Here is a 57,671-nt window from a genome sequence, read left to right on the forward strand (position 1 = left end):
GTGTAGAGGTCGAGTGCCATGCCGTCCCATTGGCTGCCTTGGCCGGGGAAGACGAACACGATCTTGCCGGGGTCGCCGGTGGCGGTGCCCCGGATGAGGTCCGGGGTTTCCTGCTGCCGGGCGAGGGCGCTCAACGAGGTGGTGTGGTTGCCGATGATCACCGCGCGGTGCTCGAACAGCGTGCGCCCGGCCAGTACGCGGGCGACAGCCGCCGGGTCCGACTCCGGTCGAGCCTCCAGGTGTTCACTCAACCGCCGCGCCTGATCATGCAAGGCCTGCGGGGTACGCGCCGACAAGACCCAAGGCAGCGGCAATGGGTCGGCGGTGACCGGGGCTTCCGGCTCCCGATCGACCGGCGCAGCCACCGATACCGGCGCCTGCTCGATGATCACGTGCGCGTTGGTGCCGCTGATCCCGAAGGAGGACACGCCTGCTCGTCGGGGGTGGTCGGTGTCGGGCCAGGGTGTGGGTTCGGTGAGCAGGGTGACGGCGCCGGTGGTCCAGTCGATGTGGGGTGATGGTGCGTCGACGTGGAGGGTTTTGGGGAGTAGGCCGTGTTGCATGGCGAGGACCATTTTGATGACGCCGCCGACGCCTGCGGCGGCTTGGGTGTGGCCGATGTTGGATTTCAACGAGCCGAGGTGGAGGGGGCGTTCGGTGGGGCGGTTGTGTCCGTAGGTGGCGAGGAGGGCTTGGGCCTCGATGGGGTCGCCCAGTACGGTTCCGGTGCCGTGTGCCTCGACGGCGTCGATCTGGTCGGGGGTGAGGTTGCCCGCGGCGAGTGCCTGGCGGATCACGCGTTCCTGGGAGGGGCCGTTGGGTGCGGTGAGTCCGTTGCTGGCGCCGTCCTGGTTGATGGCGGAGCCGCGGAGTACGGCGACGACGGGGTGGCCGTTGCGTTGGGCGTCGGAGAGGCGTTCGAGCAGGAGCAGGCCGACGCCCTCGCCCCAGCCGGTGCCGTCCGCCGTCGACGAGAACGCCTTGCAGCGGCCGTCCGGCGACAACCCGCGCTGGCGGCTGAACTCCACGAACATGCCCGGCGTCGCCATCACGGCCGCGCCGCCGGCGAGCGCCAGGGAGCACTCCCCGTGTCGAAGTGCCTGTGCGGCCAGGTGGATCGCGACGAGCGAGGACGAGCACGCGGTGTCCACGGTCACCGCCGGCCCCTCGAACCCGAACGTGTAGGCCACCCGACCCGACGCGACACTCGCCGTATTGCCGGTGAGCAGGTAGCCCTCGAAGCCGTCGGCGGGCTCGTGCAGGCGCGGGCCGTAGTCCTGACTCATCGCGCCCACGAAGACTCCGGCGTCGCTGCCGCGAATCGTGGACGCGTCGATGCCGGCCTGCTCGAACGCCTCCCACGCGGTCTCCAGCAACAGGCGTTGTTGCGGATCCATCGCGGCGGCCTCGCGCGGACTGATGCCGAAGAACTCCGCGTCGAAACCGTCGGCGTCGTGCAGGAATCCGCCCGCTCGCGCGTACGTCTTGCCCGGTACACCCGGCTCCGGCGCGTACAGCTCGTCGACATCCCAACCCCGGTTCGTCGGCAACGGGGTGATGGCGTCGATGCCCTGGCTGACCAACTGCCAGAGCTGATCGGGAGATTGCACGCCACCGGGATAGCGGCAACTCATCGACACGATCGCGATCGGATCGTCGTCGCGCGGCGCGGTCACGCGGGCCCGCGAGTTGTTCGTGGCGCCGACTCCGGAGAACCGGGCCCACAGGTGGTCGGTCAGGGCCCGGGGCGTCGGATGGTCGAAGGTGAGCGTCGCGGACAGGTCCAGCCCGGTCGAGGTCGCGAGCCGGTCGCGGAACTCCACCGCCGTCAGCGAGTCGAATCCCGACTCCTTGAAGCTCTGCCCGGGGTCGACGGCATCGGGGGTCACGTGACCCAGCGCGATTGCGGCCTGCGTGCGGACCAACTCCAGTAGTACGCGCCTCTGTTCGGCTTCGGACCGACCGCCGAGGCGGTGCGCGAGCGGGTTGGCCGGCTCCGCGGTCTCCGCCGTCTCCGCGTCCTCGGTGTTCTGCGCGTCCTCCGTGTGTTCCGCGTTGGACGCGGGATCCGGGCCCGTCTGCGCGGCGGCTTCGATGCTCGGTCCGGAATCGGCGCCCGGCGCCGGGTCTGCGAGCCAGTAGCGGCGACGTTGGAACGCGTAGGTGGGCAGGTCGTCGACGACCCGGTCGGTGGTGAGCTGGGTGCTCCAGTCGGGGGCCGCGTCCAGGAGACGGGCGTGCGTGACGGCGGTGGCGACCGTGTTGGCCTCGGGATGCTTGCGGCGCAGGGTCGGGATGAAGACGGGCGCCGCGTCTCGGGCGGAGGCGGACGCGTCCCGGGCGGAGGCGCCCGATCGCAGGCTCTCGACGGTGCCCCGGGCCAGGGTGGTGAGGGTGCTGTCGGGGCCGAGTTCGATGTAGGTGGCGACGTCCTGCCGGTGGAGCGTGGTGACGCCGTCGTGGAAGTGCACGGCGCGGCGGATGTGCTCGGTCCAGTAGGCGGGGTCCGTGAGTTGCCCGGTGGTGGCGATCGTGCCGCTGATGTTGGACACGAGCGGGGTATGCGGTGCGTGATACGTCAGCGATGCCGCGATGCCTTGGAACTCCGCCAGTACGGGGTCCATGTGCGGTGAGTGGAACGCGTGGCTGACGGTGAGTTCCTTGGTCTTGTGACCCGCGCCGCGCGCCTGTTCCGCGATTCGGCGGCACCGGTCCCGGTCGCCGGAGATCACCGTGGCCCGAGGCCCGTTGTGCGCGGCGATCGAAACGAAGTCGTGGTGATCGACGAGGAGTTCCGCGAGCTGTTCCGGCGTGGCGTCGATCGCGATCATCGCGCCGCCGGTGGGTGCGGTCTGCATGAGTCGCCCGCGCGCGGTGACGAGGGTGGCGGCGTCGGGGAGGGTGAGGACTCCGGCGAGGTGTGCGGCGGTGAGTTCGCCGATGGAGTGGCCGATGAGGTAGTCGGGTGTGATGCCGTGGTGGGCGAGCAGGTGGTGGAGCGCGGTCTGGAGGGCGAAGAGTGCGGGTTGGGTGTAGCGGGTCTGGTTGAGGAGTTCGGGGTGGTGGTCGATCACCTCGCGCAGTGGCTTGTCCAGGTGCGGGTCGAGGTGGGCGACGGCTTCGTCGAAGGCGTCTGCGAACACGGGGTGGGCGGCGCGTAGTTCGGTGCCCATGCCGGGGCGTTGGCTGCCCTGACCGGTGTACATGAACGCCGTCCCGCCGGCGGATCCCGAGTACGTGGCGCCCACGACCGAGGCGCCGCCCTGGTCCTCCGCGAGCCCGGCGAGCCCGGCGAGGAAGCCGGCCCGCCGGTCCGCGACGACCGCCGCACGATGGGCGAACAACGTCCGCCGGGTCGCCAGCGTCCGGGCGATCGCGGCCTGGTCCGCCTCCGGGCGCGCGGTGACGTACGCGTGCAGGCGGGCCGCCTGGTCCCGCAGCGCCTGCGGGGTACGGGCGGACAGCAGCCACGGCGTCGGTGTCGACGGCCGCTCCGAGTCCGAGCCGGAGCCGGAGCCCGACTCCGGGCCCAAGTCCGCTCCGGCTCCCGCGCCCGCAGCCGTCGAGGCGTCGTTCCGAGGTCGCGCGGTCGGTGATTCCGCCAGCACCACATGGCAGTTCGTGCCGCCCATGCCGAACGAGCTGACCCCCGCGATCAGCGGTCGATCGGGCTGCGGCCAGGTACCCGATTCGGTCTGTACGCGCAGGTTGAGTTCGGCCAGCGGTATGTCGGGGTGCGCCGTCTCGTGGTTGAGGGTGGCCGGGAGCACCCGGTGATGGATGCTCAGCGCCGTCTTGAGCAGTCCGACGATGCCCGCCGCGCCCTCCAGGTGCCCGACGTTGGTCTTGGCCGACCCGACCGCGAGCGGCTTCCCGGACGCGGTGCGAGCGGTCCCGAGCGCCGCGCCGAGCGCCGCGGCCTCGATCGGGTCGCCCACCTTGGTGCCGGTGCCGTGCAGCTCCACGTACTGGACGTCGTCCGGACCGACGCCGGCGGCCCGGTGCGCGAGGCGGACGACGGCTTCCTGGGCGCGTGCGTCGGGGACGGTCAGGCCCGGTGTGGCGCCGTCGCTGTTGATCGCGCCGCCTCGGATGACGCAGTACACCCGGTCGCCGTCGGCCAGTGCGCGGGCGAGCGGCTTGAGGACGATCGCGCCGCCGCCCTCGCCGCGCACGTAGCCGTTGGCCCGGGCGTCGAAGGTGAAGCAGCGTCCGTCGGGCGAGAGCCCGCCGAACTTGCTCGCGCCGACGGTGCTTTCCGGCACGAGATTGAGGTTGACGCCACCGGCGATGGCCAGTTCGCACTCGCCGCGGCGGACACTCTCGCAGGCCGTGTGCACCGCGACCAGCGCGGAGGACTGGGCGGCGTCGAGGGTGAGGCTGGGCCCGTGCAGATCCAGCGTGTACGAGACGCGGTTGGCGATGATGGCGCGGTTGACGCCGGTGAGGCTGTGCCGGGTGATCGCCGCGGCGCCGGCGCGGTGCAGCAGCGCGGCGTAGTCGTCCATGGTGGCGCCGACGAAGACTCCGGTTCGGCTGCCGGCGAGGGTGGCGGGGACGATGCCGGCGTCCTCCAGGGCCTCCCAGCCCAGTTCCAGGATCAGCCGCTGCTGCGGGTCCATGGCCACCGCCTCGCGCGGGGCGATGCCGAAGAAGGCGGGATCGAAGCCGTCGACACGGTCCAGGAATCCGCCGTGCCGGGTGGCCACCTTGCCCGGGACCGAGGGGTCCGCGTCGTAGTAGGCGTCGATGTCCCAGCGGTCGGCCGGGACTTCGGTGATCGCGTCCACGCCGTCGTGCAGCAGCCGCCAGAAGGCCGCCGGGTGCTCCGCCATGGGCAACCGGCAGGACATGCCGACGATCGCGACGGCGTCGGTGTCGATGCCGGCGGTGTCGACGTCGGTCGCCGGCGTCGCCTCGGCCGGCACGGGCTTTCCTGTCATCGCGTGTCACTGCCCCTCGTCGTGAACAGGTCGCGGCGCCGCACCGTGCGGGGATGCCTGAGGACCGTTCGTGTGCTGCCAGGCTCCAAAGTTGTCGCGGGTACTAACGCCGGCCTTTGAATCGTCTAAAGCGGCCGGCCGCGCGCCGCCGCCGTCGGCGCGGCCGGTCCGGGAGCGGCGCCGACCGGTGCCGGAACGCGACAAGGCCCGGTGGGACGGCGCTTGGGCACCCCACCGGACCTGGTCCGATATCCGATTTTCGACGCTCGCCGCACGGCCTCGGGCGGCGGCCCTCGTCGGCCGGCCCTCGTCGTGCGACGCCCGTCACGCGGCCCCTGGTCGACCGGGCCCGCCGTCGGGCGACGCCGGCCGTCCCACGCTCGTGGTCGTAGGCCCGACGGCCGGCGGTGGTCAACAGGCCCGGGCGACCGCCGGCGCGCGCAGGAGCGGGGCCAGCGCGCGGGCCGCGAAGGCCGCGCCCGGTTCCTGGGCGAAGAAGTGGCCACCCGACTGCACGTGTACGCGGCACCGCGTCGACGTGTAGGTGTGCCAGGCCGCGGCGTGCGGGAGCGGTACGAGCGGATCATCGACGCCCGCGAAGACCTCGATCGGGCAGGGCAGCCGCGCGCCGTACTCCGGGTGCCCCCGATGCGGGTCGGACGCGCACAACCGCAGGTCGTCGCGCAGCAGTGCGATCGCCGCGCTTCGCCAGCGCGGATACCGGAGCAGCGTCGGCGACATGCCGCCGATGTCCAGGAGGAATCGGCCCAGTTCCTCGTCGGTGCGCTCGGCGGCGCCGTCCAGGGGCGTGCGCAGATGCGGTGCCGGGCACGCGCCCACCACGAGCCGTTCGGGCAGCGTGCGGTCGTGTTCGAAGCGTCGTCGGGTCAACGCGTGGGCCACCAGCGCGCCCATGCTGTGTCCGTAGAAGACGTACGGCCGGTCGCTCAGCCACGGATCCAGGTCGGCGTCGAGCTCGGCCACCAGCTCGGTCAGCTCCCGCGCACGCGATTCCCGGGCCCGTCCCTCGCGGCCGGGGAGTTGGATGGGCAGGACGTCGACGCCCGGTCCGAGCGCGTGCCGCCAGTCGCCGAACGACGAGGCCGCGCCGCCCGCGTGGTGGAAGCAGAACAGTCGCAGCGGCGCGCCGCTCTCGTCGGGTTCGCGCGGCAGGAAGCGGGACGAGGTGCCCGCCCGCGCGCTCATCCGACGCGTCCGGTGAGCCGACGGCGCAATCGGAGCACGGCCAACAGGCCTTCCAGGATCGCGCGTTGCGGGGACCGTGCGCCCATCATGCGCAACACCGAGACGATGATCCACAACCGGGTCTCGGTGACGTGCCCGGGCGAACCGTGCACGTCGTCATAGGTGTTCAGGCTCAGCTCGCGCACGTGCGCGCGCAGCAGCTCCGGGTCGGCCGGCGGGATGATCTCGTCCCGCAGACTCACCGTGCAGGCCACCGGGATGTCCAGGGCCGCCAGTTGATCCGGCGTCAGCGCCCAGTCGGCCATCCGGGTGTACAGGTTCTCGGGCTTGGCGCCGGTCAGCCGGGCCAGGGTGTCCACGGTCACCCGCGGCAGCCGGCTGTGCCAGTCGGCGTCGGTGAAGAACGCGCCGACCGGGACCCCGGCGGTGGCGATGCCCCGGATGCGCTGGTCGGACACCGCGCAGCGCAGCGCGAGGTGGCCGCTGAAGCTGAGCGCGACCGCGTACGTGCGCGAGACGTCGGCGCGATCGGCCACCGCGTCCAGCACGTCGGACAGGATCCGCCAACTGTCCCGGTCGTAGGCCAGCGTGTTCTCGCCCACGCCGGGCATCTCGGTGACCACCCCGGCCAGGCCGAGTTTGCGGGCCATCAGCAGTACCGGGGCCCACTGTTCCTTGATGCTCACGATGCCGCCGGTGACCAGCAGCAGCGGCTTGCGTACGCCGTCGGGCCCGTCGGTCAACCCGGTGGCCCAGCAGCCCACCCGACCGCCTGGCAGGTCCAGGTCGATCCGCTCCAGATCGGGCTGCTCGGCGGCCCACCGGCCGAACGTGGACACGCAGCCGTCCAGGGCCTGCTGCCGGGCCGGCCCGTCGACATAGGGAAAACGCGCCATGTTGTAGTCCCGGCACGCCTCCAGCAGCTTTCCGTCGCCTGCCAGCCGGGCCGCGCCCCGCGACCACTCGCGCGCCCAGGAGCCCGGCGCGCCGTCGTCGTCGTTGTCGATCCGGGCGAGCAACTCGCCGTAGTGCGCCGGCGGGATGTTCTGGGCCTTGGCGTGCACGAGTACGAACTGCTTGAGCTCGTCGATGTCGTTCACCTCGGGCTGCCTTCCGTGAGGGGGGAGCGGGTTTCGGCGGCCTCGGCCGGCTCCGGGGCGGCGGCCGGCTCGGCCGCTCCCGGGCCGGGCTCGGTGAAGTCCTCCAGGGCCTGCTTGATCTCGGTCAGCACGTCCGCGGCCTCCGCGCCGTCGATGACGCGGTGGTCGAAGGCCAGGTTCAGGCGCATGACCGGAGCGATGACGATCCGCCCGTCGCGCACCACCGGGCGCTGCACGATCCGGCCCACGCCCAGGGTGACGGTGGTGCCGCCGACCGAGTGGAAGCCGTCCACGGCGCGATGCCCGAGCGAGGTCACCGCGAAGGTGCCGAAGCGCCGCGCCCGGGTCCGCAGCGGCCGGACCACCCGCCGGAAGGCGAAGGCGCCGATCAGCCTGGGCAACCGCTGGAGCCTGGTCAGCGCGGCGAACTCGGGCATCGCCGCCGGATCTCCGTCGGCGTAGTGCCACACCTGCCGCTGGATCTCGGCCAGGCTCGCGCGATCCAGATCGGGCAGCACCGCCGAGAGCACGACGCGCCGGCCGCCGAGGGTCTTGTCCAGGGTCAGCTTGCCGTCCACCGAACCGTGCCGCAGCACGCGCGGCACCAGCCCGCCCAGTGCCGCCGCGTTGGCCTCGGGATGGTCGGCGAGCACCCGCGCGGCACCGTGCAGCACGTAGGTCACCAGCGAGTACGGCCGGCCGGTGCCCCGGGTCGCGGTCCGGTGCGCCAGCACCGCGCTCATGTCGACCTCGGTGTCCAGGAAGACGGGGGCGAACGCGCGGATCTCGCCGAGGAAGTACAGCGTGTGCCGGCGTTCGCGAGCCGCCGGTACGCCCGCGCCGCTCATTAGGACACCGCCAGCGTGTAGACGGCCTCCAGGCTGGTCGCCTCCAGGACGTCCGGCAGCGAGATGCGTCGACCGGTGTGCCGTTCCAGCGCGGTGAGCAGCCACAGCAGGTGGACCGAGTCCCAGCCTGCCAGCCGGTCGAAGGAGTCCGCCGCGTTCGCCGAGGTGATCGGCAGGCCCAGCTCGTCGCGGACCAGCGCGACGAAGTCGTCCAGGGTGTTCAACGTGCTCATCGCTCGGGTTCCCCTTCGAAGGTCTCGGTCAGCGCGACGTGCCCGGGCACCGGGACGATGTCCACCAGGTCGTGTCGGAAGGTCAGCGCGTCGCCGTCCGCGGCGGCGGGATCCACCGGATCCAGGCCGGACCCCGCGGGTTCGCCCGGGACGGGCACGAACCCGTACCGGGGGTAGAGGTCGCGGACCTTGCCGTTCTTGGCACCGGCCCGATACGTGCCGTAGACGGCCTCGGCCCCGCTCGCGCGCGCGTGCCGCAGCAGCGCGGACAGCGCCGACTGCTCGACGCCGCGGGCGAACACCCGGCAGCTCAGCAGCATGTTGTCCACGTGCAGCGCGCCGTCGCGGCGGTGCGCGAGGATCGCGCCGACCAGGCCGTTGTCGCCGAAGCGGTCGGCGGCGTGGATGGTCAGGACGAGTGCGTCCGGATCGGCGAGCAGAGCCTGGACGGCGGGCTGTTGCAGCCGCCGGGTGGTCAGGTTGAACTGGTTGGTGCGCAGCGTGAGCTGGGACACCCGGGCGGTGTCGTCGGGGCCGGCGAGGGCGACGCGTACGGTCACGCCCAGTTCGTTGAGGTAGTCGTCGAGCGAGGTGAACGAGTCGAGGAAGTCCCGCCGGTCCAGCTCGTCCCGGTAGCGCGAGGTCCGGGCCCGGTCCTCGGTGGTCAGCTCGCGGGTGTCGAACCAGCCGTCGGCGAGCAGCCGACCCGGGTGCAGCGCCGGCTCCTCGTCCAGCCGGACCACCGCGACCTCCGGCAACTCGCGCCGGACCAGCCCGCATTCGTAGGCACTGTCGTCGGCGAAGACGAAGGCGTCCACGCCGAGGTTGAGCGAGGCCGCGAGCTCGGCCAGGTTCTCGTGCTTGGGCGCCCAGTTGGCCACGACCCGGACGAAGTCGTCCTCCCGCAGCGTCATTCGGGGATGCTCGCGCAGCGCCTCGCGGACCGGGTCGGGGTCGTTCTTGCTGACCGCCGCGAGCAGGACGCCCTGGGCGCCCAGTTGTTTGACCACGCGTTGGAAGGCGGTGAACGCCTCGCCCCGGTAGCCGGCGCCGACCTCGATACCCTCGATCCCGTCGTCGCCCAGCACGCCGCCCCACAGCGTGTTGTCCAGGTCGAGCACCAATACCTTGCGGGTCCGGCCGACCACGTTGTTGGCCAGGTGCGCGGCCTCGCGGGCGTACCCGGCCAGGAGTTCGGCGGACAGGTGCGCCTTGGCGTACACGTGCAGCCGCGGCTCGGTGGCCGCGATGCCCTCGGCGAGCAGCGGGTCCAGATCCAGGACGACGACGCTCGTGTGCGCGTCGGCGATCCGGAGCAGGCGTGCGTTGGCCTCGCGCCAGACCGCGCCCAGCCGGGCCCGGGAGCGATGGTCCACCAGTTGCGCCGAGTGTGCGCGGGGCAGCGGCAGCGTGTTGAGCACCAGCGTCCCGGTTCCGGTGCCGACGTAGCGCGCGGCGAGTTGTTCGAGCAGGCCCACCTTTGCGGACAACACCCGTTCCACGTCGGCGGCGGTCCACGGCACCGGCACCTCGTCGAAGACCACCGACGCGTCGAGCACGCACAGCACCAGGTCCGCCTTGGCCGCGTACAACGAGCTGTCCGTATCCGAGAGTTCGAAGACGTAGCTGTCGAAGTCGGTGACCTGCGGGCGGGACACCAGTCCGTGTCGGGCCAGTTCCCCGGTGAGCGCGCCGGTCAGCGCGGACAGGGTGCCGTGTCCGGTGATGGTGACCGAGACGGTGCGCACGCCCGGGTGGGCGGCCAGCACCGCGTCCGGATCCAGGCGGGCCAACAACAGTCCGGCCCGGGCCAGTTCCGCGGTAGTCGCGTCGGCCAACAGTTCGCGCACACTCGGGTACCGCGCGACCAGGCGGTCGGCCCGGTGCAGCGCGAGCAGCGCGTCGACCCCGGTCGGGGCGGGGGAGGTGCTCGCGGCCGCGGGCGATGGGGTGGTGGTCATATCTTCTCCAGGGCGAAGCCCGCCTTGATCCACTTGCTGGACTCCACCGCGATGCCCACGGCGCGGTCGCCGACGGCCATCTTGGGCAGCGCCCGCTCCAACTGCAGGAACGGCAACGCGTTGCCGTTGTTGCCGGTCTCGTGCACGCAGGTGATCTCCTGCGCGCGAGGCGCGTCCAGCGTTCGCGTGATCCGGGCGGTCATCCGGCCGGACAACTGCGGCGGCAGGAGGTAGTCGACGTCGTCCGCGTCCCAGCCCAGCCCGTCCAGGAGTTCGGCGAGGATCTCGCCGGCCATCACCGGCACCGACTCCTCGATCATCTTGTAGTCCTCGCTCGCGGCGGGCCGGTCGGCGTGCCGATCGGCCAGGCCGAACCACTCGATGACCTGACCGGGCGCCCGGCCCAGCCCGGTCAGCCGGTTGACGATCGCGCGGATCGCCACCGACCCGGGCACCGGCTCGGTGCTCAGCACGGCGGCCCCCGCGCCGTCGCCGAAGAGCACGAAGTTGACCAGCTCCTCCGGGGACAACGCGCGCAGGTCGACGTCGAGATCGAAGTGCTTCGCGGACACGTCGCCGCCCAGGACGAGCGCGGTGCGGTGTCGGCCGGTCGCCAGCAGGGTGCTCGCCACGTCCAGCGCCTGCACCGCGCCCGCGCAGCCGGACTGGAGTTGATAGGTGGGCAGTTCGTTGATGCCCAGCCGGTCCGCGACGATGTTCACCGTCGCGGGCATCAGCACGTCCGGGGTGGCCGTCCCCAGCACCATCACGTCGATGTCGCCCGGGACCAGGCCCGCGTCGGCGAGCGCGCGCCCGGCGGCGGCGGTGGCGAGTTCGGCCAGTGAGGAGCGGATCTCGCCGCTGTCCAGGTCGACCGAGAGGTGGCGCGTGCGGGTGCCGATGAAGACGTCGATCCACTGCTCCCACACCGCCTCCATGCCGAACCGCCGTGCCAGGGCGGCGTTGTCCACGGCCGGGCCCGGGAGTGCCGTGCCGACCGCGAGGATGTGGATATCCGAGGCGTGCATCCTTGCCCTTCCTTCACGTGTGCGAGTGCCGGCGGCGCCGTCGGCCCGCAGCGGTGACGAGCCCGCGTCCGGTGCCGCGTACACGCCTTCCGGCTGCCCCCGTGGGTGCCCGTGCTGCGGGGACGGCTGCGGCAAGGCTGTGCGGGCGCGCTAAAACGTGGCTAAGACCGGCCCGCCGACCCGGGCGCCGACGGGCTCGCAGGCGGTTGCCGACGGCCCGCGGGGGCCGGGCGCCGACGGGTCCACGGGGCCGATTTCCGAAGGGCTCGCGAGCGGTTGCCACGGGTCCGTGGACCGGTGGTCGCAGGGCTCACGGACTGGTGGTCGCAGGGCTCACGGACCGGTGGTCGAAGGGCTCACGGACTGGTGGTCGAAGGGCTCACGGACTGGTGGTCGCAGGGCTCACGGACCGGTAGTCCCAGGACTCACGGACCGGTAGTCGCCCAGCTCACGGACCGGTTGCCGAAAGGCCCGCGGACCGGGTGCCGCGACGGACTTCAGCACGGCTTTAGCGCCCGTACCGAGAGTGATCGATCAACGTCCCCGTGCCCGGTTCCCCGGCGCCCCGGTGCCGGCCCCGTCCGCACCGCACGGGTTCCGCGTTCGTCGGGCGGAGCCGGCCACACCCTCGAGGAGCCCCAGCATGCACACGATCGTTCGACGCACGGCCCGGGGCAGACCCCGCCTGCTCGTGGCCCTCGGCGCGGCACTGGCGGTGCTTCTCTCGGGCTGTGCGGCGGACGACGGCCCCGCCGAACAGGCGGGCGCCGCACCGCGCCCGGGCGGCACGCTGAGCTTCGCCACCGACGTGGAACCGGCCTGCATCGACCCGGCGGTCAGCCCCCTGGACGTCACCGCGCTGATCGACCGCAACATCTTCGACTCGTTGGTGAACCTCACCCCCGACGGCGTGATCCACCCCTGGCTGGCCCAGAGTTGGGACATCTCACCGGACGGCCTCACGTACACCTTCCGGCTGCGCACGGGAGTGCGCTTCCACGACGGCGCCACGCTGGACGCCGCCGCCGTCAAGGCGAGCCTGGACCACGTGGTCGACCCCAAGACCAAGTCGCAGGGCGCGGCCGGCCTGATGGCGGCCTACAAGGGCAGCGCGGCGCCGGATCCGACCACCGTGCGGATCACGCTGTCCCGCCCGTACGCGCCCTTCCTCCAGGTGCTCAGCACCGCCTACCTCGGCATCCAGTCACCCGGGTCGCTGACCAACCCGGCCGCCCCGTGCGTGCGGCCGGTCGGCTCGGGGCCGTTCCGGTTCGAGAAGTGGACGAAGAAGCAGAGCATCTCGCTGCGCCGCAACCCCGACTACGCGTGGGCCCCAGCGAGCGCCGCGCACGACGGACCGGCCCACCTGGACGGCCTGAGCATTCGTTTCATCACCGAGAACGCGGTCCGCGTCGGCGCGCTGACCAGTGGTCAGGTCGACGTGATCGGCAGTCTGCCCGCCGCGAACGTGCGCACCATCAAGCGCGACGGCTCACTGCAACTGCTGCGCGCCGACGCCCCGGGCGGTGTGTACAGCGTGTTCCTCAACTCCGGGCGCGGACCCTTCGCCGACGAACGCGTCCGGATCGCCTTCCAGCGCTCCGTGGACGTCGAGGGACTGGTCAAGGCCATCTACTTCGGCCAGTACCACCGCGCCTGGGGCGCGCTCAGCCCCAACGGGGTCGGCTACAACCCCGCGGTGGAGGGCAGTTGGCCGCGCGACCCGGCGCTGGCCAACCGACTCCTGGACGAGGCCGGATGGACCGGGCGCGACTCGGACGGCGTGCGGACCAGGAACGGCACCCGGCTCAGCCTGCGTTGGCCGGTGCTGACCGCCAAGATCCGCGAACAGCGCGACATCCTCGGCGAGGGCATCCAGGCCCAGGCCAAACAGGTCGGCATCGAGATCGACCGGGTGGGCCAGGACACCGGCACCTACAGCAAGGACGTCTACGCCGGGAACATGGACATCTGGGACACCAGCAACGTGCGGGCCGAACCCGACGTGCTGCGCACCCTGTTCGGCTCCGGACAAACCCTGGCCAAGGGCGGCCTGAACGTCTTCAAGCTGGCCGACCGACAGATCGACACCTGGCTCGATCAGGCCGCGGCGACCACCGACCCGGCGATCCGCGCGGCCCGCTACGGCGAGATCCAGAAGTACCTGATCGAGCACGCGCTCACGCTGCCCATGTACGTACCGACCTACCTGATCGGCGCCGAGAAGAGGGTGCACGGCGTGACCTTCGAGGCCGCCGCCTATCCGCTGTTCTACGACGCCTGGCTGGGGAAGTGACCATGCGTTCGACCACCCTGCGATGGCTGATCCGCCGCGTGCTGCTCGCCGTACTGGTCCTGCTGGGAGCGGCCACGCTCGCCTTCGGCGCGATGCACATGACCCCGGGCGACCCGGTGCGGGTGATGCTCGGCGGCACCACGCCCACCCCCGAGGCGGTCGCGCAGATCCGCGCCGACATGGACCTGGACCGTCCGCTGATCCAGCAGTACGGCAACTTCCTGAACCGACTCCTGCACGGCGACCTGGGCACCTCCTACCAACTCAACGACTCGGTCTCGGACATCATCGGCAGTCAGTTGTGGCCCACCGTGCAACTGGCCCTGGCCGGCTTCCTGATCGCGATCGTGATCGCACTGCTGCTGGCGGTGGCCACGGCGGGCCGCCGACCGGCACTGCGCCGGTTGTCCTCCGGCATCGAGCTGATCCTCACCTCCAGCCCGAGCTTCTGGGTCGGCGTACTGCTGCTCACCGTGTTCTCCTTCCACCTGCGGCTGTTCCCGGCCACCGGAGGAACGAGCCTGCGCGGTCTGGTGCTGCCGGCGGTCACGCTCAGCCTGAGCATGGTCGGGGTGTTCACCCAGGTGCTCCGCGAAGGACTCGAACGGGCCCTGGAGGAACCGTTCGTGACCAGTTCCCGGGCCCGCGGCACCGGTGAGACCACGGTGCGCCTGCGGCACGCGCTGCGCCACGCGATGGTCGCGATGATCACCCTCTCCGGCTGGGTGGTCGGCGCGCTCCTGGGCGGCGCCGTGGTGGTGGAGAGCGTGTTCAGCCGGCAGGGCATCGGCCGCACCCTGGCGACCGCCATCTCCTCGCGGGACCTGAACGTGGTCACCGGGATCGTGGTCGTCTCCGCGCTGCTGTTCACCGTCATCAACCTGGCCGTCGACTGGCTGTACCGGGTCGTGGACCCCCGACTGAAAGAGGCGAGCTGGTGACCACGAGGATCCTCAGCGCCGATCTGCTCCTGGCCGGACCCGGGGGAGAGGCGATCGCCGACGGCGCGGTGCTGGTCCGCGACGACGTGATCGCCGACCTCGGCCCGCGCGCGGACGTCCTGGCACGCGCCGAACCCGGCACGCCGCACCACCGGTTCCCGGGCGGGACCATCCTGCCCGGGCTGATCGACACGCACGTGCACCTCAGCCTGGACCCCACCGCGGCGCAGGCGTCGGCGATCGGCAAGGCCGGCGACGGCGAACTGCTGTTGGCGATGGCCGGGCACGCGCGGCGCCTGCTGGACATCGGCGTCACCACCGTGCGCGACCTCGGCGGCCGGGGCAACCTGGCCGGCTGCCTGCGCGACGCGGTTGCCGCCGGCGACCTGCCCGGCCCGCGGATCCTCACCGCCGGCGTGCCGATCACGGTCACCGGCGGCCACTTCTGGTTCCTCGGCGGCGAGGCGGACGGCGTACCCGAGATCCGCGCGGCGGTGCGGCGCAACCTGCGCGCCGGCGTCGACGTGATCAAGCTCCTGGTCAACGGCAGCCGGCTGACCCCCGGCGGCCCGCGTGGTTGGCACCGCCAACTGACCGACGAGGAGATCGCCGCCGCCGTCGAGGAGGCCCGCAGGTTCGGCCGACCGGTGGCCGCGCACGTGCTGGGCGCGGACGCGATCGAGGCGTCCATCACGGCCGGTGTGCGCACCCTGGAGCACTGTTCGTTCGGCACGCCCGCCGGCCCGGTGATCGAACCCGCGGCGCGGGACGCGTTGATCGCCACGATCGCCGCGAGCGGCGCCTTCGTGTGCCCGACCTGGAGCATCACCATGAGCGAGACCGCCGCGCGGATCGGCGACGAACGCATGCGCCCGTGGCTGGAGGTGGCCCGCCACCAGTACGAGAACGGCGTGCGACTGATCGCCGGCACGGACGCGGGCACCCCGGGCGTCCCGTTCGAGCGCTACATCGACGGCCTGGAATGGTTCGCGCGCGCCGGCATCCCGACCACGGCCGCGCTGGAGAGCGCCACCGTGATCGCCGCCGAGGCGCTCGGTCTGGCAGAGCGCACCGGCCGGCTGGCCCCGGGCCTGGACGCGGACCTGATCGTGGTGACCGGCGACCCGCGCGAGGACCTCGCCGTACTGCGCACCGTCCGACTCGTGCTCGCGCGCGGCCGGGTACACACCCCGGCGGACGGCGGCCTGGGCGCCGCGCTCGCGTCGCCGGCGGTCGACGGCGAACCGGGCACCCGGCGCGCGCCGGTGCCGGTCGGCGCGGAACGGATCCCGCGATGACCGCCGTCGACGTCGGCGCCTTCGCCGGCCCCACCGCCGCCGACGGCCGAGTCGGCGCCCGGGCCCGGACCCGCGACTGGGTCCGCCTGCTGCGCCCCGGAGTCGCGGTGGCCTGGGTGGTCCTGGCGCTGATCGTGCTCGCGGCACTGTGGCCGGGCCTGTTCGCGACCGACCCGCCGAACGCCGTCGACCCGGTACACGGGTTGCAGGGCCCCAGCGCGCAACACCTGTTCGGCACCGACCAACTCGGCCGCGACGTATTCAGCCGGGTCGTGCACGGCGCCCGCCCGTCGCTGCTGATCGGTCTCGGCTCCACTCTGGTCGCGGTCGTGGCCGGCGCCCTGCTGGGCGTGCTGGCGGCGACCGGCAGCCGGGTGCTGGACGAGACGATCATGCGCGTGACCGACATCCTGCTGGCCTTCCCCGGCCTGCTGCTCGCGCTGATCGTGGTCTCGGTGCTCGGCCCCGGGACCGGCAACGCGACCCTGGCCATCGGGATCGCCGCCACACCCGGGTTCGTCCGGCTCTCCCGAGGCCAGGCGCTGGTGGTGCGCGAGTCGGACTACGTGCGCGCCGCGATCACCTTCGGCCGCCGGCGCGGCGGCATCTTCCTCGGCCACATCCTGCCCAACGCGCTGCCGCCCCTGCTGGTCTTCGCCACGGTCAACATCGGCACCGCGATCATCGCCGGCTCCTCGTTGAGCTTCCTGGGCCTGGGGCCGCAGGCGCCCACGGCCGAATGGGGCGCGATGCTCGCCCAATCCCGGGACCTGCTGGAGATCGCCTGGGCCCCGGCGGTCTTCCCGGGCCTGGCGGTGACCGTGACCGTGGTCGCGGTCAACGTGGTGGGCCGCACCCTGCAACGTCGATTCGAAGGGCGGCGCGTCGATGCCGGCCAGTGACACGAGAGCGACCTCGACCGCCGCGGCGGTCGACACCGCGACCCCGGCGGCCCCGGACGAACCCACGCTCGTCGTCGAGCGACTCGACGTCGCCTTCGGCAGCGGACGGGACCGGATCCACGCGGTGCGCGGGGTGAGCCTCACGCTCGGCGCCGGCGAATGCCTGGCCATCGTCGGCGAGTCGGGCTCCGGCAAGAGCGTCACCGCCCGCTCGCTGGTCGGTCTGGCCGGCGCGCGATCGAGCGTACGGGCGGATCGCCTCGAACTCGACGGCGAGGACCTCACCGGCCTGGACAACCGCCGGTGGCGGGCGATCCGCGGTCGCCGGGTCGGCTTCGTGCTCCAGGACGCGCTGGTCTCCCTGGACCCGCTGCGCCGGGTGGGCGCGGAGATCGCCGAGACCCTCGCCAACCACCGGATCGTGCCGGCCCGCGCACGCGCGGCTCGGGCCGTCGCCCTGCTCGACGAGGCCCGGGTGCCCGAACCCGAGCTGCGCGCCCGGCAATACCCGCACCAGCTCTCCGGCGGTCTGCGCCAACGCGCCCTGATCGCCTCGGCGCTGGCCGCCGAGCCCTCGGTGCTGATCGCGGACGAGCCCACCACGGCGCTCGACGTCACCGTGCAGGCCCGGATCCTGGACCTGCTCGCCGCGAAGAAGGCGGCGGGCACCGCGATCCTGCTGATCAGCCACGACCTGTCGGTGGTGGCGCGACTGGCCGACCGGGTCGCGGTGATGTACCGGGGGAGGTTCGTGGAGGAGGGGACCGTCGAGGACCTGCTGCGCGCGCCCGCCCATCCGTACACGCGGGCGCTGCTCGCGGCGGTGCCGTCGGCGCACGCACGACGGACCCGGCTGTCACTGCCGGGAGCGGCGGCTTCGGCGGGCTCGGGCTCCTCCACCACCTCGGATTCCCCGGCCGGCTCGGACTCCTCCACGGACTCCTCCCCGGATACCACGGCCGTTTCGGGCCTCGCCGGTGCTCGGGGGCTTGGGGGCGAGGACGCCTGCGCGTACGCGGCCCGCTGCCCGCTGGTCACCGACCGCTGCCGGACCGAGCCGCCCCCGCGCGTCGAACTCGCCGCCGGGCACACCGCGCGCTGCCGGCACACCGCCGAGCCGTGGCCGCGGTCCGAGGCCGTGCGGATCGTCGCCGAGCCGACGACCGCGCGCGAACGGGGCACCGACGACGTGGTGTTGGACGTACGCGGCGTCAGCAAGAGCTACCGGGGACCCGACCGGGTGGAGCGCCCCGCCGTCCAGGACGTCTCGTTCACGCTGCGGGCCGGGCAATCGCTGGGTGTGCTCGGCGAGTCCGGCTCGGGCAAGACCACCGTCGCACAGTTGGTGCTGGGTCTGCTGGCGCCCGACGCGGGCGAGATCGACCTGCTCGGCCGACGGTGGTCCGACCGACCCGAATCCGAGCGCCGAGACCTGCGCCGGCACATCCAGCACGTGCAGCAGGACCCGCTGGGCTCGTTCGACCCGCGCTGGACGGTGGAGCGCATCGTCGGCGAGGCTTTGGGCGCGTTCACCCGCCGGGCGACCCGGGCCGCCCGGGATCGCGTCGTCGAACTCCTGCGCCTGGTCGGTCTGGACGAAACGGTGCTGACCCGCCGCCCACGGGAACTCTCCGGCGGCCAACGCCAACGCGTCGCCATCGCCCGGGCGTTGGCACCCGAGCCGGAGATCGTGGTCTGCGACGAGCCGGTCTCCGCGCTCGACGTGTCGATCCAGGCGCAGATCCTGGACCTGTTCGCCGACCTTCGCGAACGCCTGGGCGTGGCCCTGCTGTTCATCTCGCACGATCTCGGCGTGATCCACCACACCAGCGATCACGTGATCGTCATGCAGGCCGGGCGGGTGGTCGAGGCCGGCCCGGTCGACGAGCTCTTCGAGCGCCCACAACACCCCTACACCCGGGAACTGCTCAGCGCGCTGCCCCGGCTGCCGGCCGACCCCAAGTAGGCGCGGGCACTCGGCGGGCAGCCGGTCGACGAGGCGACGCGGTCCGCCCGGCAGCCGGTCGGGCAACCACTCGCCCGGGCGTACGCGGGGCCCCGCGCCGCCGGGTGGACGGGGCGGGGCCCCGCGCGTCGAACGTGGCGATCGTGCCTGCCGGTACGCGGTGCTCGTGCCGGCGCAATCCGGCGATCGTGCCCGCCGCTGTGCGGCGACCGTGCCGGTCACCACCCGGCGATCGCGCCGGGCGGATCCGGGACCTGCCTAGTCGGGCAGCCCCGCGCGGGCCGCGACCGCGGTGTCGGGGTGGTCGGTGAAGACGCCGTCCAGGCCCAGGCCGTAGAAGAGTTCGTACTCGGCGGTGATGTCGCCGCGCGCGTTCGGGTCGGCACCGAGGCGGAAGTCCAGCGGCAGGAACTGGTTCTCCGCGCGGAACGTCCAGGCGTGCACGATCAGTCCGGCGCGGTGCGCGTCGCGGATCACCGAGGTCGGCGCGAGCAGCTTGCCCGTCGCGTCACGCGGAACGAGCAGGTTCTTGTTGGTGCCGATGCCGTCCGCGTAGGTGTGGATCCACTTCAGGTTCTCCGGCTTGACCAAGTCCTGGTAGGTGCGCGGGTCGTTGGCCACCACCAGGTCGTAGGGCCGACCGCTCGCGTCGAGCAGCTGCACCAGCCGGACGTCGATCATCCGGTTCAGCTTGCGCAGGTTCGCGGTCTCGAAGGACTGGATGAACACCTTGTCCTTGCGCCCGGTGAGCCGGTTGTCGCGCAGGGTCCGCACCAGCGGCTCCTCCAACGACAGCCCGATCGACTGGAAGTAGGTCGGGTGCTTGGTCTCCGGGTACACCCCGATCGTGCGGTGCACCCGACGGCCCTCGGTCCGGGCCAGGTCCAGCACCTCCTGGAGGGTGGGCACCTCGAACCTGCCGTCGAACGTGGTGTTGGTGGGCCGGACCTGCGGCAGCCGCTCCTTCGCCCGCAGCGTCTTGAGCTCGGCGAGGGTGAGGTCCTCGGTGAACCAGCCGGTGACCGGTATCCCGTCGATGGTCTTGGTGGTCTTGCGCCCGGCGAACTCCGGGTGCGCGGCGATGTCGGTGGTGCCGGAGATCTCGTTCTCGTGCCGGGCGACCAGTACGCCGTCCTTGGTCGAGACCAGGTCGGGCTCGATGTAGTCGGCGCCCATCCGGATCGCGAGGCGGTAGCTCTCCAGGGTGTGCTCGGGGCGGTAGCCGCTGGCACCCCGATGCCCGATCACGATCGGGTCGGCCGAGGGCCGCGACGAGGCGCGGGACGTGTCGTCCTGGGCCGCGGCGGCGGGTACCGCGACCAGGGTCGCCAGCAGCACGCCGGCCACACCGAGCGCGGGAAGGATACGTCGCAACGCCATCTCCTGTTCTCTGCGTCCGGACGCGGCGGGACCGCGCGGGAGCACCGATCGTGCGAGCACGCCGAGTCAACCCGCATCGGCCGACCCCCCGCCAGGATGAACCCGTGGCCCATGGATGAACCTCCGGAGAACGCCCGGCGGCGGTCGTCCCGCCGCGACCAGGTCAGCGCACGCCGGTCTCGGCGAAGACCTCGAAGCGGGTCAGGTGCTCCGGGGTGAGCGCGCGCAGGAAGTCGGCGGCGGGGAACGCCTCGCCGGCGGCGAGCGCGCCGGTGCCGGTGTGCCGCCCGGCGAGGACACGTTCGGTGGCCTCCACCACGATCGGCGCGGTCACCGCGTAGATGTCGTTCCCGGCCACCACGGCGCGCCGCTCGCGGTCGCCGCGGCGCACGACCGCCTCGACGAGGTAGGTCTGTGCGGAGCGGCCCCGGTCGTCGGTGGCGGAGGGCTCCGGCGTGGCCGGGTGGCGGATGTCCTCCAGCGGCGCGAGGTTCATCACGGCGCGCACCTCCGCGGTGCGCAGGTGCCGCGGGATGGTGACCTGGTCGGCCGTGGCGAACTCGTTGGTCCGCTGCTTCCCGAACGGCGCCGGGAACTCCCAGTCGGAGACCTCGGTGGAGTACGAGAACGGGCTCAACCGGCCCCGGGTGTAGACGAGGTGGTGTCCCGCGTTGCTCTCGCCGGTGAGCCGGGTGCCCTGGGTCGGCAGCCAACTGTCCAGGGCGAAGGCGATGGTGATCTCGTCCGCCTCCGACCAGTCGCCCATCGCGGCGGTGGCCAGGAGGTCACCGAGACCACCGTAGAAGGCCACGGACGGCGCGAGGACCAGGCCCGCCGCGCGGAACCGGTCGGAGCGGGTGTCGAAGAGGGAGGCCGAGGCCGCCTGTTCGGCCGCCACGTCCAGGTAGTGCGCACCCGCGCGGGCGGCCGCGTCGGCGACCGGCAGCGAGGTGCTCGAGAACGGACCGGCGCAGTTGATCACGGCCCCGACGCCGGCGAACGCGCGGTCCAGCGCCTCGGCATCGTCGGCGGCGGCGACCCGCACCGGCGCGTTCGGGTAACGGTCGCCGACCTCCCGGAGCTTTCCGGCGCTGCGACCGACGAGCACCACGGCCCGGCCTCGGCCGATCAACTCCGCCACCACGAAGCGCGCGGTGTGCCCGTAGGCACCGTAGACGGCGACCGGGCGGGCCGAAGCGGTGTTCGAGGTCTCGGCGGACGGCGTGTTCGAGACGTTGTCGGTCATCGTTTCTCTTTCTGAATCCGCCGGATCCGTCCGGAGGTTCCCGAGCGGAATTTCCCTGGTGGGAAGGAGCGCTCGATCATCATGTCCGAGCGGTACGGGCGCTACCAGCGGCTGAAACGACATGGGTCGTACAGTTTCGGACATCGACGAAGACTCCGTCCCGACCTCGGCCGGCACGCGCGATGATCTTCATTCGGATGATTGCCCGCAGCAGGTTCATCGCCCGGGAGTTCGACCGTAGAGTGATGGCCGGCGCGAAGCGCTTCGCCGCGTGCCTCGACCCGCCCGGCTCGTTCCCGCTCCGTTCCTTCGTCCCGCTTCGGTACGTCCGTCGGCACTCACGTCCCTGGTCACGTCCCCGGTCACCTCCCTCCGTACGTTCTTGTCATCCTTCGTCCGACTCGTCCCTTGTCCGACCCTTCGCCGGGTCGGATTCGTGTGTCGCGTCGCGCCATGGCCGGGTCGACGGTCGACGCGCGAAGACCGGCGCGCGGACCCGGCGACGCGAGGATCGTGCGCCCGCCGGATTCGCCGTCGGCCCGGAATTCAGCCACGACACAGGAGGCCCACGCCTTGGCATCGAAGTTCGCTCGTCCCGCCCTCGCGCTCGTCGCGACCCCCGTACTCGCCGCGCTCCTGGTCGGTGCCGCCACCTCGGGAGGTGCCGCCACGCCCGGTGCCCCGGGCGCGGGCGACCCGTACTTCCCGCTGTCCGGCAACGGCGGGGTCGACGTCGCCCACTACGATCTCGACCTCGACTACACCCCCACGACCAGACGCCTGGAGGCCACCGCCGAACTCGCCGTCACGGCGACCCAGCGGCTGAGCTCCTTCAACCTCGACCTTTCCGGCCTGAACGTGGACAGCGTCCGGGTCGACGGCAGGCGGGCCGGCTTCAGCCGCAACGGCACCGAACTCACCATCACCCCGGCCCGAACGCTGGACAAGGGCCGCAGGTTCACCGTGGTCATCGGCTACTCGGGCGTACCGGCGCACGTGTACGACCCGGACGGCTCGCCCGACGGTTGGATCATCCAGCCGGACGACTCGGTCTTCGTGGCCAGTGAACCGCAGGGCGCGATGACCTGGTTCCCGAGCAACAGCCACCCGACCGACAAGTCCACCTACGACGTCGAGGTGACCGTTCCCGACGGCTGGACCGCCGTGTCCAACGGGCGTCTTCGCGATCAGCGGCACCGGGCCGGCAAGACCACCTTCTCCTGGCGCGAGGCCAAGCCGATGGCCGCCTACCTGGCCACCGCGAGCATCGGCAGGTTCCAGGTCGAGCAGTACGTGACCGCGACCGGCCTGCCGGTCTACAACGCCGTCGTGCCGAGCCAGGCCGCGGCGGCCAAGCCGGTCCTGGACCAACTCCCCGCCGTGATCGAATGGGGGACCAAGCTGTTCGGCCGATACCCGTTCGAGGCGGCCGGCGCCATCGTCGAGGACGCGCCCGACGTCGGTTACGCGCTGGAGACCCAGACCAGGCCGATCTACGACCGGGCGCCCAGCATCGGCACGCTCGTGCACGAGACGGCACACCAGTGGTTCGGCAACTCGGTATCGCTCACCAAGTGGCAGGACATCTGGCTGAACGAGGGCTTCGCCACCTACGCCGAGTGGCTCTGGGACGCCGAGCACGGCGGCCTCAGCACCGCCCAGCAGTTCGCCGCCGACTACGCCCTGCCGGCCACCGACGCGTTGTGGTCCTTCCCGGCCGCCGACCCGGGCGACGGCGGGCACATCTTCGCCAAGCCGCCGTACGAGCGCGGCGCCATGGTCCTGGAGAAGCTCCGCCAGACCGTCGGCGACAAGGCCTTCTTCACCATCCTGAAGACCTGGGCCACGGACCGCCGTTACGGCCACGGCGACACCCGCCAGTTCATCGCCCTGAGCAAGCGGATCTCCGGCAAGAACCTCGACTCGCTCTTCACCACCTGGCTCTTCACCGCCGGCAAGCCCGCCACGCCGTAGCCGGGTCGAGCCCCGGGCCGCGAACCCCGACTCCGCCGACCTCACCCTTGCGGGAGAGGTCGGCGGAGTCGTGTCGGTGGCCCGCGGTGCCGGTGCCGGTGACGCCGCGTCGCCCGGGCGGGTTCACGCCTCCAGGGCTGGTGCCAAGGCGTCGAAGGCGTCGTTCAGGCGCGTCCTGTGGTCCTCGACCACGTCGTCGGCCGACCCGCCCGCCAGCAGCCGGGCTGCGGTGCCGGCGTACACGCGGCGGCAGGCCGCGACGACATCGCGATCCCGCACCGCTGGTTCGGCCCCCGCCGCCTCTGGTATCTGCGGCCCACGGGCGGTCCCCGGAGCCGCGCTCGTCCGGGTCAGCCCGGGAGCAAACCGAGTTCGGTGAGGTCGGTGAGGTATTTGGTGATGAACTTCGGGGTGATCGAGGGGATTCGGCCGTCGGCGACGGGCAGGTCGGCCACCGCTTCGGTGAAGCGGGTGGTGGGGATCGTGGTGGGGGGTCGCGGGGTGGCCGGGCGGGCGTAGGCCGCAAGGAGGGGAAGCAGGGACGAACGGCGCTGATGGTCGGGGAGGCCGCGGATCGCCGACTCGAAGCGCATGTGCCACTGGTCGTAGTCGGCGAATCGGGTGATCGGATGGCCCGCGTGGACGAGCCAGTCGACGATCTCGTCGAGTGAGACGCCGTCGTCGTTCGCGTTGACGGTGTTGTAGGTGGCGTAGCCGTCCCGGTGACGTGCGGCGAGGGTGGTGATCGCCTCGGCGGTGAAGTCGACCGGCAGGCCGCTGTAGTGGGCCCGCCGGCGTTCGCCGTTCTCGTCGAGTGGGTAGAAGGAGCGCGGCGCCATGCCGGTGGCGACGACGCTGAGGATCAGTCGGGTGAACCGGTCGGGGACGTTCAACCGGCCGGGCAGTCGACTGTGCGCCAGGATCATGTCGGGGCGGAACACCACGACCGGCAGACCCGTCCGCTCGTGCGCGTCGCGCAGGAGAACCTCGGCGGCCCACTTGCCGGTCGCGTATCCGTTCGCGTCGGAGCCGTCCAGCCGCCGCGACGGTGCGGCCGTGCGGACGTCGACCCGCTCGTCCAGGATCGACCCGTCCGCCTCCATCGCGGCGGCGATGGTCGAGACGAAGGCGAAGCGCTTGACCGGACCGGTGAGCGCGAGTTCGATCAGCTCCGCCGTCGCGACGACGTTCGGCGTGAACAACCGGCTGTACGGGAGCACATGGTTGACCAGGGCGGCGGCGTGCACGATCCGCTCCGTCTCGGCGGCCACCCGCTCCCACGCGGCCCGCTCCAGGCCCAGCCTCGGCGCGGACACGTCCGCGGCCAGCACGTCCAGGTGCCCGGCGGCGACCGTGTCGAACCACTCGAGGCGGTCCGCCGCCGCGGCGCGCAGACTCGTCAGCACCCGCCGCCGCGCCGCCGCGTCGTCGCCCGCACGGGCAAGGCAGGTCAGCCGCCCGCCCGTTGCCACCACACGGCGCAGCCACTCGATCGCCAGGAAACCGCCGAGGTACCCGGTCGGCCCGGTGAGCAGCACGTTCCGGACCGGGCCGGTGGTGTCCGGAGCGGTCGGAATGGCCGGAGCGGTCGGAGCGGTCGGAGCGGCCGGTATCCGAGCCAGGACACGCTCGTTCACGAACCGGTCCAGGGTCAACTCGCTCGCCGCCACGCGCACCGCGCCGCGGCCGTGCACCGACGCGAACGTGGGACGCGTCGCGTCACTCCCGCGCGCCGCCCGGATGTACTCCGCGACGCCGATCAGCGTCGCGGTGGGCGCGAGGATCACCTGGACCGGGACCTCCAGCTCGAAGATCTGCTCGAGCGCAGTCGAGAACGTGTGCGCGGACAGCGAATCGCCGCCCAACTCGGTGAAGTTCGCGTCCGGCCGGACCAGCGACGAGGGATAGCCGAGGGTGATCTGCACCGCGGCCAGGACGGCCGCCAACGGCTCGACACCGCCGCCCGCGTCCCGCAGTGCCGCGAATCGCCCCGCGCGCCCGGCCGCGATATCCGCGTACAACCGCTCCAGCCGCGCCCCGTAACGCTCCTTGAGGGCGGGCCGTACGACTTTGCCGGCTCCCGACAACAATGCGTTCCCGACCGTGAACGGGTGTGGTTCCACGATCACGTCGTGCGGCACCTCGTACGGCTGGAGACCGGCCGCACGGGCGAGTTCGCGCATCGAGTCGAGGATCGCGGCCCGCAACCGGTCGTCGCCGCTCGTGTCGGTGCGCTCCCGGTCGGGGACGACCACCGCGAGCAGGAAAGCCTGTTCGGCGCTGCCGTAGACGTAGATCTGCGCGATGCGCGGACTCGTGGCGTACAGCGCCTCCAGCGCGGAGACGGCGACGAACTCCCCCTGGGAGAGCTTGACGACGTTGTTGATCCGGTCGACGTAGACCAGACGGTCGGGCGCGGTCTCGGCGAACACGTCGCCCGTGCGGTAGTAGCCGTCCTCGTCGAACGTGCGGGCGTCGACCTCGGGTTGCCGGTAGTAGCCGGGAACCAGCCCCACCGACTTCAGCCGCAGTTCGCCTCGCGGGTACGGCCTGTCCGTCGCGAAGTAGCCCAGTTCCGGCACGTCGACCAACTTGTAGTCGATCACCGGTGGCCGGCGCACCCGCTGATCGACGACGACCGCCCGGGTCGTCTCCGTGGACCCGTAGCAGTCGACGACCTTCGTGCCCAGGACCGAGGCCATGAACGCGTGCATCGAGGCCGACAACGGCGCGCTGCCGCACAGCGCGCTGACGATCCGGCCGCCGAGCAGGTCGTCCCGGACCCGTTCGCGCGCGATCGTCTCGGCCGCCGACCGCTCGACGCCCGCGCCCGCGGTGCTCCGGCGCAGGCGGTCGGCCTCGAGGAGGTACCGCTGGTGGACCATGTCGCAGATCCGGGGCACCAGGCTCAGCACTGTGGGGCGTGACAGGCGGATGTCGTCGAACAGCGTCGACATGTCCGCGCGAGCCGCGAAGTACCCGATTCCGCCGGAGGAGAGGCCGGAGATCAGCCACGCGCGACCGTTGACGTGGCTCATCGGCATGTAGTGCAGGACGATCGTCGGCAGCGGAGTGTCGCCGCTCGCCCCCGCGTTGCTCATGCCGCCGCGCCCGGTCTGCCACATCCGGGTGAGCATCGACGCGGTGTAGATCGCGCCCTTGGGGGTGCCGGTGCTGCCGGACGTGTAGATCAGCCCGACCAGCCGATCCGGATCGCCGTCTTCGTACGGTCGCACCGCCGGCAGCCGGGCACCGGCGCGCAACTCGTCCCGGAGCGGGACCACCGCGGCCCGCCCGGTCAGCTTGTCGACGGCGGCGGCGAGCACCTCGCGATGGTCGTCCACGCGGGCGTCGTGATCGAAGACGACCAGGCGTTCGATGGAGTCGCAGCCCAGGACGGTGTCGACCGCGGCCTCGATCGAAGAGACGTCCGCCGCGAGGATCCGCGGCCGCGTCTCGGCGACGACCGGCGCCAGTCGTACGGCGGGCGAACCGGTCGGCAGCGGGACCGGCACCGCGCCCAGGTACATGCAGGCCAGGTCGATCGTGGCGTAGTCGACGCCGGTGAAGCCGAGCAGGCCCACGAAGTCGCCGACGCCCAGGCGGCCGGCGCGCTCGCCCGCCCAGGCGGCGGCGAGTACGCGTACCCGCCGCCACACCTCGGCATAGGTCGACATCCGGAACTCGGGCAGCAGTTCGAGGCTGTCGCGGCCGGTGGCGGGATCTCGGACGATGCGCTCGGCCCGTCGTCCGAATGCCGGCCGCTCCGCGTAGCCGCTCATGGCGGCCGCGATCGTGCCGATCAGGTCGCCGTCCGCACGGCGGATCCGCTCGGCGACATCCGGCGACGGCGCCGCACCGGCGAACTCCAAGTCGCTCGCGCGCAGTTGGGCGACCCGGGCGGCGAGGCCACGGCCGCGATCCGGTTGCTGTTCGGACATGAGTACTCCGGGATGTGAGTTCCGATGAACCGACGTGCGCTCCCGCGACCGCGCGGCGAAGGCGATGTGTGCTACGTCGCGCCGTGCGCCGGCAGCCTGCGGCCCCCCAGCCCGGCGGCCACCCCCATCAACAGGTAGGCCACGACCGCCCCGACCGCCGGCGCGGCGATGTCGTCACCGGACTGGAGGCCGCCGAGCAGCGCGACGCCGATCATGGTTCCGGACTGCCGGGCCGCCGAGAGCAGACCGCTCGCGACCGCCATCCGGTGCGCCGGGGCGGACGCCATGACCAGGGTGATCTGCGGAACGGTCGCGAGACCGAAACCGAGGCCGATGAAGGTGAGTCCGACACCGACGCCGATCGGCGCGTCCCCGCCGATCAGGGCCAGCAGCACACCGCCGACCAGGGTCAGCCCGATCGCCACGACCAGGACCCGCAGCGGACCCAGTCGCGCGTTGACCCGCCCCGCGACCAGCGGCATGAAGGTGATCGGCAACGCGGAGGGCAGGAAGCACAGTCCGGTGGCGACCGGACCGTACCCGTGCACCTGCTGGAGGAACACGCTGATGGAGAACACCAGTCCGTAGTAGCCGGTGAACAACAACAGCCCCACCGTGACGAAACCGCGGAAGCCCGGGGCCCGGAACAGATCGCCCGGGATCATCGGAAACGCGTACGTGCGCTGTCTGATCACGAACGCGACGAGCGCGACCGGCGCGGTGACCGCGGCGGCGACCGGCAACGGCGCCGTCCACCCCAGCTCGCGGCCCTCGGTGAGCGCCACCGCGACGCCCCCGAGCAGCACGATGGCCAGGAACTGGCCCGGGAGATCCTGGGGTTCGCGCGCGGCGGCCCGCACCCGCGGATCCTCGCGCGGCATGTGCGCGGCCGACAACCACAACGTGACCAGCACGATCGGCACATTGACGAGGAAGATGCTGCGCCAACCGATCGCGGTGACCAGGGCGCCGCCCAGAATGGGACCGAACGCGACCGGACTCCCGGCGACCATCGCCCACACCGCGACGGCCTTGGCCCGGTCGTTCGGATCCCGGTAGGTCTCGGTGAGCATCACCAGCGTGGCCGGGACCAGCAACACCGCGCCCAGCCCCTGCGCCGCCCGCATCGCCACGAGCGTGCCCCCGTCGGGCGCGATCCCGCACAAGACCGACGTCGCCCCGAACACCGCGATGCCCAACCGGAACATCGACACCGCGCCGAACCGCCCGACCGCCGCCGCGCCGGCCAGCACCAGGCTCGCCAACACGATCACGTACGCGTCCACGACGAGCTGCATCGTGGCCAGGCTCGCGTCGAGACTGGAGCGGATCGCCGGGATCGCCACGTTGACGATGCTGATGTCGATCACGATCATCCCGTAGCCCAGGCTGACCACCGTCAGCACCCGGCCCGTCCGCACGGCCGGGTCGGCCACCTTCGGCGCGTGGTTGTCCGAACTGGTCGAGTTGGCCATGGGCCGCCATTTCGCAGGAGCCGGTGAATTCGGTGGCGATCGGTATGCCGAAATCCTAGCCGGGTCGAAACCGGTGACGTCAACCGCGGAGTTCACCCGATCGGCCAATATGCGGGCAATTGGCCCGATTCCAGGGTTCGCTCTAGAGGATCCTCTGATTTCCCGACGTGCGAGTGCTCGGTACCTTCGCAGCGCTGAAAACTGTGAGAGGGAGTCGTCGTGGACGTGAGTGCGCCGGGCTCGCCATTTTCTTTGCCGGGGCCGAGGCGGGGATTTCCGCAACGCCCCTCATCGATGCCGTTCCACCGCTACACGCGGGGCGAGTCGCCGGGTCCGGCGGCCGATTTCCCCCGGATGTGGCCCACCCGGGTACTGGAGCGGGCCCCGATGTGGGCCTCGGTCGATCTCCGGGACGGAAATCAGGCGCTGGCCGAACCCATGGACCTGCGCCGCAAGAAGCGAATGTTCGAACTGCTCGTCGCGATGGGTTTCAAAGATATCGAGATCGGATATCCGGCGGCCAGTGTCGACGATTTCGACTTCGTACGGGAAACGGTGATCAAAGAAGGGATTCCCGACGACGTGACGGTGTCGGTTTTCACACCGGCGCGTCCCGAACTCATCGAGCGGACCTTCGACGCAATTCGCGGAGCCGAACGCGCGGTCGTGCATTTGTGCCACGCGACCGCGTGCCTGTGGCGCGACGTGGTGTTCGGCATGTCGCGGCAGGAGGTGCTGCGGATGGCCGTCGACGGCGCACGGCACATGGTGCGCCTGGCGGAGCACGAGAGCGGCTCGGACATCCGGTTCGAGTACTCGCCGGAGACCTTCAACGTGACCGAGCCGGATTTCGCGCTGGAGATCGCCGACCGGGTCGCGGAGGTCGTCGACGCCACGCCCGACCGGCCGCTCGTGCTGAACCTGCCGACCACCGTGGAGACCCACGGGCCCAACTTCTTCGCCGACCAGGTGGAGTGGATGCACCGCAACCTCGATCGACGCGATGCGATCATCCTGTCGGTGCATCCGCACAACGATCGCGGCACGGCCGTCGCATCGGCCGAACTGGCCCTGCTGGCCGGGGCCGACCGGGTCGAGGGCACGCTCTTCGGCAACGGCGAACGCACCGGGAACGTCTGCCTGGTGACGCTCGCGCTCAACCTGTTCAGCCGCGGTGTCGATCCCGAGTTGGAGATCCCCGACATCGACGCGGTCCGCGAGATCGTCGAGGACTGCAACCGGCTGCCCGTGCACCCCCGACACCCCTACGCCGGCGACCTGGTCTACACCGCGTTCTCCGGCACCCACCAGGACGCCATCGCCAAGGGGCTGGCCGCCCAGGCCGAACGCGCCCGCGGGCACACCGGGGACGCGCCGTGGCAGGTCCCGTACCTGCCGATCGACCCCAAGGACGTCGGCCGCGACTACCGGGCGGTCATCCGGGTCAACAGCCAGTCGGGCAAGGGCGGCATCGCCTACGTCCTCAAGAGCGGGTGGGGCCTGGACCTGCCGGTCGCACTGCGGCGCGACTTCGCGAGCGTCGTCCAGGACGTCACCGACGCCACCGGCCGCGAACTCGACCCGCCGGAGATCCACCGGCTCCTGCGGGAGACCTACTGCGTCGACGACACGCCCGCGACGCGCGCCTACGCCGACGAGCACGAGGTGCTCGCCGACATGGCCGCGGCGTACGGCGTCGAGTTCACCCAGGTGCTCGTCACCGACACCGCGGGTGCGAGCCGCGAGGCCAAGGCCTGCTTCACGGCCCTGGACGCGCACGGACGCACGTTCTGGGGCCTGGGCCTGGCCGCGACCGCCGCCGACGCGGCGCTCGGATCGACCCGGTCGGCACTGCGCCGGGCCGGCATCGAAGAAGGAGAGCGGTGAAGACGAACTCTTTCATCGCCGTCGGCCCCGGGACCTACCGGGAGGACGGCGGCATGGTCTACGAGGACTTCGTCCCCGGCGAGGTCGTCGAACACCGGCCCGGGCGGACGATCACCATGAGCGACAACGTGTGGAGCTCGCTGCTGTGCCTGAACCAGCACCCGCTGCACATCGACGCCGTCTACGCCGAACAGACCCCTTTCGGCCGCCTGGTGGTCTCCAGCCTGGTCACCTTCGGGATCGTCAACGGGATGACGGTGGCCACCATCAGCGCCAAGGGCGTGGCCAACCTCGGCTGGGACAAGGTTCGGCTGACCGCACCGGTGTTCGTCGGCGACACCCTCTACGCGCGCACCCGCGTGCTCACCAAGCGCGAATCCGCGAGCCGACCCGGCGAGGGCATCGTGACCGTGCACTCCACCGGCCTCAACCAGGACGGCGCGACCGTGATCGACTTCGAGCGGACGATCCTCGTCCCCCGGCAGAAGGAAGACCGATGATCCCGGTCATCAACCTGCACGCCGAACACCTCGACGCCGAAAGGCGGATCGCCGACGAGATCTCCAACGCGTGCCGGACCACCGGATTCTTCATCGCCCGCGGCCACGGCATCGCCCCCGAGGTCTTCGACGACGCCTACACCGAATCGCTGCGCTTCTTCCGGCTCCCGCTCGACACCAAGCGCGAGTTCGCGATGCGCACCGGCACCGCGCGCGGCGACAACGACTACAGCCCGTACGGACACAGCGCGCTGTTGTCCGAGAACGCCTACGCCTACACCGGCAGACCGGGCATGCCCTCGGACTACGTGGAGAAGTTCAGCGTCGGCCGACTGATCCTGGACGACGACGAGGAACTGCCCTTCCCCGCCGACGAGTGCGGTGCGGCGCTGCGCGCCGCGCTCAAGCGCTACTTCGTGGCCTGCGAAGCGGTCTCGGGTCGGATCGCCGAACTGCTGGCGTTGGCCCTGGACCTGCCGCGCACCTTCTTCGCCACCCGCACCGACACCTCCAACGACTCGCTCCGCTCCCACCTGTACCCGGGCACCGACCCCGACTTCGTCAACGACCAGGGCATGGGGGAGCACACCGACGGCACCCTGATCACCCTGCTCACCCAGGACGGACCCGGCCTGCAGATCCGCGACCGCTCGGGCCGCTGGCTGGACATCGAGGTCCGGGACCGGGACAGCTTCATCGTCAACATCGGCGACCTGATGGCCCGTTGGTCCAACGACGAGTACGTCTCCACCCCGCACCGGGTGCGCCTGGCCGACCGGCGACGCCAATCCATCGCGTTCTTCAAGCTCGCCAACGACGACACCGTCATCGAGTGCTTCCCCAAATTCGCCGCCGACCGCCCCGCGCGCTACGAGCCGATCCGCTACGAGGAGTTCTCGCTGCGGAAGATGAACCTGCTGTTCGGACGGGAGAGTGCCCGATGAGGCCGCACGCGAGCCTGCTGTACACCCCGGCGCTGCGCATCGCGGCGGTGGCCGAACCGGGCAAGATGCACGCGGACATGCTCGTCCTGGACCTGGAGGACTCCACCCACCCGGCCAGGAAGGCCGAGGCCCGCGCGATGCTGGCCGCGGCCGACCTGACCCGGGCCGGCCTGCCCGCGCTGGGCCTGCGGGTGAACACCATCGCCACCCTCGACGGCCTCGAGGACATGAAGGCGGTGATCGAACAGGACGCGATGATCGGCGGCGTCGTGATCGACGCCATCTTCATCCCCAAGATCGCCGGAGCGGGCGACGTGGCCATCTACCGCTCACTGCTCGCGCAAACCTCGAAACCGCCGAGCGTGATCAGCTTCATCGAGACCGTCGACGCCGTCGAGAACGCCTTCGCGATCGCCGCCGAGAGCGATGGCCTGTGCTTCGGCCAGGCGGACCTGACCGCCGAGATGTACACCGCCAACGAGTCCTACCTCGACCACGCGCGGGCCCGACTGTGCGTCGCGGCGGCCAAGTACCGGCTGCCCGCGATCGACACCAACTCGTTCGAACTGCACGACCTGGCACTGGTCCAGGCCCAATGCCAGGCGGCCCGGGAGGCCGGCTTCACCGGCAAGGCGGCCATCCATCCCCGCCAAGTCGACGTGATCGCCCAGACGTTCAAGGTCGGCCCGGACGAGATCGCCGAATACCGGCGCGTGGTCGAGGACTACGACGCCACACCCTACGGCTTCGCGGTCGAGAAGGACCGCGTGCTGGCCCCGCCGTTCGTGCTCCGGGCCAGACGCATGCTCCGGCTGTACGCGGCCGACGCCGAACCCGCCCCGCACCGGCACCACCGAATCGGGAGAACCCAGTGAAGATCCTGCCGCAGCACGCGATCATCGACGTGTCGGCGCACGAGAGCGTGCTCGTGGACGGCCGACTGGAGCGGGCCGACGACGAACTCGTCGAGGAACTGGTGCGCCTGGTGACCGGCGGTGCCGGCGTCGCCGTCTGCCACGGCCTCGACCGCACGCTGGCCCGCCACGGCCTGGACATCCACGACGAACGGGACGCCTCGGTGGCCCGCGACTACCTGGAGTCGCTCTTCCGCGCCTTCGGCACCCGGGTGGAGGTCGCGAAGTTCACCCCGGTCGCGATCGGCTACGACCGGATCGCCGGGATGGACGTCGACGGCTACAACAAGAACACCCACTTCACCCCCAACGACGACCACACCACGGCACGCGAGTTCCTCACCACCAAGTGCGTGCACTTCGACGCCGCCACGCCCTTCATCGCGAACATCTACGGACCCAACACCAACATCGACGGCGGCATCCCGATCCTGTGCGACACCCGCGCCTACTGCCGGGACGCGGACGTGCCGCCCGCCGACCTGGTCGAGCTCATGCCGCACAGCTTCAACGTGGCCGTCAAGGAGGAACACGCCGACCGCATCCTGGCCGGGCACGCCACCGCGGTGGACGTCGACCTGGACGCCGACCTGGTGATGATCGTGCTGTTCAACGAGGTGGACGGCGGCCTCGCGCACGCCGGCACCATCCCCCGCCCGGCCGACCCCGGCAAGCCCTCGCGCCGACCCATCCGGCACCTGGAGTACCAGTTCGCCGACAGCGACGAACTGGCCAAGTGGTACCGGCACTACCGCCTCGAGATCCCCGAGCCCACCCTCCAGGTCCCGGACGAGGCCGCGCGCGAGCGCTACCACCGCGGCGTCGACCCGGTCGCCGCCGACGGCGGGACGGACCGGTGAGCACACCGACCGAACCCGACGTGCCGGTGATGTCCGAGCACGACAGGGCCGAACTCCAAGAACTGCTGGCCGCGTTGACGGCCGAGCAATGGCCCGAGGCGATCGAGGAGGCCCGACCCTTCTACGACGCGTGGGGCACCCCGATCGCCGACGACATCAAGGTCGAACACCGCGACGGCGGCGTGCTGTTGACCCCACCGAACGCGCGCGGCGAACGAACCGGGATCTACCTGCACGGCGGCGGCTACGTCTACGGCTCGCTGCGCAGCCACGGCGGACTCGTCTCCGAGATCGCCCGGGCGGCGCACAGCCGGATGTTCTTCGTCGACTACCGCCGCGCGCCCGAACACCCCTACCCGGCGGCACTGGACGACGCGGTCGCCGCGTACCAGAACCTGCTCGCGAGCGGCGTGCCGGCCCGGGACGTGGTGTTCGCGGGGGACTCCGCCGGCGGCGGCCTGGTCCTGGGGACACTGCTCAGACTCCGCGACCTCGGACTGCCGCTGCCCGCCGCGGCGGCCTGCGTGTCGCCGTGGACCGACCTGGCCGGCACCGGCGAAACCTTCCGCACCCTGGAGGACGACGACCCCCTGGTCAGCAAGCACATCGTCGCGCTCGTCACGGGCTCCTACCTGGCGGGCGCCGAGCCGACCACCCCCTACGCGTCCCCGCTGTACGGGGACCCGGCCGGACTGCCGCCGGTGCTCATCCAGGTGGGCAGCCGGGAGATCCTGCTCAGCGACGCGGAACGGTTCACCACCGCGCTGCGCCGGGCCGGCTCCACCGGCGTCCTGGAGGTCTGGCCCGGCATGGTGCACGTGTGGCACCTGCACTACACCCGGCTGGGCAAGGCACGCCAGGCCATCACCCGGCTCGGCGGCTGGCTGCACGAGCGGGCCGAGGCGGCCCGATGAGCGAGGACATCATCGGCCCGCACCGGTTCCGCAACAACCGCAAGATGGTGCCTGCCGCCGAGGCGGCGTGGGGCCTGTCCGAGAAGCACGGCATGCTCGGACTGGTGGTCGAGGCCGTCGACGGCCAGAACCGGCTGCGCGAGATCGACTCCGGGCACGAGTTCGCCAACCTGTCCTCGTGCTCGTACCTGGGACTCAACAGCCACCCCGAGGTGATCGAGGCCGGGCGCGCCGCGCTCGCCGACGAGCGGATCACCGGCCTGTCCATGGGCGAGTTCCGCATCCGGCTGGGCATCATGAACCGACTCGAGGAGGAACTCGCCGAACACTTCGGCACCCACGTGCTGCCGTCGGTGTCCTGCGGGGTGCTCAGCGCCGCGATCCTGCCGCTGCTGGCCTCCGGGCACCTCGGCGACGGCGAGCCCCTCGTCGTGGTCTTCGACCGGTTTGCGCACTTCTCGATGAACTTCCTCAAGCCGATCGTCGCCGACGAGACGCTGGTGCTGACCTGCCCGCACAACGACACGCAGTTCCTCGAGGACGTGTGCCGGCGATACCCGCGCGTCGCCTACGTCTGCGAAGGCGTCTACTCGGTCGGCGGACAGGCCGACCTGGCCGGCATCAAGGCCCTGCAGGACCGCTACGGGATGTTCGTCTACATCGACGACTCGCACGCGCTGTCCGCCGTCGGCCCGCGCGGCGAAGGCCACGCGCGCACCGTGTTCGAGGACCTCGGCGCGCGCACCGTGATCGTCGCCTCGATCGCCAAGGCGTTCGGCAGCACCGGCGGCATCGCGATGATCGGCGAACGCCACATCTACGACTTCCTCTACCGATCCGGGCCGCTGGCCTGGTCGCAGGGCCTGCGCACGGCCGCGGTCGGCACCTCCCTGGGCGCCCTCCGGGTGCACCGAGGCCCCGAGTTGACCCAACGCCAAAAGCAACTGGCCCACAACGTCGCCCTCTTCGACGACCGGCTGCGCGGACACGACGTCCGCGGCACCGGATCACACATCAAATTCGTCACCGTCGGCGACAACGACCGGGCCGTACGGCTGTCCACCGACCTCTACCGGCGCGGCTACTACTGCTCCGCGATGTTCTTCCCGATCGTGGCGCAGGGTGACGCGGGCGTGCGGATGATGCTGCGCGGCGACATGCCCACGGAACTGGCCGAGCGGTTCGCGGACGACCTCGTCGACGCCCTGGCGGGACTCGGATGAGCCTCGCCCCGCCCGACACCCGCACCGGCGACGTCCTGGCCGTGGCCGACCTGATCCGCGCCGGCCTGCGCGGCGGCGCACTCGGCCGGATGACCGTGCCGATGCGCCAGGTCGTCGACGAGGGACACGGCGTCAAGTTCGTGTCGATGCCCGCCGTCTCCCTCGACCACGGCCTGTACATCGCCAAGATCGCCACCATCGGAAACGGCCCGGGGCCGACCGTGACCTCCGTGGTCCCGGTCTTCTCGACGAGCACCGGGGACCTGCTCGCGGTCCTCGACGGCGCGACCGTCACCAACCTCAAATGCGCCGCCGTCACCGCCGTGGTCACCGACCACTGCGCGGCCCGCGACAGCGCCGACCTGGCGATCATCGGTTCCGGCGTCCAGGCCTGGCAGCAGTACCTCGGCGTCTCGGCCGTACGGGAGATCACCCGGGTACGGGTGCACTCCCGCACCCCCGCGCACGCCGAGGCCCTGTGCGCGCGCATCCGAGCCGCCGGCCGGGCCACGGCGTACGTCCGCGCCTCGGCCGCCGAGGCCACCTCGGGAGCGGACGTCGTCGCCACCGCTACGACCTCGACGAGCCCGCTGCCGATCGCCACCGACCTCCCACCGCACGTGCACATCAACTGCATGGGCGCACACACCCCCCACTCACGCGAACTGCCGCGCGAACTGCTGGCCGCAGGAGCGCTCATCGTCGAATCCGTGGAGACCGCCGTCGCCGAGGCCGGCGAGATCCACCGCACCGCGATCGACCTGGAATCCCTGGAGACCGGCGAGCACCCCGGACTCCACGAACGCCCGACCGTCTTCAGCTCCACCGGCCACGCCGCACTCGACCTCGTCACCTGCGCCCACCTAATCGCGCACCCGAACCACTGAACCGCAGCGAAGGGAATACCGAACGTGCCCAACGTCGGCAAGGAAGAGATCACCGGAGCGCACGACACCGAGATCCCCACCGAATTCGTCGACTACATGACGAGCGGTTGGCGGGAACAGGAGATCGAGCTCCTCCCGGTACCCCACCTCGACCGGCTGTCGGCGCGCCGCGCCCTGCTGTCGAACGCCTTCCCGGGCGAAACGCTGGTCGTCCCGACCGGCCGGATCCAATGGCGCAGCTACGGCGCGCCCTACCCGTTCCGCGGCGGCAGCGACCTGCTGTGGCTGACAGCGGATCAGGACCCGAACTCGGTGCTCGTGATGCACCCGATCGCCGGCGGCCACGACGCGGTGCTGTACGTGGACCCGCGGCACGACCCGGCGTCCGGCGTCGGCTACCTCGACCGCATCCTCGGCGAGGTGTGGCAGGGCCGCTGCCTGTCGCCCGAGGAGAAGACCACGGTGCTGGGCGTGCAGACCCGGCCCATCGGCGACCTGCCGACGGTGTTGCGGCGCGCCGGCCGCAACACCCGGGTGCTGCGCGGCTACGACGCGGGCATCGACCGGGGCCTGCTCCCCGCGACCGAGGAGAACGCGGCCCACGACGCGCTGCTCGCGAGCGTGCTCGCCGAACTGCGGCTGCGCAAGGACGACTGGGAACTCGCGCAACTCCAGGAGGCCGTGGACATCACCGTCCGCGGTTTCGAGGATGTCGCGCGCGCCCTGCCGAGCGATCGCGCGGTCTCCGAGCGGCTGCTCGAAGGCATCTTCGCCACCCGCGCGCGCCACGACGGCAACGGCGTCGGCTACAACTCCATCGTCGCCGCCGGCGCACACTCGACCATCCTGCACTGGGGCCGCAACGACGGCCCGGTCCGGCCGGACGGCATCCTGCTGATGGACATGGGAGCCGAGGCGCGGAGCTGCTACACCGCCGACGTGACCCGCGTCCTGCCCGTCTCGGGCACCTTCACCACCGCCGAGCGCGACGTCTACGACATCGTGCACGCCGCGCGCGACGCGGGCCTGGCGGCGATGGCGCCCGGCGTCGCGTTCGACGACGTCAACCTCGCCTGCCGGCGCACCCTCACCGAGGGCCTGCACGACCTGGGCGTGCTCAAGTGCGGTGTCGAGGAGGCCATGCAGGACAAGCGGCAGCCGTACCGGCGATGGACCCTGTGCGCCTTCGGCCACATGCTCGGCCTGGACGTGCACGACTGCGGGCACGCGCGCCCGGAGTTCTACGGACAGGGTGTGCTGGGCGAGGACCACGTGTTGACCATGGAGCCCGGCCTGTACCTGCAACCGCACGACGAACTGGTGCCGGAGGGGCTGCGGGGGATCGGCGTACGGCTGGAGGACGACGTACGGGTGACCGCCGACGGCGTACAGGTGTTGTCGGCGGCGCTACCGGTCGGCGCGCGCGAGACCGAGACCTGGCTCGCCGCGCAACGCGAGGCCGGCCCGCGCCTGCCCGGCGGGCACGGGCCCGCCGCGTGAGCGCCGACCGCGTCGGCATGGGCGGGGGCGACCGCGACGCCTTGGACAGCGCCGACCGGGCCGACCGGGCCGATCGCGTCGACCGCGTCGACCGGGCCGGCATCGGCGGCGCTCGCGCCGGCCTCGATGGAGCCGATGGCGCCGACCACCCCGCCCACTTCGAAGTCGAGCCCGCAGACCGGGAGTTCGCCGCGACCTTGGAACGGCTCGGCATCGAGATGCCGCGCGACCTGGCGCCCGGCGTGCTGGCCGGCTACCGCTCGCTGCGGGCGAAGATGGAACTGCTGCGCACGATGGAGACCACCGATGGCTGACCCCGGCACCACCGGCCCGGGCACCACCGGCCCGGGCACCCCCGGCCCGGGCACCCCCGGCCCGGGCACCACCGGCCCCGGCAGCACCGCTCCCGGCGCGCTCGCCGAACTGTCCGTCGCCCAGGCCGGAGCGCTGCTGCGCGCGGGCCGGCTCACCTCGGTGGACCTGGTGGAGAACGCGCTGGGCATGATCGAGGCGCACGACGCGACGCTGCACGCCTTCGTACTCGTCACCCGCGAGCAGGCGCTGCGGCGCGCCCGGCAGGCAGACCGGGAACTGCGCGAGGGCCTGGACCGGGGTCCGCTGCACGGCATCCCGTACGCGCTCAAGGACATCTTCGCCGTCGAGGGTCTGCCCACCACGAACCACTCGTGGTTGACCGTGTCGGACGTGGCCGGCGAGGACAGCACCGTGGAGGCCCGACTGCGCGCCGGCGGCGGCGTGTTGCTGGGCAAGCTGGCCACCTACGAGTTCGCCCTCGGCGGGCCGAGCGTCGACCTGCCCTTCCCGCCGGCCCGGAACCCGTGGAACGGCGAGCACATTCCCAGCGGTTCGTCGTCGGGCGCCGGGGTCGCGGTCGCCGCGGGGTACCTGCGCGTCGCGTTCGGCTCCGACACGGCCGGCTCGATCCGCGGCCCGGCGTTCCACTGCGGGACCGTCGGCCTCAAACCCACCTACGGCAGCGTGTCCGGGTACGGCGCCACCCCGCTGTCGCACACCATGGACCATTTCGGGCCGCTGGGCTGGACGGTGGCCGACACCGCCGCCGCACTCCACGTGATCGCCGGACCCGACCCCCGCGACCCGCGCACCCGTGACACGCCCGCGCCGGACTTCCTCGGCGCGGCGGCGAAGGACGTCAAGGGCCTGCGCGTGGCGTACTCGACCGCGTGGTACGCCCACGACCCCGCGACACTGCCGGAGATCACCGAAGGCATCGAGCGGGCCTTGACCCACCTGGACAAGCTCGGCGCGATCGTCCAGGAGTGCGAACTGCCCCCGTACGAGGTGCTCGACGCGTGCGGCCGGGTGATCCTGGCGGCGGAGGGATTCGCCGTGCACGAGCGCAATCTGCGCGGCTTTCCCTGGTCCTACGGGCGGTTCACCTACCAGAAGCTGATGCCCGGGGCCGGGGTCGGCGCGGGCGACCTGCTCCGTGCGCTGGACGTCCGCCGACGCCTCGTCGAGTCCTTCCAGCGGCGGGTGTTCGCCGACCACGACGTGCTGGTCACCGCCTGCGGCCAGGCCACCGCGGCCCGCTTCGACGACTTTCCCACCGACTGGCCGCCGCCTCGGATGGCCAACGACATGCAGACGATCCCGTTCGCGGTCACCGGACACCCGGCCCTGTCGCTGCCGCTCGGATTCGCCGCCGACGGGCTGCCGATCGGACTACAGCTCGTGGGACGCAAGTTCGGCGAGGCGAGCCTGTTCCGGGCGGGGGCGGCCCTCGAAGCCGAGTTCGGCCGGCGAAGCACCCGGCCGCCGGCGACCGCCGCCGGAACCGGAACCGTGCGCGGAGCAGCCGGAGTCGGGGCCGGATCCGGCCTCGACGTCGGGCTCGGCCTCGGCTCCGACCGCGCCCTCCGTGCCCACCGCCCCGACCCGGAATCGGAGCCCGCCGATGTTCGCCGCTGAGAACCGCGCCTTCCTGACCCGCGTGTTCACCGAACACAGCCCGCACGACCTCGCCCTGGCCCGAGACGTCTCCGACCGGCACCTGCGCGATCTCGGCTTCCTCTTCCCGACCCTGCCCACCCACTTCCGGCTGGACCGCACCACCCTGGACGAACTCCGCCACGCCACCGCCAGGTTGGTCTCCGCGCACCGCAAGGTGATGCGGCACGTGTGCTCGTCCCTGCCGAGCGCCGAACTGGCCGCCATGTTCCGGATCCCGGAGGCGATGGCACACCACGTCCACTGGCAATGGATGACCGAGGGCACCGCGCTGGCCCGCGCCGACATCATCCCCACCGATTCGGGTTACGCCTTCTGCGAGTTGAACACCTTCTCCGGCGTGGGCGGCGGCGAATGCCAGCACAGCGCGCGACTGCACGCCGAACTGCTGGGTCTTCCCGCGGCGGGCGCCTCACCCTTCCTGGACCTGGCCCGGCACTACCTGACGCAGTGCACCCGGCTCGGGCTCGACCGCCTGGTCATCCTGGACTCCGTGCGGCACTCCCGGCGCGGCTACGGCCGCGACCAGCCGCTCGTGGACTTCCTCCGGATCATGGCACCCGACCTGGACGTCCGCTACTGCAACGAGACCTCCTACCGGTCGCAATGGCTGCGCGCGCCACACGCGCGCCGCATCCTCGTCCACCGACTGATCACCTTCGCCGACACCGACGACGACGGCGCCTTCCTCAAGGCCGTCGACGACAGCGGCGCCACCGTCTCGTGCATGTTCGAGGCCGAACTCGGCATGCACCGCAAGTGGTTCTCGCTGCTGTGCGATCCCGACCTGCACCACCTGCTCGACCCGGACGAGGTGGAGACGCTCCGACGCCACGTACCGATGACCTTCGACCTCGCGCCGGACATCCTCGACGACGTCCTGGCCTCGCGGGGCGACTACGTCTTCAAGCACAGCTACACCTACGGCGGCGACGGCGTCCTGATCGGCGCCGAGCACTCCGCGCCGGCCCTGCGCGAGCGCTTCGTGGCGGACGGGGTCGACACCTGGACCTGTCAGCGCATGGTCGAAGCGTCCACGCTGGAACTCCCGGTGGCGGACGGGCCGAGCGCCGAGGTGGGCGGGCACCGCAAGACGGCCGAGTTCGACTTCGTGCTCGGCGTCTACACCTACGGCGACCGGACCAACGGCGCACTGGTGCGCGGCTCGGCCGACTCCAAGGTGGTCAACGCCTCCCGGGGCGCGATCTCCTGGGCGTTCGCGGACTGACCTCGCGCCTTCGCCGGGCCTTCGCCGGGCCTTCGCCGAGCCTTCGCCGCGCCTTCGGCGAGAGCTCCGGCCCTCGACGACATACCCGGCCCGCGACGACACCCCCATTCCTTCGACACCCCCATTCCTACGACGACACCCGGCCCGCGACGACCCACCCACCTCCCCGGACCGCTTCCGCCCGGGAGCACCCACGATCGGCGCTATCGGGCCGACCGGTGCCTGTCCTTGTGGACGAGCGCCACCAGTTGGATCCGCGACCGCACGCCGAGCTTGCGATAGATCCGGGTCAGCACCGCCTCCACGGTCTTGACGCTGACGTACAACGACACCGCGATGTCCCGGTTGCCGCACCCGTCGGCGACCAGTTCGGCGATGCGCTGCTCGGCGTCGGTCAGGCCCGCGAGCCCGGCCCGTGCCCCGGTGCGCTCCGGCCGGTCCGGCTCCCACAGCGGCGCCCCCGCCTTGCGGAACACCGCCTCCGCCGCCGCGTGCAACTCCCGGGCGCGGGCGGGGCGTCTGCGCCGCTGCTCGATGGCCGAGTGGGTCAACAGGACCCGGCCGCACTCCAACGGGTAGCCCAACCGCGCGAACGCCTCCAACGCCCGGGTGAGCAGCCGCTCGGCCGCCGCGAACTCGCCCGCCGCCGCCGCGCACAGCGCCTGGGCGCGGTCGAGCGAGGCCAGCACGCCGCGCCGGGCCAACTCCCGCGCCGGACTTCTGGCATCGGCGATGGTGCGGGCGGCGGCCTCGACATCCCCGGCGGCGACCAGGGCCTCGGCGAGATCGGCGTCGTAGCGGATCGCCGCCGGATCCCGGACGGACAACTCGCGCACCAGATCCCGCACCCGCAGCAGATCCGCCAGCGCGCCGGCCGTGTCGCGCAGGAACAGCCGCGTACGGCCGGACAGGTGCAGGCAGTGCGCCGCGAAGACGGTGTCCCGCTCCTCCTCCGACGCGGTCAACCCCAGCCCCGCGTAGGCGAGCGCCCGCTCCAGGGTTCCGCCCGCGAGTTCGGCGGCCGCCGCCGCGTACCACGGCGGGCCGGGGGAGGCGCCCAACTCGCGGGCGAGCGCCAGCAGTCGGCGCGCCTCCTCGCGCGCGGCCCGACCGTCGCCGCCGTGCGCGTGGATCAGTACGGCGCAGCCCAGGAGCCGCCCCGGGTCGGCCCGCCCGTCGGCCGACCCGACCGCCGGGCCAAGCGCGTCCAGCAACCGCCCGGCCTCGTCCAGGCGGTCCTCCAAGAGCGCGAAGGAGACCGCGACCCGGCGCGGATCGTCGGAGATCGGAGGCGGGTCACCGGGGCTCGCCCCGGTGGTGCCGGCCGCGCCCGGCGTCAACGCCAGGCGCAGTGTCCCGGCATGCTCCGGCGAGCCGCGACCCTGCTGGATCCGGGCGGTCAAGGTGATCGCGGCGGCGCGACTCGCCGGGTCGCCGGCCCGTTCCGCCCACTGCATGGCCGCGCACGCGTGTGCCAGGGCCTCGGCGGGATAGCCCCGGGTCAGGTGCGCGCTCCAGGCCAGCCGCAGATGCGCCGCCGAGACCAGCGCCGGTTCGTCGGCGGCCGTGGCGTCGGCCAGCGCCCGGGCCGCGATGTCCGCCAGCAGCGCGGCGCCGCGGCCGGCGGCGTCCACGACCGCGATCCGGGCCCGGGCGCGCTCCGCCGGCCCGGCCCGGGTGCGGTCCAACCGATCCAGAGCCGTCCAGGCGAGGTCGAAGCGCCCCGCCGTCTCGGCGTCCCGGGCGGCACACACCAGCAGATCGGGTCGGGCGCCGCCGGCCCGGTCGACCGCGAGCAGCGCGAACTCGGCGGCCCGCGTGTGGTCGCCGCGCTCGCGCGCCGCCGCGGCGGCGTCGGCCAGTGCCAGGACCAGCCGCGCGGCGGTCGTGGCCGGGGCCAGCGCGGACGCCTCGTGCCAGCTCCGATCGTCGGCGCCGGTCGACACCGCCGCCAGCGCGCGATGGGCGCGACGCACCGACTCGCGGCCGGCCTCGGCGACGATGCCCTCGCGCAGGACCGGCGCCGGGAAGGACACGGCACCGTCGACCACCCGAATCAGCCCGGCGTCCTGGGCGATGGCCAGGGCGGCGTCCGCGGTCGGCGCGGCGTCGGCGGTGTACCCGGTGGCCCGACGGATGCCGTCGAGCGAGGGGTCGGCGGCCAGCGCCGCCAACAGCAGCACCCGGCGCACCGGTTCGGCCAGATCGGCCAGCCACGCGCGCATCGCCTTGCGCGCGTACGGGGCCAACGGCTCGGCATCCCACGCGGTGGCCGACCGCCCGGCCCGGGCCAGCCCGGCCGCGATGTCCGAGACCAGCCGCGGGCTGCCCCCCGTCGCCGCGTGAATGCGGCCCGCAGTGCGCAGCGGAACGCCGAACGAGCCCGCGACAGCCGCGGACTCCTCCGGGCTCAGCGGCGGTATGCCGATCTCGACCGCGCCGCCGCCGAGCACATCGTGCGGCGACGGGCCGTCGGGTCGCAACGCGGCCAGCAGCGACACGCTGCCGCGACTGCGCCGCGCGGCGAAACCGAAGACGTCCAGGCTGCCCGGACCCCACCACTGCACGTCGTCGGCGGACAACAACGGCCGGGCCCTGCGCCCCCACGCCTGAAGGCAGGACAACACCGTGCCGCGAAACGTCGCGGTGTCCGGCTCGGGCCCCGCGACGCGCCGCAACACCCAGTCCATCGTCGAGCGTTGCAGCTCGGACAGTTCGCCGCGCACCTCGGCCGGGCACGCGGTGAACAGGTCCATCAGCGGCGCGTAGGCGATGTTCGCGTCGGCGGGCGCCGAGCTGAGCCGGACCACCGGATCCCCGGCCGCCTGCCACGCCGTGCACACGGCGTCCAGGACCGCGGACTTGCCGAACCCGGTGGGCCCGACCACCGCGACCACGCCGGCCTGCCGTAACTGTCCGCAGACCTGGTCCACCAGCGGACCGCGCGCGGTCATCGCAGCGAGGCCATCCAGGCCTCGACCTCGTCCGCGGCGCGTGGCAGGCCCGACGACAGGCACTGCGCGCCGTCGGCCGTGATCAGGAAGTCGTCCTCGATGCGCACGCCGATCCCGCGCAACTCCTGCGGGATGGTCAGGTCGTCGGGTTGGAAGTACAGGCCGGGCTCGACGGTGAGCACGTGCCCGGGCGCCAACAGGCCGTCCGGGTAGCTCTGGCGGCGGGCGGCGGCGCAGTCGTGGCAGTCCAGGCCGAGCATGTGGCCCGAGCCGCAGAGGGTGAAACGGCGGTACAGGCCGGAGTCGGGGGCCAGGGCCGCCTCCGCGCCGCCGGGCAACAGGCCCCAGGCGTCCAGGCCTTCGGCGATCACGCGCATCGCGGCGGCGTGGAAGTCGCCGAACCGCGCGCCGGGCCGCAGCGCGGCGATACCCGCCGACTGGGCGGCGAAGACGAGGTCGTAGACCCGGCGTTGCACGTCGGTGAAGCGTCCGCCGACCGGCAGCGTACGGGTGACGTCGCCGGTGTAGAACGAGTCGGCCTCGACACCGGCGTCCAGCAGCAGCAGGTCGCCCGTGCGCACCGGTCCGTCGTTGCGCATCCAGTGCAGGACACACGCGTGCGCGCCGGCCGCCGCGATGGTCTCGAAGCCCAGCCCGTAGCCCTCGAGCCGGGCCCGCCGATTGAACGTGCCCTCGATCCAGCGCTCACCACGCTCGAGACCGATGGCATGATCCAACTCGCCGACCACGTCGTGGAATCCGGCCACCGTGTGGCCCACGGCCGCGCGCATTTGCTCGACCTCCCACTCGTCCTTGACCAGCCGCGACTCGGACAGGAAGGTGAGCAGTTCGGCCTCGGCCTCGGCGCCCGAGACCGGCGGTACCAGCGCGTCGACGAGCGGGTCCTCACCGCGCACCACCCGGGTCGGTACCTTCCGTCCGCGCAGGGCCCGTTCGAGGTCCTCGCGCGGGGCCGACTCGATCCCGAGGGCATCGGCGGTCTCGGCGAGCGTGCGCCGGCGCCCGACCCAGAACTCGCCGTACCGCCGGTCGCCGTAGAACCCCGCACCGTCGGGCCCGCCGTCACGCGGTGAGCGCGGCCGGGTGAACAGCGTGACCGAGTGCCCGTTCCCGTCCGGTTCGAAGACCAGGACACTGTCCGGGACCGCCTGCGTGCCCTGTTCGGCGGTCAGGTGCACGAACGCCGAGTGCGGCCGGAACGTGTAGTCGAAGTCGTTGCTGCGCGCCTTCAACCCACCCGACGGCACCACGATCCGCTCACCGGGAAAGCGCTCGGACACCGCCGCCCGCCGCTTGGCCGCGTACGCCGCCCCGGACACGGGCGGCACCTGTATCGCGGTGTCGGCCCAGCCGTGTCGAAACGCCTCCGCCAGCGCCGCCGGCACCGCGTGGTCATGCTTCTCGGCCCCACGCACCCTGGTGCCGGCCATGTCGTTGTCGCCCATGTCACCCACCGCACGCCCCGATCATCGTCTTGTGATATTCCGGACGGTACCATTTCACATGTGACACTTCTATGCCCCGAGCCGGGCACTCGACGTCGCGTGAGCGGGCTCGGCGCGGGGCGAGGAGATGATCGGCGGCGGCGACGTGACGGTGTCGTCCGCCCCGCTCCCGCCGGCTTGCCGCCTCGCCGCGCGCGTGCGCGGGTCACGCGAACGAGAGCACGCGGAAAGAGAGTTCACGCCGAACCCGTCGATCCACCCGAAGCCCCCGCGCGGTATGGACCCGCCTTCGGAAACGCGCGCCCGTCTCGGCGCCATGTGTAGTCTCCTCGCCGCGCGCGACGACCGAGCGGTGAAACCCGAAACTCGGAGACCGCCATGGGCTCGGGGCCTTCGGGGGCGGCGCCGCCATCGACAGCGAGCGGGTACATCGCCGTCCCGGTGCCCGATCTGCCCCTGGCCCGAACGGTAATGGTGTGATCGCCCTTCGGGGCCCGAGCGCGCGGACGAGCAGGCCGCCACCCGGATCGACGCGCGGCAGCCGGCCCGCCTGAGCGCGGACCGACCGCCGGCCCCGCGGGTCCCGGCGACATATTCCCCGGGAGCCCCCATCGCGAAGTCCACTATCCCGCAGAGTCGTTCGGCTCGGCTGCACTGTGCAGCGCGTCGCGGAGCGCGGCGCGGGAGGTGATGCCCAGCTTGGGGAAGACCTGGTAGAGGTGCGTTCCGATGGTTCGCGGAGAGAGGTGCAGCCGCTGGGCGATCTGCTTGTTCGTCATTCCGGCGGCGGCGAGGCCGGCGATCTCGTACTGCTGGGGGGACAGGCGGGTATCGGGTGACGCGCCGGCTCGGTCCGCGGCGAGGCCCGACGCGCGCAGTTCGCTCCGTGCGCGTTCGGCCCAGGGCGCCGCCCCCAGCCGCGTGAACGTCGCCGGCGTGGCGACGAGTTGGGTACGGGCCGCCCGCGTGGGTCGGTGTCGCCGCGGGTCGCCGCGAGCAGGGCCTGCCGGTGGCAAAAGGTCTGGGCGAGGAGGCGGTAGCCGTACCGGTTGCTCAGCCGCAGGCCCTCCTCGGCGAGGCGGGCCAGCCGATCCCATTCGCCGGTCTCGTAGCAGTGTCGGCTCAGCAGACCCATCGCGTGGATCGTGAGTGTGAGATGTTCGCCGTCGCGGCCCCCGTCCACCAGTCGCCGCAACGCCGGACGGCAGTGCTCCAGGCGGCCGACATACTCGGCGGCCATGCCGATCCGGATCACCTCCACCGGGTCCGCGTCCGCGAGTGTGCCGACCGCGTCGTCGAGTCGGCCCAGGGCGGGGAGGGCGGCGTGTACCGGATCGCCGAGACAACTCGTCATCAGCGACAACGACTTCGGAACGGGGAGAGTCGGGCCCAGGCGCGTGACGACGCGTGCGAGAGGTTCCCAGAGTTCCGCGCGGGCGCCGCGCCGTGGAAACTGATCAACGCCAGCGTGTACAGAGCCTCCCGAAGGACGCCCTTCGGGGTGTCCGCCTGGTTCGTCGCGGCCTCGACGGCCCCGATCAGCATCCGGTACGCGGAGTCGACATCCCCAATCCCGCTGAGCAGGAGGTGGTGGGCGGCCGCGAGCGCCGTCGTCAACGAAGTCGCGTCGGCGTCGTCGGGGGCCCGGCACTGCCCCAGGAGTCTCGGTACGTCGAGCAGGTTGCCGGTGGCGTCCGTGCCGAGGTAGGCGGCCGCCGCGGCCCGGCGGCCGCGGTCGCGACCGTCCGGGCTGAGCGTGGCCGCCCGGGTGAGTGCGGCGTGGGGGGTGCGGTTGAGCTGTTTGTCCAGGCCACGTCGAAGTGTCGCAGGGCTATGGAGTACAGGAGTCCGGGCGCCCGGGCGTAGAGGCCCCGGCCACCTCGACGCCGTTCGGCGGGATCCGCAGATGTGCACGGAATGGGCCGCGGAGCCGGCGCCGTGCCGCAAGTTCGCGCCGACCGTTCGCAACTACACCGCCGCGAAAGTGATGAGCGACGTGGGTCTGCGGGTGAACGAGGCAGGCCGGCTCGGCCTCGGCGACACCAAGGTGGACCTGGGCCGCTTCGGGAACCGCACGTCCGCTGCGACAAGGGGCAAGGGCAGGTGCGGATTCGGACCGCGCGAGTGGTGGTACCGCGACCAGGTCCGGACAACGTCGAGTGTGTGGAGGACGTCGGGCCGGGAGTCTTTCGGGACCGGCTCGTGACGAGTTGATCATGCGTCGGCTAGGGTGCCGGCCAGTTCTCGCCCGCGTGCGAAGGACTGGAGCGAACACGGACGATGAACTCGGAGTCTTGCGAATGACCGAACCTACCCCCTTTCCGGGGCAGGACATACCTCCCCGTCCGTCGACACCCCCGCCACCGCCGATGTCCGGATACGCGCCATACCCGGGAGGCCCGTTCCCTCAGGAACAGGCGACGAGCGTGATGCCCACCAACGGGACTCTCGCCTACGGGAGTTTCACCGGTGGCCCCCCGACGAGCGGGCGATCGGGTGGACGGGGACCGCGCACGAAGATCGTGGCCGCGAGCGTGATCGCGGCGCTGGTCCTCGCCGGCGGCGTCGCGGCGTGGCTTCTGAGCGATTCGGGTGGCGATTCAGAGAACGCCACGGCGAAGCCGGGGTCCGCCGCGCCCACCGAGCCGGTGAAGGCGCGGATCAAGCCGCCCAGGGCGGCGCCCGCGCTGGAAGAGGCGTGGACGGCGCCGGTTCCTCCCGGCGACACGCTGGAATCCAAGCCGCTGGCAATGTGGCACACCGGTTCGTCGCTCTACGTCGGCCGCGGGACCGGCGTGCAGATCCTCGACATGGCCGACGGTCGCGTTCTCGGTTCCGTCGCTCCGCCGAAGCAGGGCATGGCCGTGTGCGGCATGACCGAGACGCCGAACGGGAGCGGCCTCGGCGCGATCGCCTGGTCGACCAAGGCGGGGGCCTACAACGCCGCGTGCAACCAAGTCTCGCTCGTGGACACCCGCCAGGGTGGCAACGTCCTGTGGACGACGGAGTTTCACGGCACCAAGAAGGACGGCAGCCCCTTCGACACGGACGAGACCCGCCTCGGCTTCATCGGTGAGGACCTGCTGGCGGTCATGACACCCAACACGGTGGTCGCGTTGCGCACGGCCGACCGCAGTCAAGCGTGGACGTGGCGGAACCCGACCACGCAGGACGGGTTGTGGTCGAACGAGAGCTTCCGCACCACGTCGGACCGCGTCCTCGTCTCGATGAGTTTCGGCGCCTCCGTGTTCCGCAAAAGCTACTCCGTGGCCGCTATCGATGCCGCCGGCCAACCGCTGTGGGATGTACCCACATCCGTCCCGGTCCCCGAGCAGGGAGCGGTGCATGTGGTGTCCGCCCGGCCGCTGACGGCCGTCGTCGAGCCGAGCACCTTCAAGGACGAACAGGGCGCTCAACTGGTCGTGTTCGACGACACCGGAAAGATCGCCCGAACCATTCCGTTGCGGGGCGACTTCGGGAAGGTCGAATCCTACGGCAAGAGCATGCACGGAACGCTGCACGCGCCCGCGATGCACGTCCGGGGCAACACCATGTACGCCTTGACCAAGCGGGAGGTCGGGCAGGGTTTCTCCCCGAGACAGGCCATCGCTTTCGACCTCGACACGGGCGCCGTGCGGTGGGTGAAGCCGGCGGGTCAAAACCGGGACTCGGTCCTGATCGATGCCGACGAAGAGGGCGCGTACGTGCTCGATGTCGCCTTCCGCAATGCTTCGACCCTTACGCGCTTCGCTCCCGACGGCACGGCCACACAGGTCAGCACGGTCGCGCAGCCCAAGAACTCGATGGGCATGGGCATGCAGGACATCGGGCGGCTGGAGAACGGCCACCTGGTGATGTTCTCCGGCCTCGCGTCGTTCGGCGTCACCGTGTACGGCCCGAGCACTTCGACCGGCCCGAGTACTTCGAGCGGCCCGAGCACTTCGACCGGCCCGAGTACTTCGAGCGGCCCGGGCACTTCGAGCGGCCTGACCGCGCCGACCGGTTGACGGAACCTACAGACGCGCGCGCCGACGCAGCCCGGCGCTCGAGGCGCGCGCGTCCGTAGTGCCCCGCCGCGGCGGCGGCGTTGCGTCGGCTGTTGGACGGAGCGGCCGGTGGGTTCGACGCGGATCCCATCACGGCGGGCGTGCCGCTGACGGTGGTGTCCAAGACGTTGCGGCACTCGACGTCGTCGACGGCGGCGAACATCTACGCCCACCTGAGCCGGCAGGCCGCCCACGGTGCCGTCGACGCCATCGAGGAAGCCCTCGCCGGTGCTGAGGGAGTGGACGTGGCGAGGCAGCCGCCGAATCGGTTGCGACCACATCGCGACCACCCGGCCCGGCTGCGCGACCTGTTCAAACCGCTCTACACGGCTGCGGTTGCGGGCCGATCGCTCGTGAGTCCCAAAGCCGAGCGGCGGTCGTGCGACCACACTGCGACCACCACGCCCCAGATGACGGAAAAGGCCGCCCTCCCATTTCTGAGAAGACGGCCTCCGACCTGCGTAAAAGCTGGTCGGGACGACAGGATTTGAACCTGCGACCCCTTGACCCCCAGTCAAGTGCGCTACCAAGCTGCGCCACGTCCCGGTGTTCGGCTGGCCGAACACGGAAACCATATCGCACTTTGGGGGGTGGTCCGCCACGTGGTTGTTCGGTGGTGTCGGGCGTGGGGAGGGGGATGGGCACGGGAAGATCTTGGGGTGGCTTACCCGGTGAATGTCGATGTCGTGCCGCTCGAGACCTATCCCGATCTGGATGAACTCCAGCGGCTCGGGGTCGGGGCGTTGCTGAGTGATGGGCTCGAGTCCGTGGAGGGGTTCGAGGAGGCGGACGGGGTCGGGGTGGACCTGGTGGACTATCGGGTCACGCCTCGGTCGGATGGGGCCGCGGTGTTGTTGTCGGTGGACGCGCCGACGTTGGAGGCGGCCGAGCGCACCGCGCGGCAGATCGTGTTGGCGGTGTTGGAGGCCAGTGTGCTGCTCGCGGATTGGCGGGTGGTGCGCAGTGAGGTGCAGTTGCACGAGGAGTTGGTGTACGAGAGTTTGATGGCCGCCGACGGGCCGGACGCGCCGGCGGGGGATCCGGCGTTGCGGGCGCGCCGGCCGATGCCGGAGGAGCGGCTGCGGATCGAGCGGCAGGCGGCGGGGGTACGGGCCTTCGGGCTGGACGCCTTCGGGTGTGAGCCGGACACCGCGCAGCCGGACGTGCCGGAGGAGAAGGCCCGGCTCGCGGCGGGGGCGGTGGCGAGCTCGGTCGGGGTGCTGGTGGATCTGCTGTTCACGGATCTGGTGAATCTTCGCGAGGCGGACGGGGCCTCGTTTTTCGTGCTGGACGCGTTGCCACTGCTGGAGGAGGGGTTCGTCCGGCGGTTCGTGGTGGCCGCCGTGACCGTCACCGGGCGGCTCGGTGGGACCGAGTGGGCGCCGCCGGCGTGCTTCGCGGAGGAGATGGCGTTGCGGTTGTTGGTGGATCAGGCGGCGTCGCTGCTGGAGCGGCACGGGTTGTACGACGACGACGTCGAGGCGGCGTTCGTGACGTTCAGTGACGCGGCGTCCGACGATCCGGAGTCGGTCGAGCTGCGGTTGTCCGACCCCGGACCGGAGGAGTGGTTCGAGCCGATCGTGCCGGGGCGGCCCGTGCACGGGTACTTGAGAGCGAATCGACATGAGTGGTGACGTGGGACCGGGCGGGCCCGGAGGCCCTCCGCGCGACGGCCTCGTCGGCGGGGGCGGCCGGGGCGCCCGGGGCGGCCAGGGCGGGGAGTCCGCGGTGTGGACACGCGTATACGGGCTGGAGGACACGCCGCTCGACCTGATGACCGCGCGATTTCGGCGGCACCGGTACGCGCCGCACGCGCACGAGGAGTACGCGATCGGGGTGTGCGTCGAGGGGGTCGAGCAGATCAACTATCGCGGCGCGGTGCACCGGTCCGGACCCGGGACGATCGTGGTCGCCGAACCGCACGAGACGCACACCGGCGGCCCGGGCATCCCGGAGGGGTACGCCTACCGGGTCTTCTACCCCTCGGCCGCGCTGGTCGGCGAGGACCTGCCCGGCCCCGCCCCGCACTTCCCATCGCTGCTCGTGGCCGACCCGGCGCTCGCCGCCGAACTGGTCGCCGTACACACGCACCTGACCGCCGGCGGCGACGCGTTCGAGGGCGAGACCCGGGTCGTGGAGGTGTTGCGCGCGCTCGTCGGGCGGCACGCGGTGCATTCCCGGGCCGATCGGCGCGGCTCGCCGGACGCCGCCCGGGTGGCCCGCGCGGTCCGCGAACGGCTCGCCGACGAACTCGTCCGGCCCCCTTCGCTGAGCGAGCTGTCGGCCGGGATCGGACTGTCCCGCTACCAGACCCTGCGCGCGTTCCGCGACGTGGTCGGGCTGCCCCCGTACGCCTGGCTCGCCCAGCACCGGGTCGCCCGCGCGCAGGCGCTGCTCGCCCGGGGGATGACGCCCGCCGGCGCCGCGCTCGCGGTCGGGTTCGCCGATCAGGCACACCTGGGGAGATGGTTTCGGCGGGTACTGGGCGTCACCCCCGCCGGCTACCGCAGCAGCGTGCTGCGCAACGACGTTCTAGACCGATCGGCCCCGCGTGGTTGATCATCCTCTTCGATCCAGAGATTGAGGGGGCACGGCCGTGAGTCGTCGTGGGGCGTTGTTGTTCGCGTGCATGTGCGTGATCTGGGGGATCCCGTACCTGCTGATCAAGGTCGCGGTGGACGAGGTCTCGCCGGGCGTGCTGGTGTTCGTGCGGACCGGGCTGGGGGCCCTGCTGCTGTTGCCGTTCGCGTTGCGTGGTGCGGGGCTGCGCGGGCTCACCCCGTACAAGTGGCCGCTGCTGGTGTTCGCGGTGACCGAGTTCGTCGGGCCCTGGTGGCTGCTCTCGGACGCCGAGCGGAGGCTGTCCAGCTCGACGACCGGGCTGCTGATCGCGTCGGTGCCGATCTTCGGGGCGGTGCTCGTGTACCTGACCGGTGGCACCGAGCGCATGGGGGCGGTGCGCTGGGTCGGGCTGGCGATCGGGTTCGGCGGGGTCGCGGTGCTGGCCGGGCCGACGCTCGGCGGCGGGGATCCGTGGGCGGCGGTCGAGGTGCTCGCGACCGCGCTGTGCTACGCCGGTGCGGCGCTGGTGGCCGAGCGCAGGCTCAAGGAGGTGCCGAGCCTGCCGATGACGGCGGTCTGCCTGGGCTTCACCGCGCTGGTGTACATACCGCTCGCCGCCGCGCAGTGGCCCGCGCACGTGCCGGGCGGCAAGGCCCTCGGGGCGATGGGCGTGCTGGCGCTCGTGTGCACCGCGATCGCGATGGTGATCTTCTTCGAGCTGGTGCGCGAGGTGGGCGCGGCGCGGGCCACGGTGATCACGTACGTCAACCCGGCGGTCGCGGTGGCGGCAGGCGTGTTGATCCTGGACGAGAAGTTCACGTGGGCGATCGGGGCGTCCTTCGTGCTGATCCTGGGCGGGGCGGTACTGGCCACCCGCAAGAACGCGACGCCGGTCGCGGCGACCGAGGACGCCCCGGAATTGTCTGGGCCGGTGGACGCCACCGAGCGCCGCTAGACGGTCCTCACACGCGGGTACCCGGTCGAGCGGGTCAAGTTCGGTCGGGTCAGGTTCGGTCGGGTCAGGTTCGGTCGGGCTGGTGGGTCGGCGTGGTGGTGGGGGGACGGGGAGTCAGGACCCGAGTCGGGGTTTCGGCGACCCGGGCGGCGGCGCCCGGAGCCGGGCGACGTGGACGGGACCAGCGCTGTATGAGCGGGAGTTCGTAGTAGCGGTACACCGCCACGGACAGCGCGATGGAGGCCGCGGTCAGGGCCGCGACGATCAGGGTGCCCGGTAGCGGGGTGAAGGTTTTCTCGACGCCGAGCATGTGGCGGATCGTCAAAATGAGCGGGTAGTGGGTCATGTAGAGGGCGAAGGACGCCTCGCCCAGCGCGATCAGGTACCGGTGGCGCATGACGCGGGTGCGGCCCTGGAGGTCGGCCCGGGTGAGCGCGGCGATGATCAGGGCGAGCGGGGCGGCCATGGCCATGCCCAGGGCGTATTGGGCGGGGAGGTAGGCCACCGCCACGAAGACGACCACCGCGGGGGCGGCGACCTGCGCCCGGTTCAGGCGGGGCCAGCACCCGGTTCGAATCAGGCGGGCGGTGAGGATCCCGAGGGCGAACTCCGCGAGCCGCACCGGTGGGCAGAGGTAGACGAACCAGAGGCTGGTCGCGTTGATGGGCAGCCAGTCGTACAGGGGTGGCCCCGGGACGAGGGTGGAGACCAGCGGCATCAGCAAGGTGGCCGCGGCCAGCGCCCCCCAACAGGCGGTCAGCCGCCGGGCGGGAATCCTGGACGCGGCGGCCAGGAGGGCGGGGAAGAGGGCGTAGAAGAACGCCTCGCAGGAGATCGACCAGGCCGGGGCGTTGAAGCTGAAGAAGAAGTCCGGGACCGGGACCCAGCTTTGCAGCAGGAACAGGCCCGCCACCGCGGCGCCGATACTGTCTCCGTCGGCCGGCACGGTGGCCGGCGTGGCGGTGATGACGGCGAAGAAGGCGATCGCCAGGACCCAGCCGAGTACGTGATTGGGGGCGATCTTCCAAAAGCGCCGGCGCCAGAACGCCCCGCGTGACTCTCCCGGGGTGTGCGCCCAGGTCAGGACGAATCCCGACAGCACGAAGAAGCCGCTGACCGCGCTGGTGGCGATCGGCTCCATCACCGCCAGCGGGCTGTCCGGCCCCACATCGAAGATGCCCGAGATGAGGGTCAGGTGACACAGCACCACGGTGAGTGCGAGGACGAACCGCAGGCTGGTCAGCGAGGGAAGACGTGCGGGGAGGACCTTGGCGGGGTCGGACATCGGTTGGATCGTTTCCTTGGTCGGGGCCGCCGCCGCTCCGGCCGAATGCTCCGCGAGCGTGCGGACGGCGCCCGGGTCTCGGTGGGACGGGCACCCGAGAGGGATCTCACGTGTGCCGGGTACGCCGGGTCCGCAGCGCGTGCCGGGAATGCGGGGTATGCCGGGTGTGCAGCGTGTGCCGGGCACGCCGGGCACGCCGGGTGCGCAGCGTGTGCCCGGTACGCCGGCCGAAGCCGCGGGAGGCGGTTCCGGCCGGGACGGCACCGGTGACGTGCGGCTTCCCCGCGGTGTTCACCCGGCGTCCCCCGGCCCGGTCGGGCCGCCGGTGGTGTGCACCGGCAGGCTGTGCAGGTGGCGCAGACCGCCCCCGTGCCAGGACAGACCGGCCGGGTCGGCGGCCGGGGTGAGCAGGGGCAGGCGGGTGAACAGCCGGGTCAGCGCGATGCGGGTCTGCGCGCGGCCCCGGGCGGCGCCCAGGCAGTAGTGCGCGCCATGCCCGAACGAGAGGTGGCCGCGGGGCGTCGGGCGGTCGAGGCGGACCTCGGTGGGCCGCGGCCAGCGCCGCTCGTCGAGGTTGGTGTGCAGGAAGGACGCCACCACCACGTCACCGGCCCGGATGGGCGTCCCGTCCAGGACCAGCGGCTCCCTGGCCACCCGCCAGGCGCTGTGGTGGAACGGGGTGGACAGGCGCAGCAGTTCCTCCACCACGGCGTCCACGCGTACAGCGTCGCCGGACCGTAGCGCGGCCCGCACCTCGGGGCGCTGCATCGCGATCAGCGCGGCGGTGGGGACCACGGTGGTGAGCGACTCCACCATGCCCACGAGCAGCAGTCCCACCATCGCGGCCGTCTGCGGGCCGGTCAGACGCCCGTCGCCGTGCGCGGTCAGCAGTGCCCGGGCGGCATTGTCCCGGCGTTTCCTGCGGGCGGTGGCCACGATCTGCAGGACCCGCAGTACGAAGGCCTGACCCGCGGCATGGCCGTGCGGGGTGTCGGGGTGGCCCGCCAGGCCCGCGGCCATGGTGGCGCGTACGACGGCCGCCGCCCGGTCGGGGGTGACGCCGAGCATCGAGGCGACCCCCGCGGCGGCCAGCGGGATCGCCAGGTCGGCGACCAGGTCGCCCTGCGGCCGCCTGGCCAGGGCATCGACCAAGTCCTCGGTACAGGACTCGAGTTCCGCCTCGACGAGCCCGGCCTGGGCGGCCTGGAAGTAGGGGCTCACGATCCGGCGCATCCGGCGGTGCTCGGCGCCGTCGCGTGCCAGGAGCTGGGGCTCGACGGACAGGAAGCTCTCGGGGTAGCGGGTGTGCGGCAGCCCGTGCGGCGTACCCGCGGAGAGGGCGTCCACCACGGTCATGTCGTTGACCAGCCGCGGATCCGTGAGCATGGCCTGCGCGGCCGCATGCCCGGTCACCGCCCACGCCGGCAGCCCGCCGGCCAGCCGCACCGCCATCACACCGGGCCGCGCCGGCGCCGCGTACCGCTGGGCGAAGTCCTGCGCGGGCACCGCCGGGCAGGACAGGGACGGCGCGCGCGACCAGGGCGCGGACAACGCTTCCGCTTCTTGCAGGGTCATGGATCTCCGAACCATCGGGAGATGGCGGCCCGACATGCCGTCACCGACGGATCGAAGCGTAATGAGCGGGATATTTGTGCACGAAATTGGTAAGTCGCATGAATAGCCCAGGTGGTGGAGCGGACCCACGAGCTTCACCATCGAGTGGCCGCGCCGCGTGCGCCGCACGACCCGCGCCGTGCCCCACGCGCCACGCCGCGCCGCACCCCGTCACACCCCGACCCGCCCCGAGCCTGCCCGACTCACCGCGACCCCGCCGACTCACCTCGACCCGACCCGACTCGCGAGTAACAAAGGTCCCCCTCGGGGGCGGACACGACCCGCCCGGCCGTGGCATCGTGGCGGGATGACGAGCCGTGAGGGAAACGATTCGCGTCGGGGGAACGGCACGAGGAGCCGGTCGCGCCGACCCTCCGAGGCCGAACTGCGGGCCGTGATAGAGCCGTTGGCCAAGATCGAGCGTCTGCCCACGTCGTCCGGCGAGCGCGAGGCCGCGCATCGGATAGCCGGGCTGCTGCGCGATCTCGGGGCGCGTGACGCGGTGGTGGAGGAGGAGCCCGCGTACGCGTCGTACGCGCGCCCGATCGGCACCCTCACCGCCCTCGCCGCCGTCGCCGGCCTGCTCGCCGGGCGTTCGCGCGTGGCCGCGACGCTGGTCGCCGGCGCCGCCACGCTCGGCATCGCCGACGACATCTCCTACCGCGGCCAGTACGCGCGCCGCGCCCTCGGCGGCCGACCGCGCAGCGCGTACAACGTGGTCGCCTCGGTCGGCGACCCGGACGCGCCGCGCACCCTCGTGGTGACCGCACACCACGACGCGGCACCCACGGGAGCGGTGTTCGACGAGCGGGCCGCGCGCTGGGTCGCCACCCGCTATCCGCGACTGCTGGACAAGGCGAGCGAGAATCCGCCGATGTGGTGGCCGGTGGTCGCCGGCCCCGCGCTGATCGCGCTCGGCACGGCCACCGGACTTCGGGGCGTACGCCGAGCCGGAATCGGCCTCGCCGCGGTCAGTACCGCCGCGTTCACCCAGATCGGCCGCAGTCGCGCAGTCCCCGGCGCCAACGACAACCTGTCCGGGGTCGCGGTACTGGTCGCGCTCGCCGCCACACTGCGCGACGAACCCGTCGACGGGGTAAGGGTGTTGCTCGTCTCGGCCGGTGCCGAGGAGGCGCTTCAGGAGGGCATCCGGGGCTTCGCGCGTCGACACTTTCCCGAACTCGACCGCGAGCGCACGTGGT

43 protein-coding genes and 1 tRNA gene (1 of these 44 running past the window's edge) are annotated in these 57,671 nt (G+C 72.1%); 24 read left to right on the plus strand and 20 right to left on the minus strand.

Annotated elements, in window-relative coordinates; genetic code table 11:
• The 7 genes from ACWCPW_RS36090 to ACWCPW_RS36120 form a co-directional block, all read right to left on the minus strand.
• Positions 1–4,943: beta-ketoacyl synthase N-terminal-like domain-containing protein (locus ACWCPW_RS36090; RefSeq protein ID WP_449765793.1), on the minus strand; the 4,943-nt coding region annotated here is incomplete at its 3' end.
• A 411-nt stretch (positions 4,944–5,354) separates the two neighbouring features.
• On the minus strand, positions 5,355–6,149 hold the full coding sequence (locus ACWCPW_RS36095) for a thioesterase II family protein (protein ID WP_449765794.1): 795 nt from the start codon (positions 6,147–6,149) through the stop codon (positions 5,355–5,357).
• Positions 6,146–7,249, minus strand: a complete 1,104-nt coding sequence (locus ACWCPW_RS36100) for an alpha/beta hydrolase (RefSeq protein ID WP_449765795.1) — start codon at positions 7,247–7,249, stop codon at positions 6,146–6,148. Before ACWCPW_RS36100 ends, ACWCPW_RS36095 begins: the two co-directional genes overlap by 4 nt.
• The gene (locus ACWCPW_RS36105) at positions 7,246–8,097 is read right to left on the minus strand and encodes a 2-oxo acid dehydrogenase subunit E2 (protein ID WP_449765796.1); all 852 of its coding nucleotides are present in this window, start codon (positions 8,095–8,097) and stop codon (positions 7,246–7,248) included. Before ACWCPW_RS36105 ends, ACWCPW_RS36100 begins: the two co-directional genes overlap by 4 nt.
• Complete coding sequence (locus tag ACWCPW_RS36110) at positions 8,097–8,330, minus strand: acyl carrier protein (protein WP_449765797.1); 234 nt, start codon at positions 8,328–8,330, stop codon at positions 8,097–8,099. The genes ACWCPW_RS36105 and ACWCPW_RS36110 overlap by 1 nt, the downstream gene beginning before the upstream one ends.
• On the minus strand, positions 8,327–10,291 hold the full coding sequence (locus ACWCPW_RS36115) for an HAD-IIIC family phosphatase (protein ID WP_449765798.1): 1,965 nt from the start codon (positions 10,289–10,291) through the stop codon (positions 8,327–8,329). The genes ACWCPW_RS36110 and ACWCPW_RS36115 overlap by 4 nt, the downstream gene beginning before the upstream one ends.
• The gene (locus ACWCPW_RS36120) at positions 10,288–11,319 is read right to left on the minus strand and encodes a 3-oxoacyl-ACP synthase III family protein (protein WP_449765799.1); all 1,032 of its coding nucleotides are present in this window, start codon (positions 11,317–11,319) and stop codon (positions 10,288–10,290) included. Before ACWCPW_RS36120 ends, ACWCPW_RS36115 begins: the two co-directional genes overlap by 4 nt.
• Before the next feature lie 643 nt (positions 11,320–11,962).
• Here ACWCPW_RS36120 and ACWCPW_RS36125 point away from each other — a divergent pair.
• From ACWCPW_RS36125 to ACWCPW_RS36145, 5 genes are read left to right on the plus strand one after another with little or no spacing between them, the layout of a single operon-like run.
• Complete coding sequence (locus ACWCPW_RS36125; RefSeq protein ID WP_449765800.1) at positions 11,963–13,615, plus strand: ABC transporter substrate-binding protein; 1,653 nt, start codon at positions 11,963–11,965, stop codon at positions 13,613–13,615.
• Positions 13,616–13,617: 2 nt separating this feature from the next.
• Complete coding sequence (locus ACWCPW_RS36130; protein WP_449765801.1) at positions 13,618–14,556, plus strand: ABC transporter permease; 939 nt, start codon at positions 13,618–13,620, stop codon at positions 14,554–14,556.
• Entirely contained in the window at positions 14,553–15,854 is a 1,302-nt protein-coding gene (locus ACWCPW_RS36135) for an amidohydrolase family protein (protein WP_449765802.1), read from the plus strand. The genes ACWCPW_RS36130 and ACWCPW_RS36135 overlap by 4 nt, the downstream gene beginning before the upstream one ends.
• Positions 15,851–16,756, plus strand: coding sequence for an ABC transporter permease (locus tag ACWCPW_RS36140; protein ID WP_449765803.1), 906 nt, complete (start codon positions 15,851–15,853; stop codon positions 16,754–16,756). Before ACWCPW_RS36135 ends, ACWCPW_RS36140 begins: the two co-directional genes overlap by 4 nt.
• A complete protein-coding gene (locus ACWCPW_RS36145; protein WP_449765804.1) occupies positions 16,743–18,722 on the plus strand; it encodes a dipeptide ABC transporter ATP-binding protein in 1,980 nt (659 codons plus the stop codon). The genes ACWCPW_RS36140 and ACWCPW_RS36145 overlap by 14 nt, the downstream gene beginning before the upstream one ends.
• A 258-nt stretch (positions 18,723–18,980) precedes the next feature.
• Here the strand turns inward: ACWCPW_RS36145 and ACWCPW_RS36150 are convergent, their stop codons facing one another.
• On the minus strand, positions 18,981–20,102 hold the full coding sequence (locus tag ACWCPW_RS36150; protein ID WP_449765805.1) for a glycerophosphodiester phosphodiesterase: 1,122 nt from the start codon (positions 20,100–20,102) through the stop codon (positions 18,981–18,983).
• 163 nt (positions 20,103–20,265) lie between these two features.
• Positions 20,266–21,348, minus strand: a complete 1,083-nt coding sequence (locus ACWCPW_RS36155; RefSeq protein ID WP_449765806.1) for a saccharopine dehydrogenase NADP-binding domain-containing protein — start codon at positions 21,346–21,348, stop codon at positions 20,266–20,268.
• A 573-nt stretch (positions 21,349–21,921) separates the two neighbouring features.
• Here ACWCPW_RS36155 and ACWCPW_RS36160 point away from each other — a divergent pair.
• Positions 21,922–23,322, plus strand: coding sequence for a M1 family metallopeptidase (locus ACWCPW_RS36160; protein WP_449765807.1), 1,401 nt, complete (start codon positions 21,922–21,924; stop codon positions 23,320–23,322).
• A gap of 123 nt (positions 23,323–23,445) precedes the next feature.
• Here ACWCPW_RS36160 and ACWCPW_RS36165 read toward each other — a convergent pair whose 3' ends face one another.
• The 3 genes from ACWCPW_RS36165 to ACWCPW_RS36175 form a co-directional block, all read right to left on the minus strand.
• Positions 23,446–23,601 (minus strand): hypothetical protein, encoded by a 156-nt coding sequence (locus ACWCPW_RS36165; protein WP_449765808.1) that lies wholly within the window; start codon positions 23,599–23,601, stop codon positions 23,446–23,448.
• Between the two features lie 71 nt (positions 23,602–23,672).
• Positions 23,673–27,263, minus strand: a complete 3,591-nt coding sequence (gene car / locus ACWCPW_RS36170) for a carboxylic acid reductase (protein ID WP_449765809.1) — start codon at positions 27,261–27,263, stop codon at positions 23,673–23,675.
• A gap of 71 nt (positions 27,264–27,334) precedes the next feature.
• Positions 27,335–28,738, minus strand: coding sequence for an MFS transporter (locus tag ACWCPW_RS36175; protein ID WP_449765810.1), 1,404 nt, complete (start codon positions 28,736–28,738; stop codon positions 27,335–27,337).
• A gap of 294 nt (positions 28,739–29,032) precedes the next feature.
• Here ACWCPW_RS36175 and ACWCPW_RS36180 point away from each other — a divergent pair, with 294 nt between their 5' ends.
• Genes ACWCPW_RS36180 through ACWCPW_RS36235 form a run of 12 tightly spaced genes read left to right on the plus strand, consistent with a single transcriptional unit; the run spans position 29,033 to position 41,587 of the window.
• Complete coding sequence (locus ACWCPW_RS36180) at positions 29,033–30,625, plus strand: 2-isopropylmalate synthase (protein WP_449765811.1); 1,593 nt, start codon at positions 29,033–29,035, stop codon at positions 30,623–30,625.
• Between the two features lie 53 nt (positions 30,626–30,678).
• A complete protein-coding gene (locus tag ACWCPW_RS36185; RefSeq protein WP_449765879.1) occupies positions 30,679–31,125 on the plus strand; it encodes a MaoC family dehydratase in 447 nt (148 codons plus the stop codon).
• Positions 31,122–32,069, plus strand: coding sequence for an isopenicillin N synthase family dioxygenase (locus ACWCPW_RS36190; protein ID WP_449765812.1), 948 nt, complete (start codon positions 31,122–31,124; stop codon positions 32,067–32,069). Before ACWCPW_RS36185 ends, ACWCPW_RS36190 begins: the two co-directional genes overlap by 4 nt.
• Positions 32,066–32,944, plus strand: a complete 879-nt coding sequence (locus ACWCPW_RS36195) for an HpcH/HpaI aldolase/citrate lyase family protein (protein ID WP_449765813.1) — start codon at positions 32,066–32,068, stop codon at positions 32,942–32,944. The genes ACWCPW_RS36190 and ACWCPW_RS36195 overlap by 4 nt, the downstream gene beginning before the upstream one ends.
• Positions 32,941–33,843 carry a hypothetical protein gene (locus ACWCPW_RS36200; protein ID WP_449765814.1) on the plus strand — a complete coding sequence of 301 codons (903 nt, stop codon included), beginning with the start codon at positions 32,941–32,943 and terminating at the stop codon, positions 33,841–33,843. The genes ACWCPW_RS36195 and ACWCPW_RS36200 overlap by 4 nt, the downstream gene beginning before the upstream one ends.
• The gene (locus ACWCPW_RS36205) at positions 33,840–34,757 is read left to right on the plus strand and encodes an alpha/beta hydrolase (RefSeq protein WP_449765815.1); all 918 of its coding nucleotides are present in this window, start codon (positions 33,840–33,842) and stop codon (positions 34,755–34,757) included. The genes ACWCPW_RS36200 and ACWCPW_RS36205 overlap by 4 nt, the downstream gene beginning before the upstream one ends.
• A complete protein-coding gene (locus ACWCPW_RS36210; RefSeq protein WP_449765816.1) occupies positions 34,754–35,980 on the plus strand; it encodes an aminotransferase class I/II-fold pyridoxal phosphate-dependent enzyme in 1,227 nt (408 codons plus the stop codon). Before ACWCPW_RS36205 ends, ACWCPW_RS36210 begins: the two co-directional genes overlap by 4 nt.
• The gene (locus tag ACWCPW_RS36215) at positions 35,977–36,867 is read left to right on the plus strand and encodes an ornithine cyclodeaminase family protein (protein WP_449765817.1); all 891 of its coding nucleotides are present in this window, start codon (positions 35,977–35,979) and stop codon (positions 36,865–36,867) included. Before ACWCPW_RS36210 ends, ACWCPW_RS36215 begins: the two co-directional genes overlap by 4 nt.
• A 24-nt stretch (positions 36,868–36,891) precedes the next feature.
• Entirely contained in the window at positions 36,892–38,367 is a 1,476-nt protein-coding gene (locus ACWCPW_RS36220) for an aminopeptidase P family protein (RefSeq protein ID WP_449765818.1), read from the plus strand.
• A complete protein-coding gene (locus tag ACWCPW_RS36225; protein WP_449765819.1) occupies positions 38,364–38,681 on the plus strand; it encodes a hypothetical protein in 318 nt (105 codons plus the stop codon). The genes ACWCPW_RS36220 and ACWCPW_RS36225 overlap by 4 nt, the downstream gene beginning before the upstream one ends.
• Positions 38,674–40,320, plus strand: coding sequence for an amidase (locus ACWCPW_RS36230; RefSeq protein ID WP_449765820.1), 1,647 nt, complete (start codon positions 38,674–38,676; stop codon positions 40,318–40,320). The genes ACWCPW_RS36225 and ACWCPW_RS36230 overlap by 8 nt, the downstream gene beginning before the upstream one ends.
• Positions 40,307–41,587 carry a hypothetical protein gene (locus ACWCPW_RS36235; RefSeq protein WP_449765821.1) on the plus strand — a complete coding sequence of 427 codons (1,281 nt, stop codon included), beginning with the start codon at positions 40,307–40,309 and terminating at the stop codon, positions 41,585–41,587. Before ACWCPW_RS36230 ends, ACWCPW_RS36235 begins: the two co-directional genes overlap by 14 nt.
• 203 nt (positions 41,588–41,790) lie before the next feature.
• Here ACWCPW_RS36235 and ACWCPW_RS36240 read toward each other — a convergent pair whose 3' ends face one another.
• The 4 genes from ACWCPW_RS36240 to ACWCPW_RS36255 all read right to left on the minus strand — a co-directional run bounded on the left by ACWCPW_RS36240 (position 41,791) and on the right by ACWCPW_RS36255 (position 47,361).
• Positions 41,791–44,541, minus strand: a complete 2,751-nt coding sequence (locus ACWCPW_RS36240; RefSeq protein ID WP_449765822.1) for a LuxR C-terminal-related transcriptional regulator — start codon at positions 44,539–44,541, stop codon at positions 41,791–41,793.
• Positions 44,538–46,007, minus strand: coding sequence for an aminopeptidase P family protein (locus tag ACWCPW_RS36245; protein ID WP_449765823.1), 1,470 nt, complete (start codon positions 46,005–46,007; stop codon positions 44,538–44,540). The genes ACWCPW_RS36240 and ACWCPW_RS36245 overlap by 4 nt, the downstream gene beginning before the upstream one ends.
• Positions 46,008–46,630: 623 nt before the next feature.
• Positions 46,631–46,786 (minus strand): response regulator transcription factor, encoded by a 156-nt coding sequence (locus ACWCPW_RS36250; RefSeq protein ID WP_449765824.1) that lies wholly within the window; start codon positions 46,784–46,786, stop codon positions 46,631–46,633.
• Complete coding sequence (locus tag ACWCPW_RS36255; RefSeq protein ID WP_449765825.1) at positions 46,783–47,361, minus strand: hypothetical protein; 579 nt, start codon at positions 47,359–47,361, stop codon at positions 46,783–46,785. The genes ACWCPW_RS36250 and ACWCPW_RS36255 overlap by 4 nt, the downstream gene beginning before the upstream one ends.
• 1,075 nt (positions 47,362–48,436) lie before the next feature.
• Between ACWCPW_RS36255 and ACWCPW_RS36260 the strand changes: the two genes are divergently transcribed.
• Together ACWCPW_RS36260 and ACWCPW_RS36265 are read left to right on the plus strand one after the other, a co-directional pair.
• A complete protein-coding gene (locus ACWCPW_RS36260) occupies positions 48,437–50,014 on the plus strand; it encodes an outer membrane protein assembly factor BamB family protein (RefSeq protein WP_449765826.1) in 1,578 nt (525 codons plus the stop codon).
• A 140-nt stretch (positions 50,015–50,154) separates the two neighbouring features.
• Positions 50,155–50,544 (plus strand): hypothetical protein, encoded by a 390-nt coding sequence (locus ACWCPW_RS36265; protein ID WP_449765827.1) that lies wholly within the window; start codon positions 50,155–50,157, stop codon positions 50,542–50,544.
• Here ACWCPW_RS36265 and ACWCPW_RS36270 read toward each other — a convergent pair.
• Positions 50,523–50,599 (minus strand) — tRNA-Pro (locus tag ACWCPW_RS36270). The two genes, ACWCPW_RS36265 and ACWCPW_RS36270, sit on opposite strands and share 22 nt — an antisense overlap.
• Positions 50,600–50,724: 125 nt before the next feature.
• Between ACWCPW_RS36270 and ACWCPW_RS36275 the strand changes: the two genes are divergently transcribed.
• The 3 genes from ACWCPW_RS36275 to ACWCPW_RS36285 all read left to right on the plus strand — a co-directional run bounded on the left by ACWCPW_RS36275 (position 50,725) and on the right by ACWCPW_RS36285 (position 53,570).
• On the plus strand, positions 50,725–51,687 hold the full coding sequence (locus ACWCPW_RS36275) for a hypothetical protein (RefSeq protein WP_449765828.1): 963 nt from the start codon (positions 50,725–50,727) through the stop codon (positions 51,685–51,687).
• 139 nt (positions 51,688–51,826) lie between these two features.
• Positions 51,827–52,612, plus strand: coding sequence for a helix-turn-helix domain-containing protein (locus ACWCPW_RS36280; RefSeq protein ID WP_449765880.1), 786 nt, complete (start codon positions 51,827–51,829; stop codon positions 52,610–52,612).
• Positions 52,613–52,649: 37 nt separating this feature from the next.
• Positions 52,650–53,570, plus strand: a complete 921-nt coding sequence (locus ACWCPW_RS36285) for a DMT family transporter (protein ID WP_449765829.1) — start codon at positions 52,650–52,652, stop codon at positions 53,568–53,570.
• 64 nt (positions 53,571–53,634) lie between these two features.
• On the opposite strand, the gene ACWCPW_RS36290 is transcribed toward ACWCPW_RS36285, so the two are convergent.
• The 3 genes from ACWCPW_RS36290 to ACWCPW_RS36300 all read right to left on the minus strand — a co-directional run bounded on the left by ACWCPW_RS36290 (position 53,635) and on the right by ACWCPW_RS36300 (position 56,430).
• On the minus strand, positions 53,635–54,855 hold the full coding sequence (locus ACWCPW_RS36290; RefSeq protein WP_449765830.1) for an acyltransferase family protein: 1,221 nt from the start codon (positions 54,853–54,855) through the stop codon (positions 53,635–53,637).
• Positions 54,856–54,961: 106 nt separating this feature from the next.
• Positions 54,962–55,150 (minus strand): hypothetical protein, encoded by a 189-nt coding sequence (locus tag ACWCPW_RS36295; protein ID WP_449765831.1) that lies wholly within the window; start codon positions 55,148–55,150, stop codon positions 54,962–54,964.
• Positions 55,147–56,430: a cytochrome P450 gene (locus tag ACWCPW_RS36300; protein ID WP_449765832.1), complete on the minus strand. Its 1,284-nt coding sequence runs from the start codon at positions 56,428–56,430 to the stop codon at positions 55,147–55,149. Before ACWCPW_RS36300 ends, ACWCPW_RS36295 begins: the two co-directional genes overlap by 4 nt.
• A 433-nt stretch (positions 56,431–56,863) precedes the next feature.
• On the opposite strand from ACWCPW_RS36300, the gene ACWCPW_RS36305 reads away from it, so the two are divergent.
• Positions 56,864–57,671: the 5' portion of a M28 family peptidase gene (locus tag ACWCPW_RS36305; protein ID WP_449765833.1), read on the plus strand. Its footprint extends 473 nt past the window's final position; the window shows 808 of its 1,281 coding nt (coding positions 1–808); its start codon is at positions 56,864–56,866; the stop codon falls past the right edge of the window.

The sequence above is a fragment of the Embleya sp. NPDC001921 genome, from assembly GCF_053594475.1.

Bases quoted from the DNA above. Each gene is read 5' to 3' on its own strand.
- ACWCPW_RS36095 (WP_449765794.1), bottom strand. From the start codon at position 6,149: ATGAGCGCGCGGGCGGGCACCTCGTCCCGCTTCCTGCCGCGCGAACCC.
- ACWCPW_RS36105 (WP_449765796.1), bottom strand. From the start codon at position 8,097: ATGAGCGGCGCGGGCGTACCGGCGGCTCGCGAACGCCGGCACACGCTG.
- ACWCPW_RS36110 (WP_449765797.1), bottom strand. From the start codon at position 8,330: ATGAGCACGTTGAACACCCTGGACGACTTCGTCGCGCTGGTCCGCGAC.
- ACWCPW_RS36115 (WP_449765798.1), bottom strand. From the start codon at position 10,291: ATGACCACCACCCCATCGCCCGCGGCCGCGAGCACCTCCCCCGCCCCG.
- ACWCPW_RS36120 (WP_449765799.1), bottom strand. From the start codon at position 11,319: ATGCACGCCTCGGATATCCACATCCTCGCGGTCGGCACGGCACTCCCG.
- ACWCPW_RS36125 (WP_449765800.1), top strand. From the start codon at position 11,963: ATGCACACGATCGTTCGACGCACGGCCCGGGGCAGACCCCGCCTGCTC.
- ACWCPW_RS36130 (WP_449765801.1), top strand. From the start codon at position 13,618: ATGCGTTCGACCACCCTGCGATGGCTGATCCGCCGCGTGCTGCTCGCC.
- ACWCPW_RS36140 (WP_449765803.1), top strand. From the start codon at position 15,851: ATGACCGCCGTCGACGTCGGCGCCTTCGCCGGCCCCACCGCCGCCGAC.
- ACWCPW_RS36145 (WP_449765804.1), top strand. From the start codon at position 16,743: ATGCCGGCCAGTGACACGAGAGCGACCTCGACCGCCGCGGCGGTCGAC.
- ACWCPW_RS36150 (WP_449765805.1), bottom strand. From the start codon at position 20,102: ATGGCGTTGCGACGTATCCTTCCCGCGCTCGGTGTGGCCGGCGTGCTG.
- ACWCPW_RS36155 (WP_449765806.1), bottom strand. From the start codon at position 21,348: ATGACCGACAACGTCTCGAACACGCCGTCCGCCGAGACCTCGAACACC.
- car (WP_449765809.1), bottom strand. From the start codon at position 27,263: ATGTCCGAACAGCAACCGGATCGCGGCCGTGGCCTCGCCGCCCGGGTC.
- ACWCPW_RS36175 (WP_449765810.1), bottom strand. From the start codon at position 28,738: ATGGCCAACTCGACCAGTTCGGACAACCACGCGCCGAAGGTGGCCGAC.
- ACWCPW_RS36180 (WP_449765811.1), top strand. From the start codon at position 29,033: ATGCCGTTCCACCGCTACACGCGGGGCGAGTCGCCGGGTCCGGCGGCC.
- ACWCPW_RS36185 (WP_449765879.1), top strand. From the start codon at position 30,679: ATGGTCTACGAGGACTTCGTCCCCGGCGAGGTCGTCGAACACCGGCCC.
- ACWCPW_RS36190 (WP_449765812.1), top strand. From the start codon at position 31,122: ATGATCCCGGTCATCAACCTGCACGCCGAACACCTCGACGCCGAAAGG.
- ACWCPW_RS36195 (WP_449765813.1), top strand. From the start codon at position 32,066: ATGAGGCCGCACGCGAGCCTGCTGTACACCCCGGCGCTGCGCATCGCG.
- ACWCPW_RS36210 (WP_449765816.1), top strand. From the start codon at position 34,754: ATGAGCGAGGACATCATCGGCCCGCACCGGTTCCGCAACAACCGCAAG.
- ACWCPW_RS36215 (WP_449765817.1), top strand. From the start codon at position 35,977: ATGAGCCTCGCCCCGCCCGACACCCGCACCGGCGACGTCCTGGCCGTG.
- ACWCPW_RS36230 (WP_449765820.1), top strand. From the start codon at position 38,674: ATGGCTGACCCCGGCACCACCGGCCCGGGCACCACCGGCCCGGGCACC.
- ACWCPW_RS36235 (WP_449765821.1), top strand. From the start codon at position 40,307: ATGTTCGCCGCTGAGAACCGCGCCTTCCTGACCCGCGTGTTCACCGAA.
- ACWCPW_RS36240 (WP_449765822.1), bottom strand. From the start codon at position 44,541: ATGACCGCGCGCGGTCCGCTGGTGGACCAGGTCTGCGGACAGTTACGG.
- ACWCPW_RS36245 (WP_449765823.1), bottom strand. From the start codon at position 46,007: ATGGGCGACAACGACATGGCCGGCACCAGGGTGCGTGGGGCCGAGAAG.
- ACWCPW_RS36250 (WP_449765824.1), bottom strand. From the start codon at position 46,786: ATGACGAACAAGCAGATCGCCCAGCGGCTGCACCTCTCTCCGCGAACC.
- ACWCPW_RS36255 (WP_449765825.1), bottom strand. From the start codon at position 47,361: ATGACGAGTTGTCTCGGCGATCCGGTACACGCCGCCCTCCCCGCCCTG.
- ACWCPW_RS36260 (WP_449765826.1), top strand. From the start codon at position 48,437: ATGCCCACCAACGGGACTCTCGCCTACGGGAGTTTCACCGGTGGCCCC.
- ACWCPW_RS36280 (WP_449765880.1), top strand. From the start codon at position 51,827: ATGACCGCGCGATTTCGGCGGCACCGGTACGCGCCGCACGCGCACGAG.
- ACWCPW_RS36290 (WP_449765830.1), bottom strand. From the start codon at position 54,855: ATGTCCGACCCCGCCAAGGTCCTCCCCGCACGTCTTCCCTCGCTGACC.
- ACWCPW_RS36300 (WP_449765832.1), bottom strand. From the start codon at position 56,430: ATGACCCTGCAAGAAGCGGAAGCGTTGTCCGCGCCCTGGTCGCGCGCG.